This window comes from Proteus sp. G2675 (assembly GCF_963886535.1).
In the GTDB taxonomy this organism is placed as follows: domain Bacteria; phylum Pseudomonadota; class Gammaproteobacteria; order Enterobacterales; family Enterobacteriaceae; genus Proteus; species Proteus mirabilis.
This window is the reverse complement of the sequence record NZ_CAWPCB010000031.1, coordinates 1-57671: the sequence shown is the minus strand read 5'-3', so window position 1 is coordinate 57671 and position 57671 is coordinate 1. Positions and strand designations below refer to the sequence as shown.

Sequence of the window (57671 nt, the reverse complement as noted above, 5' to 3'; positions counted from 1 at the left end):
AACTTAATGAGATAGACTCAATAGCTTGTAAGATGCGTTTATCAGAGATGGGATAAGGCGTTCCTATCTGTTGAGCAAATAAACTCACTCTTAATTCCTCTATCATCCAACGAATATTTTGTACCTCTTCTTGCTGTTTTTGCTTCTCGGTTAACTTAGCTAACCACTGTTGCCACTGCAAAATGACATTTTCAACTCGGCTCATTTGTGCTCTATCACGGTTAGGATCAATCGCTAATTTCTCCATACGTTTTTCAATGGCACTGAGATAGCGAGGAATATCCGCAAGACGTTTCCAGCCATGGGATGTGACAAATCCGGGGAAAACTAATTGATTAAGTTGTGCTTTAATATCAGATAATGCAAAAGCGACACTAATATCAACCCGCCCTTTTAAGCGTTTATTAATCGCAAATACTTGAGTTAAAATAGACTCAACTTGTTTAGCAATTTCGACAACAACATCGTTTAATTCAGCACGGACATAATCTTGGAGTTTTTGGTATTGCTCTTCTTGCCATATTAATCCCCCATAAGAAGCAATGAGTTTATCAACCCCACAAGCGATACAGTCATCAATCAGATCTAGCACCTTGCCATAAGGATTAAAATAAAGACCTAATTTTGCTTTATTAGGCAATTTTTCATGCAAGTATTTAATGGGTGAAGGAATATTAAGTAGTAATAACCGTCTTATCCCCTGCCACATTGCCGCTTGTTGCTCTGTTTCTGTTTCAAATAGCTTGATACCAACACTATTCTTTTCATCCACTAATGCCGGATAGGCTTTAACTGAATAGCTACCACGCTTTTGTTCGTAGCGTTGTGGCAAGTCACCAAAACTCCAAATATGTAAATCTTGCTGCTCAATACCATCATCTGCTACCGCTGATAATGTTTCTTGAACTTTGTCCTTTAAACGTGCTTTTAACTGATTAAGATCTTTTCCTTCCGCAAGGGTTTTATTGTTGTCACCAACAACTCGAAAAGTCATTTTTAAGTGATCGGCCACTTGCTCAAGTTGCCAACTATCACGTTCGACCGTAACGCCGGTCATTCTACGTAGCTCTTTTTCTAATTTATCGAGTAATTCACCTTCAGGGGTAACCACTCGTTCTAAAAAAGCTGAAGCGTAGTTAGGCGCAGGAACAAAATTACGACGTATAGGTTTAGGTAATGATTTTATTAAGGCAACGACTAATTCATGACGAATACCCGGAATTTGCCAATCAAAACCTTCATCTTTAACCTGATTTAAAATCGGTAATGGAATATGGACAGTGACGCCATCTGCTGCTGTACCTGGCTCAAACTGATAAGTTAAGCGTAATTTTAAATTATCTTGATGCCAATAATTTGGATAATCTAATGCACTAACACGTTTAGCATCTTCTTTGATAAGCATGCTTTTTTCAAAGCTCAGCAAATCAGGTGAATTCTTTTGCGCTATTTTCCACCATTTATCAAAATGGCGGGTAGAGATAACATCTTGTGGTATTCGTTGATCGTAGAATGTAAACAGCGTTTCATCATCTACTAAAATATCGCGACGACGTGATTTATGCTCTAGCTCTTCAACCTCGGTACGTAATTTTAAATTTTCACGGAAAAAAGCATGCCGAGTTTGCCAATCGCCCTCTACCAACGCATGGCGAATAAATAACTCTCGACATAATAGTGGATCAATTTTGCCATAATTTACTAATCGTGAGGCCACAATAGGTAAACCATATAAGGTGACTTTTTCATTAGCCATTACCGCACCCTGTGCTTTTGACCAATGAGGCTCACTATAGTGATATTTAACTAAGTGGGTCGCGATAGGTTCAATCCATTCCGCTTCAATGCGTGCAGCAATGCGCCCCCATAACCGTGATGTTTCGACTAATTCTGCCACCATGGTCCATTTTGGCGGTTTTTTAAATAACCCAGAGCCGGGATAAATAGCAAAACGCGCATTTCTCGCGCCAGTAAACTCTTGCTTATCGCTATCTTTTTGTCCGATATGTGATAATAGCCCACTTAATAAAGCCACATGAATACTTTTAAAATCGGCCGGTTGGCTATTAATTGGAAAACCTAATTCCTTCACAACTTGGCGTAGTTGCGTATAGACATCTTGCCATTCCCTAACTCGCATAAAGTTTAAAAACTCTTGGCGACAGTGTTTCCGAAACTGAGAGTGACTCAACTCTTTCTGCTGAGTTTTTAAATAGTCCCATAAATTGAGTAATGAAAGAAAATCTGAATCTTTATCTTGGAAACGACGATGTTTTTCATCTGATGCTTGTTGCTTGTCCATCGGTCTTTCACGAGGATCTTGAATAGAAAGCGCCGATGTGATCACCATTAATTCTCTAACTGCACCATATTTGCGTGCTTCAAGAACCATTCTCGCTAATCTTGGATCGATAGGAAGCTGAGCTAATTGTTTCCCCATCGGCGTCAAACGATAAGCACCTTTATTATCAGTACCCTCTTGTAAGGCACCCAGCTCTTCTAATAAGCGTACACCATCTTGTATATTGCGTTTATCGGGCGCTTGTACAAAAGGAAATCCGCTAATATCCCCTAATCCTATCGAGGTCATTTGTAAAATAACCGAAGCAAGATTGGTTCTTAGTATTTCAGGATCGGTAAATTGCGCACGGGAAATAAAATCATCTTCAGAATAAAGACGAATACAAATACCATCAGAAACACGACCGCAACGCCCTTTTCTCTGATCCGCAGAAGCTTGAGAGATAGGCTCTATGGGTAAGCGCTGAACTTTGGTTCGATAACTATATCGACTAATACGTGCATAACCCGTATCAATCACATATTTAATGCCCGGTACCGTAAGAGAGGTTTCGGCAACATTGGTTGCTAATATGATGCGTCTTCCGGTATGAGGCTGAAATATCCGGTTTTGCTCACTATTAGAAAGACGAGCAAATAGGGGTAAAACTTCGGTATGACGCAGTTGTAATTTATTTAATGCCTCTGCGGTATCCCTTATCTCACGCTCACCGCTCATAAAAATAAGAATATCACCCGCACTTTCTCGACTTAACTCGTCAATCGCATCAATAATGCCCTCAGTCATATCCTTATCACTATCCAAAGCGTCACCACCAATAGGACGATAGCGCACTTCAACCGGATAAGTTCGGCCAGATACCTCAATAATAGGAGCTTGATTAAAATGCTTAGAAAAACGCTCGGGATCGATAGTGGCAGAAGTAATAATCACTTTTAAATCTGGGCGTTTGGGTAAAAGCTGCTTTAAATAACCAAGAATAAAGTCAATATTTAAGCTACGTTCATGGGCTTCATCGATAATAATAGTATCATATTGTAATAACAACTTATCTTGTTGTAGTTCAGCTAATAAAATCCCGTCAGTCATTAACTTAACTAGCGTGTTATCACCAACATGATCACTAAAACGAACTTTATAACCGACAGACTCACCTAATGTTGTATTTAATTCATGGGCAATTCGCTCTGCGACAGAGCGTGCAGCTAAACGTCGAGGCTGCGTATGCCCAATATAACCTTTTACGCCTCGCCCTAATTCGAGACAAATTTTCGGGATCTGAGTTGTTTTACCCGACCCCGTTTCCCCTGCAATAATAACCACTTGGTTATCTTTGATTGCATTGTAGATAGCCTCTTTTTTCTGGCTAACAGGCAAGTTTTCTGGATAAACAATTTTAGGACAGTGAATTTGTCGATTTAATATACGCTGTTTTGCGACAATAATATCCTGCTCAATCTCGCTTAATACCGCCTGTTTCGACGTTTCTTTACTTATTTTATCAACGCCACGTAAGCGTTTTCTCAATCGTTGCTGATCCCGCAACGAGAGTTGCTCTATCTCTTTGTAGAGCATCGCAGATGATAGTGCCACCTTTTGTTATCCTTTTTGAGGTTTATTTAACCCAATAATATTGTTGCCATGATATCACAACAGCCAATTTGCACATAAAGGGTTGATGAATTTTCTTATTCTATGAATATATATAATCAATAAATTTGAATAGCATATTCAAACGATTATGGTGTGAAATTTTTCAGATAAGATAAAATTTGGTCTATATAAACATAACAGATATTTACCGAGAGAATAAAATGAACAAGCTTCTTGTACTAAAATCCAGTATTTTAGAAAATTACTCGCACAGCAATAAAATGGCTGACTATCTAATAGAAAATTGGCAAAAGCATCATCAAAATGATCTCATTACCCTACGTGATCTGGCAAAAGATCCCATTCCTGTTTTAGATCAAGCCACATTATTTGCTTTTGGCAAAGATACGGCTATGTTATCGGAACAACAAAAAGCCGCTAGAGCACTCTCTGATACATTAATTAATGAATTAAAAGCACATGATATTATTGTGATCACGGCGCCTATGTATAATTTCTCCATCCCTTCTCAATTAAAACACTATATCGATTTTATTGCGCGTGCAGGCGAAACTTTTAAATATACTGAAACAGGGTCAGTCGGATTACTTGAAGATAAGCAAGTTATTGTATTAACGAGTCGTGGTGGGATCCATAAAGGACAACCCTCTGATTTAATCATTCCATATCTAACACAATTTTTATCATTTATTGGTATTAATAATGTACAGTTTATTCTCACCGAGGGTACTGCGCTAGGCGAAGAATATGCCCAGCAGTCACATGCTCAAGCACAAAAAGAAATAGATTTAATAATTAATAAAGAAATAATGATAAAATAAAAATATATCTAATGGCACCTTTAACTAAGGTGCTATTTATTTATAAATATAATTACACAAAAAAAACCTCTGTTTTTTTTAAAAAAAAACTCAACAGATAAATACTTCACTGTTTACCTATACTTTGATATTTAAATCTAACTTACCCACCATATAAAGTATCTATTTCTAATTATTTAATAAATAAATATTTATTATAATTACATATAACTTGTCAGGCTTCACGTAAATAAATATTATTATCTCGCTCTTAATTATGAGCAAATTTGTAACTACAATTAATAATTAAATGGACTTTAAAATGAAAAAATCATTATTTTCACTATTAATTCTATCTACACTTGCTTTATCAACACAAGCTATTGCACAACAGATTCACCTTGGTGGTTATAATATAGATATCCAAGGCAGAGTAATTGACGAGAAACTAACTTGTGTCGTTCAAGATGTTGCTCCAATTCAATTGGATGATGCTTACATTGATTCTTTACTACTTACTCCTGAAAAACGATTTAGTGTGGATTTTTCTGGCTGTACTAATCAAGAAAGAGCAAGAAAAGTCAAAATAGTTGTTGCACGACAAAACACTACTCATTTAATGAATGCTAGTTCGACAGCAAATGATACCAATGCTCGAGTAGCATTATTGGGTTCTACAGGTGAACTTGTTCCACTTAATGGTGAGCGAGAACAACGTACATTTTATTCGGATGTTGCCGGTGATAGTGGTAGATTAGTATTTTCATTAAAATATGATAGACCTGAATCGATTGATGATGCTGTTACCGCAGGTGCTTTCAAGGCTACCTTATCTCTTGATGCTTACATCACTGATAATATCCAATAAAAACAGCCAAAACTAAATATAATTCTGCTTTAATTTTCAACCCAATAAAAAGTCGGGGAAATACCGGCTTTTTATTTATAGGTTAATACAATAAATAACTTATCTAATGGTTTATTAAAAAATATAAGATTATAAATTGGCAAAAATACCATCAAAATGACCTCATTACCCTACGTGATTTGGCAAAAGATCCCATTCCCGTTTTAGATCAAGCCATATTATTTGCTTTTGGCAAAGATACGGCTATATATAATTTCTCCATCCTCTCTCAGTTAAAACATTATATTGATTTTATTGCGCGTGCAGGCGAAACTTTTAAATATACTGAAACAGGGTCAGTCGGATTACTTGAAGATAAGCAAGTTATTGTATTAACGAGTCGTGGCGGTATCCATAAAGGACAACCCTCTGATTTAATTATTCCATATCTAACACAATTTTTATCATTTATTGGTATTAATAATATACAGTTTATTCTCACCGAGGGTACTGCGCTAGGCGAAGAATATGCACAACAGTCACATGTTCAAGTACAAAAAGAAATAGATTTAATTATTAATAAAGAAATAATGATAAAATAAAAATATATCTAATGGCACCTTTAATCAAGGTGCTATTTTTTATAAATATAATTACACAAATAAAACCTCTATTTTTTTTTAAAAAAACCTTCAACAAATAAACCTTTCACCTTTTACCTATAAGTTAAAATTTAAATCTAACCAACCAAACACAAAAAACATATTTCGCTAATCATTTAACAAAATAATACTAATCATAATTATATATAACTTGTCAAATTTCACGTAAAAAAATATTATTATCTTGCTCTTAATTATGAGCAAATTTGTAACTACAATTAATACTTAAATGGACTTTAAAATGAAAAAATCATTATTTTCACTATTAATTCTATCTACACTTTCTTTATCAACACAAGCTATTGCACAACAGATTCCCCTTGGTGGTTATGGTATAGATATCCAAGGCAGAGTAATTGACGAGAAACTAACTTGTGTCGTTCAAGATATTGCTCCAATTCAATTCGATGATGCTTACGTTGATTCTTTACTACTTACTCCTGTGAAACGATTTAGTGTGGATTTTTCTGGCTGTACTAATCAAGCAAGAGATAGAAAAGTCAAAGTAGTTTTTGCACAACAAAACACTAGTCATTTAATGAATATTGGTTCGACAGTAAATGATACCAATGCACGAGTAGCATTATTGCGTTCTACAGGTGAACTTGTTCCACTTAATGGTGAGAATTCAGAACGTACATTTTCTTCGGAGGTTGCCGGTGAACATGGTAGCTTAGAATTTTTATTAAAATATGATAGACCAGAATCGCTGGATGCTCTTATTACCGCAGGTGCTTTCAGATCTACCTTATCTCTTCATGCTTACGTCACTGATGATATCGAATAAAAAAGGCCAAAATTAAATATAATTTTGCTTTAATTTTTAGCCTAATAAAAAGTCGGGGAAATACCGGCTTTTTATTTATAGGTTAATATAATAAATAACTTAACTAATGGTTAATTAAAAAACATATGATTAAAAAATATATTGTTTATATAATATCATTTGTCTTTACATTCTCATGTTATGCTTCTATTCAAATTAATAAGGATAGATTTTTTTATAAAGAACAAGATAAGGAAATTCTATTTAACATAAGAAATAAAAGCGAACAAAAAACCTATATTATTCAAAGTTGGGTATCACACTATAACAAAGAAGATAATAGTGAGGCACCATTTATCATTTCTCCTAGTTTAATAAGATTAGCACCCAATGAAAATTTTACATTAAAAATTATCAAAACGGATGATATAAAAGAAATCAACCAAGAATCTGTATATAGAGTAAATATAAAATTAGTTCCAGTTATAGATGATGAGATGGCTGATAAAAACCTGCTCCTTATCTCTTTAAACTCAATATATAATCTTTTCTATACACCTAGCAATATTATTAACAAAAGTGATAATAAAGATATTAATTTTTTTATTAATGATGAAAATTTTATTAAAATAAACAACCCCACTCCTTATTTTATTACCATAGCAGAAGCAAAGGTAGATAACATTGATATATTAAATGAGCGAATAACCCTATCGCCATTTAAAAATTACAGTATAAAAAATAAAAAAATAACTAAAAATATTAAAGATAAAAAAGTACATTGGAAGAGAGTCGATGAGTATGAGCAGACTATCATTGCAACCCCAAAGGAACTTATTTATGAGTAAGATAAGTTTTAGACTAAAAACATCTTTGCTATTGATATTAAATGCATACCCTTTCTTTTCTATTGCTAACAATAATATTCATTCTCTATATAAAAGTGTATTGTCAAATATTGATAATAAAACCATCGGCAAGTTATTAAATAATGAACATCCTGATGGTTATTACTCAACAAATATTTATATCAACGAAAATAAAAAAGAAACCATTATTTTATATTATGAAAATAAAGACGGTATATTAACACCAAGGATTAATGTTAATGATTTAATTCGTTTAAATATTGATCCATCTTTTTATAATATTCCTATTGATTTAAGTTCTGATTTGTTATTAAGCGATTACAATATTGATTTTAAATATAATTTCTCCTCGCAATCATTATATTTAACTATTCCACAAAAAGCCTTAGATAATAAAAAAAATATGCTTGCTAGCCAAGTTTTATGGGATGATGGTGTCCCTGCTTTGTTTAGCTCATATTCTTATTTTGGCAAATATAACAATCAAAATAAGATAGAACACAAAATCAGTTTTAACTCAGGTGCTAACTTAGGTGCTTGGCGAGTACGTAGTAAAAGTTATTATCATCATACGCATAAGCAACAGCAATTTAAGCTATACTCATTATATGCTTATCATCAATTAAATACGCTGTTGGCAACGCTTAATGTGGGGGAATTTCGACCAACCAGTAGAATGTTATCAACAGATAAATTAATTGGATTTCAACTTATATCTAGTAATTTGCTCTCTGGTAATGATCTCTATATGAATAGTCCTATCATAGAAGAGATTGCAGAATCTCATGCTGAAATTAAAGTGAAACAACAAGGAAGAACCATTTATGAAACTATTGTTCCTCCTGGGCCTTTTATTTTAAACGATCTACCTGTTATAGGTAGCAATGAATTGGTATTAGAAATAAAAGAAGCAGATGGACGTATAAAAAAAAGTACTCATTACTTTACTACAATGCCAAACCAATTAAAAAAAGGTCGTTATCAATATAATTTTATTTCTGGATATTCTTATGATAGATATAACCAGTTTAATAATCAAAATAATAACCCTATTTTTTTACTGGGTGAGTTCTCCTATGGTATTAATCAAAAAATAACCGCTTATGGTGCAATTAGAAAGAAGCTGAATAGCAATACTTTCTTTTCAGGATTATCATTAGATTTAGGACGCTGGGGGGGAGTAGCCAGTGATATTAGTTATTTTGAACACAATAATCTATTAAAATACCAGTTGCGCTATAATAAACGATGGAGCAATATTGGTACTTCTTTAAATATATCTTCTAGCCATTATCAATCAATAAAATCTGATAGTGTTAGCATTAGAAAAAGTCAAACAGACAACATAAAAAATAGCTATACAATTTCTCTCTTTCAACCGATTAAATCTTTCGGGACATTTTCTATTGGTTATCATCAAAATTCTTATGCCAAAAGAAAAAATGACTTTACAATCAATACTTCTCTATCATCTTCTATAAAAAAAATGAATTATAGTATAAAATATCAATATAAAAATGAAAAATATTATAATGACAATCATTTTTCTTTAAATTTTAATATTCCACTAACAAATAGCTCTCAATCCTATCATTGGGTAAGCAATCAATTTGATTATCATCCAAACAATAAAGGTTATATAAATAGTACGACTATAGGTGGAAGTTTATTAGAACACTATCGCTTAGGCTATTCTATTAATTACCGACGGGATTTTAGCCACCCAAATGCTGGCTATCATACTTCAGTAAATACTCAGTATAAGGGGAGATATCAATCTTATTCTATTAATACAACTAAATCGTCTAATAATAAAACCAATTTAAGATTAGGGATTAATGGTGCAATAGTGTTACATCAAAGTGGAGTAACTTTGGCACCTGACTTAGGTAATACTTTTGCTATTGTAAATACGAATGGCATTGCCGGAATTAAAACTAATCGTTCTTCACAAGCCATTACAGACAATAACGGTAATTTAATATTACCGCACATCATGCCATATCGTAAAAATACTATTGGACTAAACATAAATTCGTTACCTGAGTTTAGTAATACTAAAACTCAAAGTAAAATCATCGTACCTACTTTAGGTGCGGTAGCAAAAATCAATTTCCCTATAAATAGGGGCTATAATGTTTTATTTACCTCAAATACACCAATTCCTTTTGCTGCCAATGTAATGGCATTTGATGATAATAATAATCTCATTTCTAGTGATTCTGTCTATGACCACAATAGAATATTCCTCTCCGGAATAAAAGAAAGCGGAACGGTACAAGTAAAATGGGGAGATACAGAGGAGCAACAATGTTTCTTCCATTATAACGTAAAAAATGAAAGTAAAAATAATTCAATTATTAAGAAACAAATTTATTGCCAATAATGAATAATTTTTATTCTTGAATATTTATGTAAGGTGTTTCTATGAAATCAATAAATATAACATTTTTAATTCCTCTACTATTACTATACTTCCCTTTTATTGCTTTATCTGATAATAGAAGAGGTAGTTTACCAGCGCCAATAAGTTGTAGCTTTGACATACCTAATAGCACTAAAGTTAGAAGTATACGTCCTGATTCTTTCCCTAGCAATTATGCAGGAACCTTAGCTAATGACAGATATTCTAAAAGAATTGCTATAGTTTTTAGTCTTTGTTCAGAAAAGAATACTAAAATAACTTTACGTATTGATAATACAAATATTGATTTTAATAATGGTTACCTTATCAACGATGTAACAGGCTCTGAAGCAAGTGATAATGTGACATTCCAATTAATTGATGATGAAAATAATCCTATTGATTTAAATCAGAAAAATACATTCACTAAAACTATTGATGAAAGTGGTACTGCTTATTTTAATTTCTTTATAAATTATGTCAAAAAAGATAATCTTCGCGCAAAGCCAGGGTATATATCTTCTCGTATTACGTTCATTGTGGAAGCAAAAGATCAGATTGTTGAAAATGATAATGAATTTGCGGGTGTAGAAAACAGAGTACTGTAGTGATAATAAGTATTATCACTATATCAACGCTATGAGAATAATTTAGTCTCTCTTTTATCGCTACTTGGGTAGTGGATATTATTTCTTAATCCACTGCCCATTAATTCCTTTAACAAACTCACCTGAATTGGCTCTTGCCACTAATTTTTCACCCGCTAAACGGGCAACAGATTCAGGAGTCACTTGATTGGTTTTAGCAATTTCAGCATATTTGGCTTTTCTGGCTTGATTGATTTCATTCACCAATATTTGAGCTTGCTTATGGTTTGGTTGCACTAACTCAACATAACCACTAAAAGTTTCCCCTACTAAGCCTTGCGCGCGCGCCTCATCAAGTGTTAAAGCAACGGCATTTGAACTAATCAATGCTGTGATTAATGCAAAACTAAAGAGATATTTTTTATAATTCATTATTCACCCCAGCGTTAGAATATAGCACTATTGTTTTTCAGCAAGTCTTCAACTTGGCGATCTATTTTGACATTAATTTCATGTTCAATCTTAACGTTCATATTAATGTTTATCGGTTTTTCCGGGGTAGCAACCTCTAATCGAATACATCCAGTGAGTGCTGATATGCCGATAGTGAAAATAACAAATAAAAATAGTCTTTTTAAAAATAATAACATCATTCTGACTCACTCCCTAAATCGGATAGGCTCTTTTCTAACCACTCTTCCAATTGCGAACCAAATCGCAAGCTACGCCATAACTGAAAAATATTTTCTTGATGGCGATAATTAAGATTTACTTGTCGCCGTTTGTCTTCCAATGGATTTTTCCCTTGGATTTCCGCTTCAAGCACTAATTCACCTAGGTTGCTTAAATTAACCCGCGTCCAAGAGCGGCTAATCTCTAAATATCGTAACCATGCCATAGCGACACCGGCTGTCATATTGCTATCATCAATAGAGTCAACAAAATCTTTATCAAGCCTGAGGGTTAAGTACGATGAATTAGCCAGCCACCCATCTTTCACTATCCACTGATTGTTATTGATAAAGAAAGGTAATTCGCCACTTACTTTACCTGATGCGGCAAATTGGGTCACCTTCAATAAAGTGAAAAGCCGACTTAACTCTAGATTATCTAATGAGATAATCGCCGCTTCATGCTGTGGTAATGCTAATTTTGCCATAGAAATAGTGCCATCAAGCATAGCAACCTTGACATTAGATAAGACTAAAGGTTTTGCTTCTGTAATAGGGTAAAATCCTTGCAGATCGGCGGTAATGTCTGTCATTTCAAATAAATTATTGACGCGCTTAATCCGTAATTGCACTGGCTGATTTACACCTAGTTGCCATTCATCACCGTTTAAACGCCAAGGTAAAATAAAATCGAGTCCTTCTAATACGCCATCTTTTAGCCACATGCTGCCTTGCTTAACTACTAAATGTCCACCAGCAACTAAACCTTGTTGAGGGGCAATAGAAAAGTCAGCTTGTGTATAAAATTCGCCATTATCTAATGTGATGCCTAATTTTTCTGGCAATAAAGATTGAAAGGCATTGATTGGTTGTGCAGGCCAACGCATCTGCCCTCTTAGCCTTTCACCATCCCAACGTGTATTAATCGTTATCGGTCCAATATTTGGCTTGGCATTGAGCTCGCCTTTCATATTAAAACGAAAAGGAGATTGACCTTTTACACTGGCAATAAAGTCAGCTCTATCTAAGAATCCCCCCGCAGGAAAATCGATTCGTTGACTGGTTAACTTCAATTTTCCTTCAAATAATGGGTTTTTATCGTCTCTTAACCAACGAAATGGCGTTAAGAGCGTCAATCTGGGTGCTAACATACTGGTATGCTGATAAGTTAAAACATCAAATCCGGTATTTAATGTCTCAAAACTCACCATGTTATCTACCCAAGAGCCAGTTCCAGCGATATCCCAACGCGCTTTTAATGGCAATAAATTGCCCTCTCCCCAATAACGCCATTGCCAATTGCCCTGATCAGGTAAGAAATCGGTCGAACGTCCAGCAAAATGGACCCGATAATCTCCCCAAATAGTATCTTCAGCTAACACAATCGCATTTAGGTGACCATTAAATCCTTTGGAAGATAATGTTGAGCCAGCCAGTGGTAAACGAGCATCTTTTACCGTCAGCGTTTCTGTTAGTTGTCCTTTAAAGCGTAATAGTGACCCGGGCTGAAATTCGATAGTAGGATCTGTCAACATACCGGTCACTTTAACGGGAAGTTGTGCACTGGCTTGCATGAGATCTTTATTTACAATTCCTGTCAATTGAATAGGTATATCAGCATCTAACCAGTTAATCGCCGTTTCAGGTATCGTCATCACTAAATTCCCTTTTCCTGCATGCCCTTGCGTCATAACATTTAAGCGCGCAGTTAAGCGTAATCCCGTTAATCCTTGCTGCCACTGGGCAATGTTGATATTCACACCACCACGTAAGGGTTGATCAAGCCCAAACCATTCCCAACGCCCTTTTTCTATCGTGATATTTTCTGCAGTTACATTCCAAGGCAACACAGCTAACGCTTGCCCTCCGCCTTGTTCAGCAATAGAAATAGTACCGCTATTCCCCTGCCATTGAGCAATAAAGACTAATGGGTAAGCATAATGGGATGTTAACAATGTTGTGCTGATAGAACCATTTTCTGGTAATGAATCAACATTAAGGGGTAACGCTATTTCAGCCGCCAGCTCTATCTGATTATCGTCAGGTAAATTAATCTTTAATTGTTTAATATCTAACCATTGATTATCACGGATCAGCGCTTGTATCTGCGTATTATCTCCCTGATAGCTGATTAATCGCCCATTTGTATCACTTTTAAGCTGAAAATGGCCGTTATAGCGCTGATTATCCATTAAAGAAACATGATTAATATCAACCGATAAGCGAGGAATAGTAGCTAATAACGCATGAATATCGAGAGGAACTGCTGCGGTCTCTTTTTTATCTGCAAAAGATAATTGTGAAAAACACCCTTCGTTAATAGTAAGTTGTTGACTATTAAATGATAGGCTATCAATTTGCTGTTTTTGATAGTTAAACGTAAATTGCTGCACATTAGCCAAGGTACAGCTATCACTTTTTAATGCGATATCATCAATAAAAACACCCCATTGTTGTAACCTAGGTTGTGTTAAAGAGAGTGAAACACCTTCAGGTAAATAGCTTTTAGCCACAACAGGTAACCAACGTGGAATGGTGAGCCACAAGGTCGTGCTAACTGCACCGACACCCAGTAGTATCATCCCTGTCCATTTGATTGTTTTCTTTAACAACACCTCATTTTCCTTTTGATCACATTAACCACATTCCGAACATCCACTTTACCCATTAAATTGTTTATAATAATAGTATTAAATGCTTCTCTATTGGGGTTAGATAATTCTTGTTTTCTCACTCTCAAAATAAATTTTAATCGATAATAAGCGAGTACAGGATGAAAATTGTTTCCTATAGTACTAAACATTATGACCGCAAACACATGGAATGGGTCAATCAGCATAATGGATATCATTATGATATCGAATATTTTGACTTTAATTTGACTGAACAAACAGCAAAAAATGCCGTCGGCGCAGATGCAGTCTGTATCTTTGTTAATGATGATGCTAATCGTGCCGTATTACAAGAGCTTGCCAGTCTCAACATCCGTATCCTTGCACTGCGTTGTGCGGGATTTAATAATGTTGACCTTAAGGCAGCGGCCGAATTAGGGATCACCGTAGTGCGTGTGCCGGCTTATTCCCCAGAAGCGATTGCTGAGCATACTGTTGGGATGATGCTCTCGTTAAATCGTCGTATTCACAGAGCCTACCAACGTACCCGTGATGCAAACTTTTCCTTAGAAGGCTTAACTGGCTTTAATATGCATAATCGCACTGCAGGGATTATCGGTACGGGGAAAATTGGTCTAGCGACTTTACGCATACTAAAAGGCTTTGGTATGAAGCTATTGGCCTATGATCCTTATCCAAACCAAGCTGTATTAGATTTGGGTGCGGAATATGTTGACTTAGCGACTCTTTACGCAAATTCACATGTTATTTCGTTGCATTGCCCATTAACCGCAGAAAATCATCATTTATTAAATGAAAGTGCTTTTTCGCAAATGAAAGATGGCGTAATGATCATCAACACTAGCCGTGGGGCCTTAATTGATTCTGCGGCTGCCATTAATGCCTTAAAACAAGGTAAAATTGGCGCATTAGGCATGGATGTCTACGAAAATGAGCGCGATTTATTTTTTGAAGATAAATCAAATGATGTTATTCAAGATGACGTGTTCCGTCGCCTTTCCTCTTGCCATAACGTATTGTTTACCGGGCACCAAGCATTCTTAACTGAAGAAGCGTTAATTAGTATTAGTGAAACGACATTGCACAATATTAAAGAGGTTGCTGCAGGTATAACATCACCTAACGAAGTGAAAGCCTAAGTCTCTAAAAACCCCTTTTAGCCACCTTTGAGTGGTTAAAGGGGTTTTATCTTATTCGTCTTGGTTAATGAATTAACAACATATTTATCTTCTTAAGTACATTTTTATCAAGCGTAAATTATCCCTTTTATGCCTGCCTAGTATTTTCTTTCTCATCTACTTTAAATTGAGAGACTAAGTTGGCAAGCTGATGAGCTTCATCATCCATATTGGCAGTAATAGTGGCAGACTCTTCCACAAGTGCCGCATTTTGTTGAGTCACGGTATCCATCTCACTTACGGCCATAGCAATTTGATTAATCCCCATACTTTGTTCATTAGAGGCTAAGGCAATCTGTTGCATAAAATCATTAACTTGACTAATGGTGGTCACAATTTCCGACATGGAGCGTCCTGCTTCGCTCACTTGTTGTGATCCAACCTGTACTTTATTTACCGAATGGGTAATAAGTTCATTGATCTCTTTGGCTGCCTCTGCACTACGACTGGCTAAGTTACGCACTTCGGCTGCAACAACGGTAAATCCGCGACCTTGTTCACCCGCTCTAGCCGCTTCAACCGCGGCATTCAATGAGAGAATATTGGTTTGATTGGCAATACTGTTAATGATGTCATTAATATCTGAGATCTTTTTCGCACTTTCAGAAATCGATGACATGGTTTCGATAACATTATCCATCACCTTTTCGCCGTTTTGTGCTGACGTTGTCGCTCTTAATGCCAACTGGCTAGCTTGGCGTGAGTTATCGGCATTTTTTTCAACCGTGGTTTTGATTTGCTCCATGCTTGCAACGGTTTGTTGTAGCGCACTAGCCTGCTCTTCAGTACGTGAGGAGAGGTCAGTATTACCTGTTGCTATTTCACTTGCACTGACGCTAATGGTGTTTACTGCATTTTTTACCGAAGCAATCATTTGACTTAATGAAACTTTCATTTTATTCATTTCATTAAATAGCTTACCAAATTCATTGTTACCGTGATTTTCTACTCGCATACTTAAATCGCCTTGGCTCATTTTACTAAAAATATTAATAAGCACTTTAATATTGCCGATAAAGCTATGAGAGAACCAACGTAAGATAATGATAAAGAGCATAATGACAATAATCGCTGTGACTAACGCCATTAGCTTAATGCGCTGTTGTGAGGTTTTCGCAATATCAATATAATTATTCTCAATACCATTGGCGACGGCATAATATGTCATGGTGATCTCGTTGAGTTCATCCATTTTTTGACTAGCAGAGTGCGTAGTCAATTGTCCTTTACGTAATTTAGCTAAGGCATCGGTAAATATATCTAAAAGCTCATCAAAGCGTTTCGTCATATCATCAGCAACCTGACGCCCTTCCATGGTTAACTTTTCAGCATCCGCCCAACGGTGGATCTCTTCACGGGTGATTTTTATATATTCTTGAGTTTGATGAAGGTATTTAGCAGAAGGTTTTTCATTCACTCTTAACTGCCCATCCAAGCCATTAATATTCGCTCTGATCACCGCCATTTGATAACGCGCTTTTCCCATCAGCAACATTTGCTGACTTAAGTTATTTGATGAAACAAAGTTATGATAAGAGCGTGTTGAAGCATCATAACTAAAGTAAATAATGCTCATAATAAGTACAAATAAAATAGCCAGCATAACTTTAACGGTTTTTTCTATACTGATGTTTTTAAACATAATCATATTCCAGCAAAATATACAGCTTTGATTTTTCTGTATATTTGTAAGATATCAGAATGCACTCTTTAGTAAAAAAGAGTGCATTCCCTAGTGTTAACAAAATAAATTAAAGATTATTTTTTAGATTATAGAGACAGGTAAGAGACTGCTCACATTGATAATGTCGGTCATTTTTATCAAAAACTTTAGAGCATAGTGAAATCTATTTTTTATTTTTGAAATAAACATTTCATTTCACTGCCCACTAAGCAATTCGTTACATAATATTCCATTAGCATTATGATTTGATTGATAAAAAATTAAATGATTAATTATCTTTTAGAATGAACAGGATAGATTTTAAAGCATGACCAATTTATCATACAATATCAGTATTTATTTTATAAATTAAACTAATCATACTTTTTTATTTAAACAGAAAGAATTGTTGTTACTTTCTTAAAAAATAATGCTATTGCTTAATACTGTGGATATTAGGTTATTTAACTCAAATAGATTAACGATATTAAGAAAGATTACTTATTCTATTTTTAATTATTTTTTAGTTAGTTCAATTAAACTTATCTCTTTATTCAATCGCTATGTTTTGCTATTCAATAATACAGTGATAATTGAACAGAATTATTTGTTGATTGTTAATCTTTTGCACAATGCTTAGAGGTATTTTAATACCTCTTTATGCCATATGGTGATGACGCTGTGGTGATGCTTGTTTTACCCCGATTAAAAAATCAGCAAAAATAGCTTTAAAGTCACTACATGCCTCTTTCGGCAATGACGCTTCATTTTTTAGATTGATAGCAATATGAGTAATAAAACCATAAATTAAATTCACCACAATAGCCGGTGAATAAGCACAGATCTGTTTTTCAGCAAAGAGAATATCAACACAGTGTTGGATACGAGGAATAAGAATGTTGGCGTCAATCTCTTCCCACTCTTTCCAACCTAATACCGAGATAACTTCTTGTAAGGGAATTAACTCGTTTTTACACTGATAAATATGGTCAACACAAAGAGAGAAGAGAGCCGTTAGCTCTTGCCATTTATCATCATAAGTAGGCACTTCATCTAATTTTTGAACAGCATGCTTAACTTGCAGTAAATAACACTCTCTCAAAAGGGCTTTTTTATTACTGAAGTGATGATAAAACGCCCCTTTAGTGACCCTTGCATAACGTGATATTTCATCAATGGAAACATCATAATAGCATTGATTTACAAAGAGATATTGTCCAGCTTCAAGTAAAGCTAAGCGTGTTTGTTCTGAATTCTCTTGTTGCCGTGATTTTAATTTCATGATAAAAAACCCATAAAACATACCATAAGTATGTAATAATATATGGGTATCAGTTTTGTGTAAACTGAACAAAATATCTTTTCAGGAAATCATCATGTCATCTCAGTTCAATGGACTTATCCCTTCCAATTCTTTATCTTCGTTTAATATAGAAGTGATTAAAGAACTTCTGCTCTGGATCGAGGTAAATCTAGAAAAGCCGTTATTACTTGATGATGTTGCGATAAAATCAGGTTATACAAAATGGCATTTGCAACGGGTGTTTAAGCAAGCAACGGGCTTAACATTAGCCTCTTATATTCGTGGTAGACGACTGACCAAAGCCGCCACTGAATTGCGCTTAACTAAACTTCCGGTATTAACTATCGCACTACGCTATCAATTTGATTCGCAGCAATCTTTTACACGCCGCTTTAAAGCTGTTTTTGGCGTTACTCCTTCGGAATACCGTAAAGTTGATGTGTTGTGTAGCGACAATTTTCAGCCCCCCATCAATTTTGAAGTTACCGACCTCCCTATTCCAAATATTATCGAGCTACCTGAAAGCTTTCTTTATGTTATTCAATACCAATACTTTTGCTCTATCGAGGATATTGGCAAACTACATGAAGATATTCGTCATCAGTTTTGGAATGATTTTTTGTTGTACACAGATAAAAACTTTACGGAAAGTAGTGTGTTAATTTCTTATCAGCCAAATACATTACGTAAAGATAAGATCCAGATTGATTATGAAATTGGCCTAAACAATTTAGATCACTTTACCAGACCCCGTGGTTTTAGAAAAAAAGCGATTGCAGGCGGGCGTTATGTTCGTTTCCAATTTAAAGGCACGTTAGAAGAATATAAACAATTTGCCATCAAGATCTACTTTTATACTTTACCGGCTTTGGGGTTATGTCGTCGTTTAGGGCCAGATATTGAAAACTACATTTGTATAGAAACAGATAGCGACATTATGGAACTACCAAAAACACTGGAAATTGATTATTACGTTCCAATTCATTAATCAGTAATAAGTACTTAACGACTTGACTTTCAGTTTATTGATATGGCTAATTAACCGTCTTAATGGGTTATTTAGCCATTCTTCTCTCTCACCCTCCCTTGGTTAATAAGGTTGTTCTATGCGTATTTGTTCTTTGTTGCTATGCACCACTTTCTTAGTATCATCAATAACATCAAGCTACGCAGAAATAAGCACACATAAACTGATTCGCCAAGATAATAGCGAACTGATTTATTATCTAGATAAACAAGCTGAACATAACAAAACACTGTTAGTTTTAATGCAAGGTTCTGACTGTAATAGCATAAAAAATAATACTTTTATTCAAGAAACCTTTGGTAGATGGCTACCGAGTAGTGATGTTTTAATGGTTGAAAAGTATGGTATTACAGCACAATTGACTTATTTTGACGATAATGGTGAAAGAGAAGATTGCCCTAAAAACTATAAACTGCATGATAATCCTAGCCAAAGGCTTGCTGATTATTTAGCAGTGCTAGATAAACTATCCCCTAATTACACCAATATTGTATTACTTGGAGGAAGTGAAGGCGCAACAATGGTTCATTTAGTTGTTGCTGAACGTCATGATATTAGCGCTGCAATCGCATTAAATGGAGGTGGTCGTTTTTTCCTTGATGATGTACTGTACAATATACGCAATACAACACCTAAAGAGCATGTGGAAGAAGCAATAAATAGCTTTCAACAACTCGCTAATGCAATAATAACGAATCAAATTGGTGATGAGCAATTTGTTAGTGAACATAGCAAATTATGGTGGCAACAATATCTTGCTATTGATCTACTTGAGGTGATTAAGCGCAACACGCAAACTCCGGTATTAATTGTTCAAACATTAGATGATATCAATGTAGATGTGGCTGCATTCCATCAATTATCTCAAGAGATAACGCAACCTAATGTGACATTTATTAAATATGATAAATTAAATCATGGTTTTTATAATCAACAAGGTGAGCGATTAACCGGAAAAGTCGTTCAAGATATACAGCAATGGTATGCACAATATAATAAATAACTTATTTATCCTATCTTGACTTATTATATTAAGATAATTTTACGAGCTGATGATTAGGCCTATTTTATCATGCTTAATCTTTTATGCTGCGTTATCTTTCTGTTTCCCCTATTGGCTATTTAATATTGATTGACTGATAGTAGTGATAGAGAAAAGCAATTTATCATCACACCTTTATGCTCTTATACTTAAGTTAAATCTTGTTATCAGATCACTGATATGGAACAGGATCATTATACAATTAACCTTGTATAATAGTGATAACTTCTCTCTTCTAGATGTATAGGATCAGAATGAACAATAATCGCGCACTACTATGTCTGGAAAAAATTGGCTTTCAACTCGATAGCAAAATTATTCTAGATAATGTGACTTTCTCACTACAACCTTCTGAATTTAAATTGATTACAGGCCCTTCTGGCTGTGGAAAAAGTACGTTATTAAAAATCATTGCCTCTTTATTATCACCGACAAGTGGCACAATTTTCTTTGACGGAAAAGACTACTTAACCCTTTCTCCTGAACAATACCGACAACAAGTTTCGTATTGTACTCAAACCCCGATGTTATTTGGTGAAACGGTTTATGACAATCTTAAATTTCCTTATTTACTACGCAAAATCGCCGTTGATGAGAAGAAATTAGCGAAAGATTTAGATTACTTTAATTTGCCCAATGAGATTTTAAATAAAGGTATTAATGAACTTTCTGGTGGTGAAAAACAGCGTATCTCACTTATCCGTAACCTACAGTTTTTGCCTAAAGTGTTATTGCTTGATGAAATTACTAGTGCTCTTGATGAAGACAATAAAATAAAAGTCAATGAGCTTATCCATCATTACGTCAAAGAGCAAAAAATCGCTGCATTATGGGTAACTCACGATCAAAATGAAATCAAACATGCCGATGATGTGATCCACTTACCGAGTCATATGAACAATTAAGGTTAGGTTTACTTCCATTACCCCATTAGTTTTAACTTTATTGAGCAGTGAGTAAATAAATTATTATGAACGAACATACAATCAGTAATGAATCTCTTATTTTTTCTCTGTTACTGGTCTTAGTGGCTATATTTATTAGCCGAAAAGAGAAACTTTCATTAGAGAAAGATATTATTTGGAGTACCGCCCGAGCGATAATTCAACTCTTTATTGTTGGCTACGTATTAACTTATATTTTCGACGTCGACCATATTATCCTTACATTTCTAATGGTCTTATTTATCTGTTATAATGCTGCCTATAATGCTAAAAAACGCAGTAAATACGTTAAAGATATTTTTATTATCTCATTTGTCGCTATTACCACAGGGGCATTGCTCACCTTAAGTATTTTACTTTTTACTCATGCCATTGCCTTTACCCCTATCCAAATTATTCCTATTACCGGTATGATCGCGGGGAATGCAATGATTGCGACCGGACTTTGTTATAATCAGCTTGGGCAACGTTTTGAAAATCATCAACAACAGATCCAAGAAATGTTAAGTTTAGGGGCAACCCCTAAAATTGCTTCAATGGCTATTATTCGAGATAGTATTAAATCGTCGTTAATTCCGACCGTTGACGCAGCCAAGACAGTGGGGATTGTAAGCTTACCTGGAATGATGTCTGGATTAATTTTTGCCGGTGTTGATCCACTACAAGCGGTTAAATACCAAATTATGGTCACCTTTATGTTGATGGCAACCGCCAGTATTTCAACAATTATTGCTTGCTATTTAACCTATAAGAAATTCTTTAATCAACGCCATCAATTAATGACGTTTAATCAATAAAATAATGGCTCTCCCTCTGTGTAACACAAAGGGAGAGCGCAATATTAACCGCGTCCTTTGGGGCGATTAAGAATATGATCTTCCCAGTCTTCAACTTCCACTTCAGGAACAGCAATATATCTTACTGAGATATTACCTTGATGCATTTTTGCTTTATTACCTGCAATAAGGGGATGCCAATCCGCTAAAGGCTTCCCTTCTGCTAATAAGCGATAAGCACAAGTCATCGGTAACCATTCAAACGTCGGCAAATTATATCGCGTGAGTTTGATACAATCAGGCTCATAACGAAAACGATCTTCATAGTTACTGCATTGGCAGGTTTTAATATTTAACTGATTACAAGCGACGTTAGTAAAATAGATCTCATCAGTATCATCATCCATTAACTTGTGTAAACAGCACTGCCCACACCCGTCACATAACGATTCCCACTCATCATCACTCATTTCATCCAAAGTTTTTGTCTGCCAAAAAGCCTGTGTCATCTCTACGTTATTACCTTATTGCTCATCATATTATTAAATAACCCGTGTGGTCAGCTGATGTTCATTGACACTTAATAACAACATATCACCCGATGCTAAGGGACCGACACCTTCTGGTGTTCCCGTTAAAATGACATCACCTGGGCGAAGGGTAAAAAAGCGCGACATATAACTGATAAGGGGTAAAACAGGCGTTAGCATATCACGACTGTTGCCTTGCTGACGAATTTCACCATTAACTTTCAACATTAAGTCAACATTTTGGGGATCACCAAAAGAGTTCACCGGAATAAATCCCGACAAAGGCGCTGAACCATCAAACGCTTTACTTTTCTCCCAAGGTTGTCCCGCTTTTTTTAATTGACTTTGTAAATCACGTAAAGTGAGATCTAAACCAACACCAAAACCAGCAATAGCACGATCAACCCTATCTTCATTGGCTTGTTTCAGTGGCTGACCAATTAATACCGCTAACTCTATTTCATGATGCACTGCCCCCATTTCTTTGGGGATCGCAATAGGTTGGCGAATATCACACATCGCCGTTTCTGGTTTAATAAAGATAACCGGCTCTTCAGAGCGCACCGAGCCCATCTCTTTTATGTGGTTTGCATAATTACTGCCCACACAAATCACTTTATTGACAGGAAAATCAAGCAACGAACCTTCCCAATCTCTATGTTGATACATAATATTTTCCTTATTAGGTAAATCGCTGTGTTTTATGTCACTGCTAACGTGATTTAGTGTTGAGTTGGCAGTGTATTTATTTTATTGGCAACGCCATCAGCCATCGTCACAATACTCAAAGCAAAAAAGTAAGAGCTATTCCAATGCATGATAGTACGGAAATTTGGGGTGACTAAATAACTTCTATGCAAATCATCATCAGGAATTATCAGCCATACCTTCATATCATCACTTAATTGGCTATTAGCGGGTAATTTCACCCCTAGCGCTTTCCATTGTGCGACCGTTTTTTGTTGCTCTGTTTTTATACCTTCCAACTGTTGATTAAAATTAGCAGGTAAACTGACTTGTTCCCCCCAAGGGAGATCGCGTTGCCATCCCTCGGTTGCTAAATAATTAGCGGCTGAAGCAAACGCATCTTCACGGCTATTCCATATATCAATGTTGCCATCACCATTGCCATCAGCAGCGTAAGTCAAAAATGAAGATGGCATAAACTGTGTCTGCCCCATTGCGCCTGCCCAAGAGCCTTTTAAACGCTGGCCTACAGGTAAATGTCCATTTTCGATTATCTCAAGTGCGGCCATTAATTGGCGACTAAACAAGGCCTCACGGCGACCTTCAAAAGCTAATGTGGCCAGTGCTGAGATAACATCTTCTTTCCCTTGTACTCGACCAAAACCACTTTCTAATCCCCATAAAGCAACAATATAATTTGCAGGCACACCATATTGATTGCTGATCTGCGCTAGGGTTTGTTGATTAACTTGATAAAGTTTCGCCCCTTCTGCGATACGTCCTTTCGTCACCACTCGAGGTAAATACACATCTAAAGTAATTTTCTTTTCTGGCTGATTACGGTCTGACTTCACCACTCTGTCAATAAAGTGAATTTCTGAAAAGGCAAAATTGATAGTTTCAGGTTTATAACCTAATTCAGCCGCTTTTTGTTTTAAAGCATCTACATAAGCAGGAAATTGTGCAGGTGTCCGTGACTGTTTTGGAAAAGCCTGTTCAAGTGAGGCAACATCAATCTGTTTCCAGCGAGCCGGTGCTGATGTCGCAATATTGGCAATTTCACTTGTTACAGGTTTTTTTTCTGCGCTCTTCTGATGGCTATCTGCACAAGCAGATAGCAAAACAGTAGAAACAATCACCGCGATGAACGAATATTTGAACATTTATGCTCCTTTTATCTCGATGATTTATTCAGTTTTTTCTGAATTTTTTAATTCATCTAAATAAGCATTTAACATACTTTCGACGGGAGGTGGCACTTGTAGATAAAAACCTTGGTCAGTCAACGCTTGTTTGACTTTTTCTATGTCAGCATTCGCTAAACGCTGTCTTTGCGCCAGATCTAGCAACATTGCAAACTGTGGCTCACCAAAACTTTGTAATAATTCCTCAGGAATTCGAGAGAAATCATCTTTTTTTTCGATGTATAAATAAGTTTGATCACGCTTGGTACTACGGTAAATTGCACAAATCATTTTCATTAAACTCTAATTATTAAAATAAGCGACTTGCCTGAATATTTTAGTAAATATAACATGCTTATATAATTTCGTAATATCGTCTCTGGTTTTTTGTGCCAGATTATAGAAAATTTACTGAGTCAGATAGATGTCAAACACGCCCATTGAGTTAAAAGGCAGTAATTTTACCCTCTCGGTACTTCATTTAAATGATGGATCACCGAAGGTTATTCGTCAGGCTATTTCAGATAAAATTGCCCAAGCGCCTCAATTTCTGAAAAATGCGCCTGTTGTTATCAATGTCTCTGCTATCGCAGATCAAACGATTGATTTTAAAAAACTGAGGCGAATAGTAGAAGATGCTGGCTTACGTGTTGTGGGAATTAGTGGTAGTCATGACGCTCAACAAAAAGAAGCGATAATTGCCGCACAGTTACCTATTCTAAATGAAGGTAAAATAACTAAGCCAGCAGCTCAGGCAAATAACGATAAAACGAATGAAGTACCGATAAATGTACGACAAAAAACCAAAATCATTCATACACCAGTGCGTTCAGGGCAACGTATTTACGCACCAAATAGCGATTTAGTCGTGTTAAGCAATGTCAGTGCTGGCGCTGAATTAATCGCAGACGGTAATGTGCATATTTATGGTGTATTGCGTGGACGGGTTCTTGCCGGAGCATCAGGCGACCAAGAGAGCCATATTTTTTGTACACATTTATCTGCAGAACTAGTTTCCATTGCTGGTCAATATTGGCTAAGCGACCAAATTCCTACAGATTTTGTTGGCAAATCAGTCCAACTTAGTTTGCAAGAGAATGAATTAACAATCGAGAACTTAATTTAGAGCATCGACAAGGAATCACTCCATGGCACGCATTATTGTTGTTACGTCAGGTAAAGGTGGGGTTGGTAAAACAACTTCCAGCGCGGCCATTTCTACCGGCCTCGCTCAAAAAGGGCATAAAACGGTTGTTATCGACTTTGATATCGGATTACGTAATCTTGACCTAATTATGGGTTGTGAGCGTAGAGTCGTTTATGACTTTGTTAATGTTATTCAAGGTGATGCTACTTTAAATCAAGCCCTGATTAAAGATAAACGTACAGAAAACCTTTATATCCTCCCTGCTTCACAAACAAGAGATAAAGACGCTTTAACCCGTGATGGTGTAGAGCAAGTGTTAGATGAACTGGATGAAATGGGTTTTGATTTTATTATTTGTGATTCACCTGCAGGGATTGAAAGTGGCGCACTTATGGCACTCTATTTTGCAGATGAAGCCATTATCACCACCAACCCAGAAGTCTCCTCTGTACGTGACTCAGACCGTATTTTAGGTATTTTAGCCTCTAAATCGCGTCGCGCTGAACGAGGCGAAGATCCTATTAAAGAACATCTTCTATTAACACGCTATAATCCAGGCCGAGTAAGCCGTGGTGATATGTTAAGTATGGAAGATGTGCTAGAAATTTTATGTATTCCACTGCTGGGTGTTATTCCAGAAGATCAATCCGTTTTACGTTCATCAAACCAAGGTGAGCCTGTTATTCTTGATAGTGAATCTGATGCAGGTAAAGCTTATTTAGATACAGTAAATCGTTTATTAGGTGAAGAACATCCATTCCGTTTTATTGAAGAAGAGAAAAAAGGCTTCCTAAAACGCCTTTTTGGGGGGTAAAAGATGGCTTTATTAGATTTTTTTCTGTCGCGTAAAAAGTCGACAGCAAATATTGCCAAGGAGCGCCTACAAATTATCGTAGCAGAGCGTCGACGTGGCGATACTGAGCCAGCTTATTTACCTGATATGAAAAGAGATTTATTAGGTGTTATCTGTAAGTATGTGCAGATAGATCCCGATATGCTATCTGTTCAGTTTGAGCAGAAAGGCGATGATATCTCCGTATTAGAATTAAATGTGACATTACCTGAAAATGAAGAATCACCTAAGTGATCATATTTAATTCGCTGATATAAGCTAATGATCCACAGAGCCAGCTATAAACTATCACATATTTGCTTGGCTCTGTGTTTTTAATTATATATAAACTGGCTGAATACAAATGTGCAAATAGCGCTATATATTGTTGCTATTTTAAACATTCATTAATAATAAGTTGGAGTTGCTATTTATTGGATGATAGAAGGATGATAGAAACTCATATTGGGTTTGAGAAAATTTCAGGCTAAATAATTACTCTTTAGCCTGAATTAATATAACGTGATATTAAGGATATTGCGCCAAAATTGCAGTAATTTTTTCTGCTAATAATGCTTTACGCCAGCGTGAAAGCAATTCAGGCTCCCCTGTTTTAATTTTCCAGTGAATATTAAGCAATTGGTTTATTTGTCTTCTTGAGGCTAATAACTCGGGGTTATAACGCTGTCCTTCACTTACCTCTTGGATCACCGTTTTTATTGCTTTAAAGGCTTTTTTATAGTTAGGTTGTTCAATTAAATTGCCAATAGGCTCAGGACAATCTTCATCTTTGATCTGTTTGGCTTTAGCAACAAAATCCAACAAGCGGCGGCCATGACAACGAATTTCTTGCCCCGATAGAGAAAGCGCATCTAATTCAGCAAGAGAGGTCGGTAAATAGCGTGCTACTGACCATAAATGCTCTTCCCTTACAACAAAGTTTAATGCCATATCACGGGCTCTAGCTTGATTTAAACGCCATTCTGCCAACATTTTTAAGCATGCTAATTGTTGACCTCGTAATTGCCATGCATTACCAATATCGCGATAGGCAAGCTCTGGTGATACGGTCTCTTGGCGACGCTCGGCTATCATTTCACACTCATCAACAATCGCGTCCATATAACCGGCTTCTTGTGCCTGTGCGATTAATTTCTTAGCTAGAGGTAACAAATAAAACACATCACCACTCGCATATTGGCACTGTTTTTCGGTTAATGGGCGCGCCAGCCAATCTGTCCGTGATTCACTTTTATCGAGAGCAATATGTTCATATTTCTCGACTAAGGTGGCAAAACCACAAGAAATGGGATAGCCCAGAAAAGCGGCCACGACTTGGGTGTCTATCATGGGTGTCGGAACACAACCAAATTGATGAGAAAACACTTCAAGATCTTCACTTCCAGCATGCAAATATTTAAGGACTGCGGGATTAGTTAATAATTCAACAAAAGGAGTCCACTCAGTAATGGTCAGGGGATCAATAAGAGAGATCTGTTTCCCATCGTACATTTGGATAAGCCCCAAATGTGGGTAATAGGTGCGTATACGGACAAACTCTGTATCTAATGCAATTTGTGATACCTCGGACGCTGCTTTACAGACATCTTCTAGTGCTGTGTTTGTCGTGATAAATTGATAATTCAAAACAGGTTTCTCTTGTGTTTTTATGTCTAATGACTTTTTCGTAAAGACAAAAACGCCGGTATAAACCGGCGAATTTATCAAAGGTTATACTTTGTTGTATCAAGATCCAGTTGATGTTTTCAACTGTTTTTCTTCATTTCTTAATTCTCTGCGTAAAATTTTACCAACATTTGACTTAGGCAGCTCTTCTCGAAACTCAATAATCTTAGGTACTTTATAACCCGTTAAGTAACGGCGACAATGAGTTTTAAGTTCATCTTCTGTCAATGAGGGATCTTTTTTGACAACAAAGATTTTCACAGTCTCACCCGAGCTTTTACTCGGTACACCAATAGCTGCTGATTCTAAAACTTTCGGGTGCGCAGTAACCACTTCTTCAACTTCATTAGGATAGACATTAAATCCTGAAACCAAGATCATATCTTTTTTACGGTCAATGATGCGGATAAAGCCTTCATCATCCATTGTGGCAATATCACCTGTGGCAACCCATCCATCATGTAGTACTTCTGCTGTCGCATCAGGGCGATTCCAGTAGCCTTTCATGACCTGAGGGCCACGAACCCACATTTCACCGCCTTCTGTGCGAGACACTTCATTACCTTCATCATCCATAAATTTTACTTCCGTTGAAGGTACAGGAAGCCCAATACTACCACTGTATTTTTTCAGGTTATAAGGGTTACCTGTTACTAAAGGCGAACACTCAGTTAAACCATAACCTTCTAATAGATGCTTACCGGTTAATTCTTCCCACTCTTTCGCAACACTACTTTGTACGGGCATTCCGCCACCAACAGAAAGGTTGAGCTTAGAAAAATCAAGTTGACGAAACTCAGGATTATGTAGCCAAGCATTAAATAGTGTATTTACCCCGGTAATCGCCGTGACAGGATAACGCGATAACTCTTTAATAGTGCCTTTAACATCTCGTGGGTTCGTTATCAGTAGGTTTTTCCCGCCAACTTCAATAAATAACAAGCAGTTCACGGTTAAAGCAAAGACGTGATACAAGGGTAAAGCGGTTACCACCAGCTCTTTCCCTACATTAAGTGCAGGAACATAAGCGGCTTTAGCTTGTTCTAGATTAGCCAACATATTACGATGAGTTAACATCGCGCCTTTTGCAATTCCTGTGGTACCACCAGTATATTGTAAGAAGGCTAAATCATCTCCAGTAATTTCGGGCTTAATATATTGCATTCGGTAGCCTAAATGCATCGCTCGACGAAATGATATCGCGTCAGGCAAATTATATTTTGGGACTAATCGCTTGATATATTTAACTACAAAATCAACCAGTGTCGCTTTAGGACGAGATAGCTGATCTCCCATACGTGTTAAAATAACGTGTTTAATGCTGGTGTTAAAGACGATTTTTTCCAGCGTATGGGCAAAGTTAGAAACAATGACAATAGCTGTGGCGCCACTATCATTAAGCTGATGTTCAAGCTCTCTTGGTGTGTAGAGTGGGTTTACATTGACCACTACCATACCGGCACGAAGAATGCCGAAAAGCGCTATAGGATATTGCAGCAAGTTAGGCATCATTAAGGCGACACGATCACCTTTTTTCAATCCTAAGCCATTTTGCAAATAAGCGGCAAAAGCACGGCTACGCTCTTCTAGTTTGCGGTAAGTCATGACCTCGCCCATATTGATAAAGGCGGGTTGATCTGCGTAATTTGCGACAGCGTTTTCAAGCATCTCTGCAAGAGATGCAAAACGGTCCGGGTCAATTTCAGCCGGAACATCTGCCGGATAACGTTTAAGCCAGACTTTTTCCAAAGTAGTACTCCTGATTAATCGCACTTCTTGGTTAATATTATGTTTCTTTTTAACAAAGTATTAACTCATCCTACCAGCACAAACAATTTTCTGTTGTGAAGATGCGAAGTGTATCACTAAATTTTTTCTTTTTATGTTTAACAAAAAAGAAGGCGGTCAAAACCGCCCTCTCTTTTGTTGTCTTCATCTTTAATAATTATATTAGATAATTGCCATCTAATATATTACAGGCATTGATTATACACCGTTTCAAACTCATAAAGGTAAAATATTATATCGTCATTAACGATTATTCTAGTTTATTACTCCAAAACGGGGACAACTTGGCCAGTGCCATATGGATATGCCCCATAGCCACCATAGCCATAATTATACCAGTAAGGGGCATTACCATAGTATCCCCATGTCATAACAGGTGCAGGCATAATAACTTGTTGCGTTAATGTCCAGCGTTTCATTCCTGTAACATCGATACGTAAAAATGGATAAACAGCTTCACCCACTTTGCCTGTTTTTACACCTTTGATCGTACCCACTACCGTGACATACTGATTTTTATAATCTGTTGGATCTAAAAAATGGGTAACATTCGCATAAAGACGACCAACAGAAGGTTGCTGTAACTCAGGAGCCGCATCATAGTGAGAAAGTGGCATCACAGCAATTTCTAACTGGGTTGATGAAGGTAGATTCTTAACCTCAATCACTCGCCCACCAAAACGACCTTCTTGACCGACATAAAGCTCCGGTGCCGCTAGAACTACATTTAAGTCAGTAACAGGAGTTGCTGTTGTCCCTTTAATAGATTCAGGTATAGAGACGCAGCCCGTTAGTAATAGAGCGCCAGATAAAAATAGCGCTTTACTTACCAAACGGTAGTTTAATTGTCTGTTCATAAACCACCTCTTTGTACGTCATTAAGTACGTTACACTCTAAGATAAGTATAGCGTCACTCTGTCACTTCTAACAGAAAATCGCTAACAATCTATTCCCGTCCTGGTAATTTTTTCCAAGTGACTTCATTACGTAAATAAACAGGCTCGGCCTCTTCTACTTTAGTTGCTTTCCCTTCATGCCATGCTGTAACGGCAAGTGGCAACATATCTTGTGCCGCAGGCAAAGTAATTTGCGTTTCAACCACGGTAAAAGGCAATGATAAAGCTAAATCAGGATAAGCTTGCCACCCCGTACCCGCAATTGCCCAGCGACTTGTGGTAGCTTGTAGCGTTTCGGCAAATTGTTCTGGTTTCATTACCGCTTCTGTTTCTTCACCAGACCAAATGCCAGCGTCATTACGCTGATATTGGGCACAGTAGATTTCCCCCATACGGGCATCAATGGCGACTAAAACTTGCTTAATGCCTGTTGTTCTAAAGACGCCTTCTGCCATGGTGGCAAGAGAAGAAATACCAATCAGTGGCAAATTAGCCCCTAGTGCGATACCTTGCGCAACACCGACACCAATGCGAACACCGGTAAAACTGCCCGGACCACGACCAAAAGCGAGGGCATCTAAGGATTGCAGTGATAAATTGGCTTCTTCTAAAGCACTTTTCACCATTGGTAAAATTTTTTGTGTATGTTCACGCGGTGAAATTTCAAAACGTGAAGCAACGACACCTTCATTCCAAACCGCAACAGTACAAGACTCAGTTGCGGTATCAATTGCTAAAATTCGCAGTGACACGCCATAACTCCGGCAGATTCAATAAGTAAAAAGAGAAAGAATAATATCATAATAGTATTCAACAGAATAAATACACATCATATGTAATCACTATTATGACTCCGACACTATTTCATTTCGTTGTGCCCGTTGGCTTAAAAAATAACTGGTTTTTTCTAATGAACGGGTTCGTGGTGATGGGGGCAAACTACTTAAAAACACTTCCCCATAAGGTCTTGAAACTAATCTATCATCACAAACAATAATGGCACCATAATCATGTATATCGCGGATCAAACGCCCGACACCTTGCTTTAGAGTGATCACCGCATCAGGGATTTGTACATCCCGAAATGCATCACCACCACGTAATTGACAATCTTCAATACGTGCTCTTAATAATGGATCGTCAGGTGCGGTAAAGGGTAATTTATCAATGATCACACAAGAAAGTGTATCTCCCCTGACATCCACCCCTTCCCAAAAACTTTGGGTCGCGACAAGTAACGCATTGCCTGAGGAAACAAATTTTTTCAATAATTGCGATTTCCCCATTTCGCCTTGCATTAACACGGGAAGTGGTAAGCTGGCTTTAAACTCTTCGGCTAATCCACGCATCATAGTGTGAGAGGTACAAAGAAAAAAACAACGCCCCTGATTTTTTAAGATCACAGGAGCCAGCATAGCGGCTAAACGCTTCGCGGTGTATGGTTGATTTAACGGAGGTAAATAACGTGGTACACAGAGCAACGCTTGATGTTGATAATCAAATGGGCTATTTAAAATTAATGTTGTGGCATTTTCCAGTCCTAATCTATCTGTGTAATAAGACATTTTTTCATCTACAGAGAGTGTTGCAGAAGTAAATATCCAACTACTTTTATGGGACTTTATCAGCTCACGAAATTTATCAGCAACCGAAAGTGGCGTGATCGCCAGTAAAAAATGGCGACCATAGCTTTCAAACCAATAACTGTATCCGGCAATCGTCGTATCAATTAGGCGTTTTAAGCGATTACGATAAAGTGTTGCCCGTTCAAACGCACTATCCAATAATTGGCTACGCCCTAAAGAGAGCTTCATTACATCATAACTTAGCTCTAACGCATCATCTAATAAGGTTAAATAGCGTTTGGTTTCCTTATTTTGTAATAATTCCCTTAAGTTACCCCGAAAACCCGTATCACCTAAGCTAAGACGAAAATCTTGTACCATTTGAGTTAAACGGTCAGCACTTTTTTGCAGTTGCACTTGATCACGCACTTCAGTGCGATACGCCACAATCATATCGCGCGCTAGATCGAATAATTGACGACTAGTGAGCTGTTGACCGAAGTAGTGGCTCGCTATATCAGGAATTTGATGCGCCTCATCGAAGATCATTATCTCCGCATCGGGGATCAGCTCACCAAAACCAGTATCTTTTACTACCGTATCTGCCATAAAAAGGTGATGATTAACAACCACCACATCAGCGGCTAACGCATTTTTACGGGCACTTAATACATAACACTCTTTGTAGCGAGGACAATCACTGCCCAGACAATTATCATTAGTGCTAGTCACCAATGGCCATACTTTGCTATCTTCCGCCACACTATGACAGCGACTAATATCACCATCTTCTGTTTGCGTTGACCATTGGCGTACATGCATAACATCAGCAAGTACTTCTGCTTCTAAATCACCGCCACTGAGCATTTGCTGATCTAAACGTTCTAAACACAAATAATTAGAGCGACCTTTTAATAAAGCCGTTGTACCATCGTAGTCTAGCGCTTCTATTATGGTGGGGAGATCACGACTATACAGTTGATCTTGTAATGCCTTAGATCCGGTAGAGATGATAGTTTTTTTCCCAGAACGTAATGCAGGCACAAGATAGGCATAGGTTTTCCCTGTCCCGGTCCCCGCTTCTGCAATAAGCACACCTTGTTTATCAATAACCTCTGTTACTGATATCGCCATTTGTCGTTGAGCTTCACGGGGATGAAATCCAGGAACGCGTCGGGTTAAAATCCCGTTTTCTGCAAAATCGTCTGACACAGGCATACTCTTTTTATAAAATAAGACGTAAATTATGCCAGTGGATAGCGAAAAGTACCACCCACGTTATTAATACAAAGGAGAATTTATCGTGACTATAAAACGTATCGATCCAGAAGACCGTTGGTCTGAAGCGGTTATTTATAATGATACTGTCTATTACACTGCGGTTCCTGAAAACTTATCAGGGGATATAATCGAACAAACTGCAGATACATTAGCAGCTATTGATGTGTTATTACAAAGAGTGGGATCAGATAAAAGTAAGATCCTTGATGCAACACTATTTTTAGCCGATAAAGCCGATTTTGCAGGTATGAATCAAGCATGGGATGCATGGGTTGCTAAAGGGAGCGCGCCAGTACGTTGTACCGTTCAGGCTCAACTCATGCATCCTGAATATAAAGTAGAAATTAAAATCATCGCTGCTCTCTAATTTTTTATTAGCACCCGCACATGCGGGTACTATTTTCTCTTATATCTCGGATCAGCTAATTCAATATAATAATTTGATAAATGATCATGCCCATAACACATACCAATATGACTGTTTGCCATAAAAGTTAAAAAAAACTCTAATGGCCCATAAAATTTTTGGCTCGTGAAATGACGTAACGTAAAAATAGTTATTTTTCTTAACGTATCGGGTAAATGGATTATTTTAATTTTTTTATCTAATGCGCTTCCTGCGAGTTCACATATTTGATTCAAAGATAGAATATCCGGTCCACCTACAGTGAATTCATTTATATTGGTTGTCATTTTCTCGACAATAAATTGCGCTAAATCTTTTCCAGAGATAGGATTTATTTTTTGTTCGCCATCACCAAATAAATAAACTTTACCCGATGCTGCCATCTGTAAAAAATCCCCCATATCGCTAAAATAGCCATTAGGTCTTACAATACAGTATGCTAAATTGGCTTGTTTTAATTTATCAACAAAGCGCTCCTTTGCTTGAAAAATCTTTAGATTTCGGTGTTTTTCGCCATCAATAGCCGAGATATAAATAAATTTATTAACCTTCGATTTAATCGCTTCCTCTAATAAATTGGCATTTGCCTGATAATCCACATCCATATAGGTTAACCCTTCTTTTTGCCGAGTGATCCCTACCGTTGATATCACGCAATCAATATTTTGAGCAATCAAAGAAAGTTGCTCTGGTTTTGTGATCTCGCCGATGAATATGTCATCAACATCCGCAAACTTTGTCGCTTGTTGATGATTTCTAACTAAAACACGTACCCAATATCCTTGTTTTTTTAATTCTTGAACTAAAAAACCACCCAAATATCCTGTTGCTCCCGCGACTAATATCCGTTTCATTTCAACTCCTTTATTTTTTAATTATCATGAAAAGTAACATCAATGATAAATTAATAGCAACTGCGTTTAGCATAATATATGCAATATACTCACCATTGTTAGTGATAGATTCTATAGCATCTTCAAATTTCACTCTTTTTAGTGTTGAAATAGTAAGGTTATTTTTACTATAAACTTTTGTTATTTTAAACACATCGTTTTTAATAGATATTTATAGAAACAAAAAAGCTAAGTTTACAAGAAACTTAGCTTTTTTATTTAATATGCTTTACTTTGCTATGTAAAATAGAGTTAAGCGAATTTAATCATTATCATACCGACTAATAATAATATAATTCCACTCCATCCTTTATAATTTAGGCGTTGATTAAATAAGATCCACCCAGCGGCGATAGTGGCAATAATACCAAAAGCTCCCCATAGTGCGTAAGCAACAGAAAGCTCTATCCCCTTTACGGCCATTGCCAATGAGCTAAATGCGCCTAACACACAAAGCAATGACAATATTCCCAACCCCCAACGACTAAAACCGTTAGACATTTTCAAGAATATATTGGCCACGATTTCAAGCACAACAGCAAGAAGAAGAAAAGCGCCATGCCACCATTCAAATTGAGCTAACATATTAAGCCTCTTTAACATTAGAAGAAATTGGCTTATTAACTCCCTTTACCACAGTAGCAACCTGTTTGGCTTTTCCGGCAATATTTTTTACCGAATCGGTTGTTTTTTTAGCAACCGCCGATTTTTTAGTGCCTGACTTAATCAGAGTGATCCCCGCAATTAACATTGCTAAACCACCTAATTTTAATGCTGACAGTGATTCACCAAACCAAAGCACGCTAAATGTTGTAATAATGACAATTCCAATACCTTCCCACAGTGCATAAGCTACACCTAATGCCACTTTTTTTACGGCTATGGCTAAAAAGATATAGGAAGTGGCAATCATTAACCACATAACGATCATACCAGTGTAACCACCGCTGACACTGGCATACTTCATTGATAAAGTGCCGATCACTTCACAGATAATAGCTAAAACTAAAAATATCCAATAAATCATTTTTCATCTCTCATACACGTTTAAAGCACGCCTAAACGTTTCTTGCGCAGAAGATAGAGAATATGCAGATAGTCTTTCTGGCGGTATAAAACCGAACGTTAAGGCAACGTTATTTCCTGATATATCAGGAAGTAGGATGAGAAATTTCTATAATGCGCCACACCAGTAGTGTTCGCTGGATAAAATAGCAGAAAGGAATAACTTATAAGTAGAACGTTTAACTTTTACGCTTTTGGCGCTAGTCATGATTATTTATTCTTTCATCGCGCAGACCATCCGCACGATATACTCCGAACCCTCATATAATATGGATAAATGTTACATGATATTTCTATCATGCCGAATTATTTAAAGCAAGGATCTTCTGCAAAAATTTTTTAGGTAATTGATTGGTTTTATTTAGGTTTTAAGTTGAAGATTGCAATACACTGCATAGTTAATCAATTCTTAGCTGAACTTGTTATTAATTTATTCATTTATATCGCAGTAATCATGCTTAATAAAAAAACACCGCAAAACTCGACCTCTTATTTTACGGTGTTATTTATATTAGTTAGGGACTATATCTGACGATGAAATTCCCTACTCAATTTCATTCCAAGAGCGGCCATCACGAGTGATCATTGCAACAGATGCAACCGGCCCCCATGTTCCTGCTTGGTATGGCTTAGGTAATTCATTATCGCATTCCCATGCATTAATAATTGAATCGACCCATTTCCATGCTTCTTCTACTTCATCACGGCGGACAAATAGCGCTTGAATACCCCGCATTGCCTCAAGCAACAACCGCTCATAAGCATCAGCTAAATGAGTTTGATTAAAAGTTTCGGAGAAACTTAAGTCTAATTTAGTAGTTTGTAAGCGGTGTTTATGATCAAGACCTGGTGCTTTATTTAGCACTTCAATATCAATACCTTCATCTGGCTGTAAACGAATAGTGAGTTTATTTTGTGGTAACTCTTGATAGGTTTCACTGAAAATATTCAGAGCTGGTTTTTTAAAATAGACCACCACTTCCGAGCATTTACTTGGCATACGCTTACCGGTTCTTAAATAGAAGGGTACACCCGCCCAACGCCAGTTATCAATATCAGCACGAATTGCAACAAAGGTCTCTGTATTACTGGCTTTATTTGCACCCTCTTCGTCTAGATAGCCCGGTACTTTTTTACCTTGTACAAAACCGGCCGTATATTGCCCACGAACCGTTTTTTCACGGACATTAGTCATATCAATACGACGTAATGAGCGCAGTACTTTCACTTTCTCTTGGCGGATACTATCAGCCGTTAAATCAGCAGGTGGTGACATGGCGATCATCGTCAAAATTTGTAATAGGTGATTTTGCACCATATCACGCATTTGACCCGCTTGATCGAAATACCCCCAACGTCCTTCAATACCAACTTCTTCTGCCACCGTGATTTGGACATGATCTATCGTTTTGTTATCCCAATTATTAACAAATAAGGAGTTAGCAAAACGTAAGGCCAATAAGTTTAAAACGGTTTCTTTCCCCAAGTAGTGGTCGATACGATAAATTTGACTCTCTTTAAAGTATTTCGCCACACTATCATTAATAGAAACTGAAGACGCTAAATCTGTTCCTAGTGGTTTTTCCATAACCACACGGTTTGGCTCTTTATTTAATTTAGCATGTCCCAAACCTTTACACATCGCACTGAAAGTACTTGGTGGCATTGCAAAATAGTAAATCGCCGGTAATTTGTCTTGTTTTAGATGTTTTGCTAACTCAATAAAGTGGTCAGTTTCATTGACATCAAGATTACAAAAATCGAGACGAGCACTTAAACGTTGCCAAATTTCAGGGTTAATCTCTTCTTTTAAAAAAGTTTGTAATGCTTCATGGGCAACATTTGTATAAGCAGCTACATCCCAATCAGCACGACCAACACCGATGATACGTGTATCAGGGTGAATATATCCTGCCTTTTCCAGTTGATAAAGTGATGGAATTAACTTACGACGGGCAAGATCCCCTTTAGTACCGAAGATAACCAGATCACAGGCCTGAGCAGTCGATATCGCTGCCATAGTACGTCTCCTCATGATGAGATTTTGTAATTTTGTTACATAATTTCGTATTAATGTACTCTTTTGGGTGTACGCAGTAAATACGCTTGCGTGTTTTAGTCTTTAACGCCCCTTACATCTTATTAACCACCGGTTTTTTATGTCTAGCTTTTTCTATTTCTATGTAAATTTACAACAGTTTTGTTAATTGTTTTCAGCTTTGAAAGTTAGACACAGGTCATACTTTGATGAAAAAAGCCCTTTTAAGGGGCTGTCAGCGATGTAAGTGCTGTTATATGCGTAGTATATTTTCATAAAACCGTTATAGATTTCTCCTTTTATTGAAATTGGCAAAGCCAAGGATCTGTATATTTAATGAATATATTGGAAAGGGTTCAGTCTAGTCTGGACATCTTGAGTAAATCAGAAAAAAAAGTGGCTGAGGTTGTTTTAACAACACCACAAACCGTGATCCATTCAAGTATCGCTCTTATGGCGAAAACAGCTGATGTTAGTGAGCCCACTGTAAATCGTTTTTGTCGACGCATGGCAACAAAAGGATTTCCAGATTTTAAGTTACAATTAGCACAAAGCATTGCCAATGGTACACCTTATGTCAATCGTAACATTGATGACTCCGATTCTGTCTCTGCTTATACCAATAAAATATTTGAATCCGCGATGGCGGGTTTAGAGACTGTCAAAAATAATCTCGATATTGCGGTTATTAATCGAGCTGTCGATATTCTTACTCAAGCAAGAAAAATCTCGTTTTTTGGTCTAGGTGCTTCTGCCGCCGTCGCACATGATGCCATGAATAAATTCTCACGTTTCAACATTCCCGTGACCTATTTTGATGATGTTATCATGCAACGAATGAGCTGTATAAATAGTATCGACGGTGATGTTGTGGTGATTGTGTCTCACACAGGTCGTACTAAAAATTTAGTCGAAATTGCTAAAATTGCACGTGAAAATGATGCATCAGTAATAGCGATTACCACTTCTGGCTCTTTATTAGCCGCCGAAGCAACGTTACCCATCTTACTTGATGTACCGGAAGATACCGATATCTACATGCCGATGATTTCTCGCCTTGCACAACTTACCGTTATTGATGTTCTGGCTACAGGGTTTATTTTACGCCGAGGGCCAAAATTTAGAGATAACTTGAAGCGTGTCAAAGAAGCATTACGCGATTCGCGCTTTGATAAGTAACCGTTTTAAATGAATTTGTTAGTATAGTCACATTTAGCAGTGTGCCCTTGACTAGATAACTTTTTGAAAAATGGTAGCATAACTGCGAGCTAACTCTCACATATGATGAAAACACCTAAGTATGTTACAATTAGCTTGAAGCGTTTCACTTAACATATTGGATAGAATGTTACTTACCTCCGTTTTATCCAATAGCCAATACCTTTCGTTCAAGGTCAACGGAGTAATGCATGTCCAGACGGCTCAGAAGAACAAAAATTGTTACCACCTTAGGCCCAGCAACAGATCGTGATAATAACCTAGAAAAAATCATTACTGCTGGTGCAAATGTTGTTCGATTAAATTTCTCTCATGGCTCTGCAGAAGATCATCTTGCTCGTGCTAATCGCACCCGTGAAATAGCAGCTAGACTTGGTCGCCATGTTGCTATTTTAGGCGATTTGCAGGGTCCGAAAATCCGTGTTTCGACATTTAAAGAAGGCAAAGTATTTCTTAATGTGGGAGACAAATTTCTCCTTGATGCCAATTTAGAAAAAGGCGAAGGCGACCAAACTAAAGTCGGTATTGACTATAAAGGGTTACCTGCCGATGTTGTTCCTGGCGATATCTTGCTACTTGATGATGGACGTGTTCAATTAAAAGTCCTTAAAGTCGAAGGCCTGAAAGTTTTCACTGAAGTGACTGTCGGTGGCCCATTATCTAATAATAAAGGGATCAATAAGCTCGGTGGTGGTCTTTCTGCTGAAGCATTAACTGAAAAAGATAAACAAGATATTATTACTGCAGCCAAAATTGGTGTTGATTATCTTGCTGTCTCCTTCCCAAGAACAGGCGAAGATCTTAATTATGCACGTCGCTTAGCACGTGATGCAGGCTGCGAGTGCCAAATTGTCGCGAAAGTTGAACGTGCCGAAGCCGTTGCCAATGATGAAATTATCGATGAGATCATTCTCGCTTCTGATGTTGTCATGGTTGCCCGTGGTGATTTAGGCGTAGAAATTGGTGATCCTGAATTAGTCGGGGTACAGAAAAAACTCATCCGTCGTGCTCGTCAGCTAAATCGTGTTGTTATCACAGCCACTCAAATGATGGAATCGATGATAACTAACCCAATGCCAACTCGTGCAGAAGTCATGGACGTCGCCAATGCGGTATTAGATGGTACAGATGCCGTTATGTTATCGGCTGAAACAGCAGCAGGACAATATCCCGCTGAAACTGTAGCCGCAATGGCACAAGTCTGTTTAGGCGCGGAAAAAATGCCTGCGGCCAATGTATCAAAACACCGTTTAGATATGGTATTTGATAATGCTGAAGAAGCGATAGCCATGTCAACCATGTATGCAGCTAACCATATGAAAGGCGTTAATGCGATTATCGCTATGACTGAGTCCGGTCGTACTGCCCGTATGATGTCACGAATTAGCACCGGTTTACCTATTTTCTCTATGTCACGCCATGAGAAAACATTAAACCAAACTGCACTTTATCGAGGTGTTACGCCTGTTTATTGCAGTACTCATACTGACGGTATTGCTGCCGCTAATGAAGCTATTATGCGTTTATGTGAAAAAGGCTTTTTAGTTTCAGGTGATTTAGTCTTAGTCACACAAGGTGACCAGATGGGCACGATCGGAAGTACCAATACTTGTCGTATCCTTACCGTAGAATAATCGTTCTTATTCTTTTATAGCAAAATAGCAAACGGGCACTTTAAATAGTGCCCGTTTTTTTATCTTCCTATTCGTTCACCAGCAATGGACTAGTCTAGGATATTCTCACGCGCATAAGGTTCTATTTCCCCCTCTTTACGCGTTTTTAATAGTTTTAAGATCCAAGTATATTGCTCTGGTGTTGGTGAGACTAACGCTTCTAGCTCTTCATTCATCCGACGCGCAATATAACGATCATCTTGCCCTTCTATATCATCCATCGGCTCACGGATAATAATCTTTAGTTGATGCGTTTTATGACAGTAAACAGGAAACAGTGGCACAATGGCCGCTCTGCATACTTTCATTAATCGGCCAATCGCCGGTAATGTGGCTTTATAGGTACCAAAAAAATCCACAAATTGACTATGCTCGGCACCATGATCTTGGTCAGGTAAATAATACCCCCAAAACCCTTGGCGCACCGTTGAAATAAAAGGTTTTATCCCCGCTTCGCGCGAGTGTAAACGTCCGCCGAAATGGTAACGTGCTTTATTCCATAAATAATCAGTCACCGGATCTTTTTGGTGGTGAAACATTGCTGCCATTTTTTGCCCTTTAGCAGCCAATAACATGGCAGGTACATCAACAGCCCATCCATGCGGTACCATAAAAATAACATTACGCCCTTGTGCTTTTAAGCGCTCTATAATCTCTATCCCTTCCCAAGAGGTACGCTGTAATGTGTGTTTAGCCCCTCTTAAACAAAGATCTGCAAGCATCACGAAAGACTGTGGCGCTGTTTCAAACATTTTATCAAGCACATCTTCTCGTTGTGCTTTATCCCAGTGAGGAAAACAATATCTTAAATTGATATCTGCACGACGTCTGGCACTTTTCGCTTTACGCCCTACAAAACGACCTATAGAAGCAAGGAGCGGATCACGCCATTTTACCGGCATATACGCTAATGCACACAATACGCCTGCACCAAACCAGGTTCCCCAATGACGAGGATGCAAATAGGCGCGGTGAAAAGTCGGTACATAACCCGCTTTACTATCTGTATCTTTTTCTTTATTCATCAGATAACTCGCTGAACTGACACCTCTAAATAGGCGTAAAAATCATTAAAACAAAAACGGATGATATCAATCATCCGCTTTTATGTCTTTAACTTCTTGTTTAATGTCAATTATCTAACGTTAATTGAGGCATGATCTCTTTTACTTTAGCTAAGTATTCACGCTTCTCTTTGCCTGTTAGGCCATCTGCACGAGGTAATTTAGCTGTTAATGGATTAACTGCTTGTTGGTTGATCCATAATTCATAATGTAAGTGTGGCCCTGTGGAGCGCCCTGTATTTCCGGATAGTGCAATGCGATCACCTCGTTTTACACGTTGTCCCGGTTTGACTAACAGTTGGCGTAAGTGCATATAACGAGTGGTATATTGGCTACCATGACGGATAGCAATAAAATTACCTGCTGCACCACTGTATTTAGAAACAATGACTTCACCATCTCCCGTAGCTAAAACAGGCGTACCAACAGGCATGGCAAAATCAACCCCTTTATGCGGTGCAACACGGCCTGTGACAGGATTGATACGGCGAGGATTAAATTGAGAAGAGACTCTAAACTGTTTTACCGTTGGAAAACGCATAAAACCACGTTCTAAACCACCTGCTTGGCTATCATAGTAGCGGCCATCTTCAGCAAGAAAAGCATAGTAATCTTTACCACCACTTCGTAACCGCACACCAATAAGTTCGCTCTGTTCGGTACGACCATCTAATACTTCACGAGAAAAAAGGGCTGAAAATTTATCACCACTTTGTAATTTTCTAAAGTCTAATTGCCATTGCAAAGCTTTAGTCACTGCGCGAGCTTCTGCGTTAGTTAAGCCAGCATTTGTTGCACTTGCAGAGAAACTACCACGGATAACCCCTGTGGTCACACTATTTTTCCATTCGCCTTTTTGGAACTCTTTCGCTTCAGTAAAACCTGTTTCCGTACGCGTATAAACACGAGTTTCTCGGCGAGAAACGCCCCAACTTAACTCTTGCAATAAACCATCATCATCAAGTTTCCAACTTATTGGTTGGCCTATTTTAAGGTTTCTGAGATCTTTATTTTGATTGGAGAGCGTTGCAATATCGGCTGAGTCGATACCAAATTGCGTTAATATCGAACTTAATGAATCTCCACTGGAGACAATATAAGTATGAGGAACCTGTGCCACTGCGGTGCTAGTATCGACACCATCATCAGCACCTACAAGTCCTTCATCTGTTAGCTGATCACTACTGTCGGTGATAATATCGTCGGTGTTTTCCCCTTGGGTTGTTAGGGGAGTCTGAATACTGATAGGAACTTCTCTGCTTTGTTCGGTGTGAAGCACAACTGGCCGCCATATTGCGACAGCCAGTGTTGCTGCAGTTAACGAACCAAGCATAATTTTATGTGGTAAGGGTAAATTTAAATATACCTGTGCAATGGATCTCGTCTTCTGCTGCACGTTCTTAATTCCTTATTGTGTTTCATTCAGGCAGCTCGCATATTGGTTAGCTAATTGGGTAAGGAATTTCACATAACTATCTTGAGTTAATGCAATCCCACTTCCTAGGGGATCTAATACCCCCATTTTAACTCCAGTGCCTTTCGCCACTGTCTCAATTACTGTCGGCCTAAATTGTGGCTCAGCAAAAATACATGTGGCTTTTTGCTCAACCAACTGTGTTCGTATTTGATGTAATTTCTGTGCACCTGGTTGTATTTCAGGGTTGATCGTAAAATGACCTAATGGCTTTAAATTATAATGTTTTTCGAAGTAGCCATAAGCATCATGAAAGACAAAATAACCCTTGTTTTTAACAGGCGACAGAATATTAACAAGATTTTTATCTGTTTGCTTGAGTTGTTCGCTGAATTTACTTAGGTTTACGTCCAGAAGTTCTTTTTTATCTGGATAGAGCGTCACTAACCTATCGTGGATCTGTTTCGCAGACGACAACGCAATCTCTGGTGATAACCAGATGTGCATATTATAATCACCATGAGAATGATGTTCGTGATTTTCCTCATGTTTATGCACATTGTCATTATCATCTTTCAATAAAAGCGACTTTATTTTGTCAGTTTCCGCTAAAGCCAGCTTATTTTTGTCACTAAGTCTATTTAATGGTCTATCTAAAAAGACTTCCATATCCGGCCCAACCCATACCATTAAATCTGCTGAGGTGATTTTGCGTAAATCCGAAGGTTTTAATGCATAATCATGTGGCGATGCCCCATCAGGTAATAAAACTTCTGTTGGCGTTACACCATCAGCAATTGCTGCCGCAATAAACCCTATCGGCCTAATTGAAGCAACAACATCTGCCTGAACAGATGAACTAAATGAGGCTATCATAGCAGTCACTAAACATGATTTAATTAAAAAACCATGCGCAAATTTGTTGTTTTTATGTAACATAGGCAAAATTCTCGTGAAACGTCATTGGAAATGTTATATTATAACGTTTCAATGATTCTGCAAGTGCTAATTTTATGTCTGACTTAATTCGTTTAAAATCGGTTGGTGTTTCTTTTGGTGAAAGCGTTATTCTAAAAGATATCTCTTTTAATCTAAAAGCAGGCCGTATTCTTACCTTACTTGGCCCTAATGGTGCGGGTAAGTCAACGATTATTCGTTTGGTTTTAGGGTTGTTGGCTCCCTCTTCTGGAAAGATTGAACGTCAACATAGTTTACGTATTGGCTATGTACCTCAAAAACTCTATCTCGATCCAACTATGCCATTGACAGTCAAGCGGTTTATGACCTTAAAACCGGGTGTTAAAGATAAAGATATTTTACCTGCTTTAGAACGAGTCAATGCAGCAAAATTAATAAACGCCCCTATGCAAAAATTATCAGGGGGTGAATCACAACGTGTTTTACTCGCCCGAGCTTTACTTAATCAACCACAACTGTTAGTGCTAGATGAACCCACTCAAGGGGTTGATGTAAATGGTCAATTAGCCCTCTATGATTTAATTAATCAGCTTCGCAATGAATTAGGCTGCGCAATTTTAATGGTGTCACATGACTTACATCTGGTTATGGCTAAAACAGATGAAGTGCTCTGTTTAAATGGTCATATCTGCTGTTCAGGTACACCAGATGTGGTTTCTTCTCACCCTGAATTTATAGCTATGTTTGGTAGTCGTGGTGCTGAACAACTGGGTATTTATCGTCATCATCACCAACATAATAAGGAGTGTCATCATGATTGAGTTGCTGTTACCGGGCTGGATCGCCGGTATGCTCTTAGCGATGGCCGCAGGTCCATTAGGCTCCTTTGTTGTTTGGCGCAGAATGTCCTATTTTGGCGATACCCTCGCCCACGCCTCTTTATTGGGGGTCGCTTTTGGCCTGCTGTTTAATATAGAGCCTTTTTATGCCGTTATTGCCGTAACTTTGCTGTTAGCTATTTTATTAGTTTGGTTAGAACTAAAGCCTCAACTTTCTGTTGATACCTTGTTAGGTATCATGGCTCATAGCGCCCTTTCTTTAGGGCTTGTTGTCGTCAGTTTAATGGCCAATGTTCGTGTTGATTTAATGGCGTATCTCTTTGGTGATTTACTCTCCGTTAATTACCAAGATGTGATCAGCATTTTTATTGGTGTCGTTATTGTTTTATTAGTGATTATCCGTTCATGGCGTCCACTTCTTTCAATGACTATTAATCAAGATATGGCTTTTGTCGATGGTGTGAATATTCAACGCGAACGTTTAAAATTGATGATGATCACCGCATTAACAATTGGGTTGGCAATGAAATTTGTTGGTGCACTTATCATTACGTCACTATTGATTATTCCCGCAGCAACAGCGCGCCGTTTTTCACGTTCACCAGAACAGATGGCAGTGATTGCCGTCGCTGTAGGTATGTTTGCTATCACTGGGGGATTAACTTTCTCTGCATTCTATGACACCCCTGCAGGCCCATCAGTGGTATTAGCCGCCAGTAGTTTATTTGTATTGAGCTTGCTTGTACCAGCAAAGCAGTAGTTGTTTAGCGTTTATCTTATAAACAAAAAAATAGCCTTTGCTAATTTATAGCAAGGGCTATTATAATTTTTTAATTACATCGGGTATTTCTTTACTCGCAAACTTTGTATCACTACCAGTTGGGATAAAATATTGTCCTTTGGGTGAACGGTTTCATTCAACTATTTTTATTCTTTCTTTACTTATATCCGCTATGCGGCACCCATCTGGATCGAAGACTATAATATGCCCACCAGTTGCTTTGAAATATGTTCTAGGTTCTCCCATCAACGGTAACTTGCCACTTCAGTCTTCCGGCTTTGTTGATACATTAATATTTACTCATTGTATTCGATAGTTGCTTCTAAGGCCGTTCTGAGCCAATCCCAAAATGAATCAAACTTACCGACATATTCATAACCTTCACTTGCAAAATCGTGAATAATAATAACCTGATGACGGCTATTTTTATCCCAACACGCTACATCATCATTATCTTCCCGATGGGCAAAAGGAATAATATTTCTATTTGGGTATCTTTTTTTAAACCACCAAAACGAACCCTGAGCCGCTCTCCTTCCAAAATAATCCAAGGATCAAAATTAAGTAAATTTTGCTCAACTATTCTGAGAAATTCACGTGGGTAAGAAAACCATTCTGGCATTTCGGTTTTGGTTAGTAATTGTTCCATATTAATCAAGAGATCCTATAATTTGCGCATTGCTAGTTGAGTTTCTTCTTTAATTCGAATAAATTAATTGTTGAACCTAAATAAACAGAATTTTACAAGTTAAAACCTTTAATTAGCGCCAACTTAAATTGACCATCAATTTTGAACGAAGGTCTCCAGTCTATATCTAAAAGATATTCATTAGTACATTATCTATTTCAATAAATGTTGGGCAAAATAAACCAGCACAGGCAAGAACGCCTTCTAAATCAACAAAATTCGCCACAAAATTAGTCAATAGTACATTTGCAGGATAACCCGATGGAAACTTCTTAAGTAACGAGTTTGATACTATACCGTCATATATATTCATTCTATCCCCAGTAATTTTCTAATTTCATCAGGAAAACCCCTATCTACAAGACACGCAGTTAGATGATTTTGTGTATTCCATAAATACAGCCATTCTCTATTATATGTCTCTATTACATGGCGGGACGGTAACAAAACTGTACCATCGCCGGCGATACACCTCAAAGGGCAGTGGTTCAGGATACAAGGTTTGATACGGATTTCACTTTTACGGTGAATATTTTAAATGAGTGTTTGGTATTGATACCGGACAGTGAAGACATTCGAACTATGAAGCAACAGAACCAACAGCAGCAAGCGCAGTTAAGCGATATTAAGCTACAATTGCAGGCGTTGCTTATCGAATAAGAGATAATTAATTGCCTACTTTCGGTGTAAATGTCACATCAAAAGTAGGTAAAAACATAATTTTGATCATAGACACTTATGATGTAATTATTTTATATGAATATATGTTAATTTACTTAATTTGTTATTTTCTATAATGTATTCTTTTACTGTATCAATATAAGATATCAGGTCGTTGTTAGATATTTCTAGTAATGTAGCTGGGACAATACTACTCTTTAATGAGAAATTACAACAATCATTAGGATTTCCAACTTTATCAATAGAATCCCAAAACATGGAATATTCATCACAATAAAAATAAATTTTATCATTATGAAACTCAGGAATTTTGCAGAACTCAACACCATCACTTTGTCGTTCATAAGCATTTGTATCTTGATAAACGAAATATACTAATCTCATATTATCTCCCTTATATTATTTGTTCTAAATTGGAAAAGCAGTTACTACTCTATTTGAGTTAGCATCAGTGACTATTTTACACCGCAAGAGTACTGTCCACTCCCCATAAATAGCGCCATTTTCTGGGACGAAGACCACGTGTATGGACAATTTTTTAATTATGTGGAGGAGCGATAACAAAACTGTATCACCGCCCGCGATACACCTTAGAGACCGTGGTTAAAAGGCGCCGGTTTTGAAACAGTTTTCACCTTTACGGTGAAAATCTTAAAACAGGTGTTTGGTGTTGATACCGGACAGTGAAGGCATCCAAGCGATTAAACAACAAAACCAACCGCAGCAAGCGCAACTCAGTGCCATCAAACACACGATGCGCGAGCTGATGCGGAGTACGTCAGCGACTAAAGAACTCTTAACAACGAAGACGCCAGAATGTTGGAAGACCTTCTGGCTTTTCATATTAAGATCTAAATATATCATATATATTTAAGTCATATTCATCTTCACTGATATCAATTACTCGATCTGGATTAAGTGATAGAATATTCATATCAAATGTATTATTTAATAACATATGACTAAGAAAAAAATCATAAAAATCAGCAAAATAAAAGGATATAATTACTTTTCCTTCAAAAAACATATAATAACAACTACTTTTATCTATATTTATTTTTGGTTGCAAGTATAAATAAATGTCCTGTTGGCTAGCTGGAAGAGCAATCTTATATTCAGGTAACTCACTTCTCCTTAATATTTTATTATAAATATCTCTATGCCATTGAAATTGAGTATAATCATCTAGGTTTACGGCTATATTCTTAATTCCTCGGATTCTATTAATATACTTTTTTGCCCTAAGTAATAGTAGTTTTTCTTGAAGCTTATTATTCATAATAAATGTGGTGATCCTTAGTTTTAGGGTCATCTATTTTCAAATATCTATCTTGCTTAAAGTCATATGTTCTTGGGTCAGCACCTGTCTTAGCTTGTCCTGCATGTGCATGTGGATATGGTGCTCTTGGATCATGTGTATGTTCTAACACAACTTTTTTATAACCATTAGCATCTCTATATTCGTAATAACGCCCATGTGAACCAAAATCTTCTGAATATTGATAATTTGTTTGCCCTCTTCTCTTAGGGTCATTTCCAACTGTCCATTGTCGAACTGGTTGTTGTGAGCGAGGTATTCCAGCCAAATCCTTAGCTTTGTTTAAGGCTTGAGTTCGATTCAGAGTTGGCGGACAACACTCCAACCCAAACGGATCAACCCAACCCGTCGGACAATGCACATACCCATATGGATTCAGCCCGCCCAATAGCCCTATTGGGTCTGGGGAAAGATACTGTCCTGTTTCCCTATCATAATAGCGAAAGCGATTATAATACAAGCCACTTTCTTCATCTTCATATTGCCCCGCAAAGCGAAAAGGACATTCGGTGTAATTAGGGTCATTCTCCGCTTTGCCCTCTCGGTAACGCCAAAACTGCATTTGGCCCCACGTATTCAGCCGTCCTGCCCAACTGGCTTGCCCGCCTTCACTGAATATCTCTCGCGGAGTTCCTTGGTGGTCGGTGACCACATAGTGCAGTTTTCCCTGTTGATAACGCGCGGTGGGCGTTATCTCTCCGGGTTGATACAGCCATTGAACTTGTTGCGCATTAGCAAGAGTGCCATCGGCATATATCGGCGTTTCTTCTATCAGTTGGTCTCCCGACCATAAATAGCGCCACGTGGTGATTTTAGGCTTAATCTGCGGAAATAATGGGTCTATATGGGCTAAGTCACTGTCAACGGTTTTGGTTTTACTCAAACGTCGACCAAAAGCATCATAAGTATAGTGCCAACAATCCCCTTTCGGTGTAAAGCATGCGGTTAGCTGATTTTGTGTGTTCCATAAATAGCGCCACTCTCTGGGACGAAAACCGCGTGTATGGACAATTTTTTTAGCTAATCGCCCATTAACATCATAATGGTAATCTTGATATCCCTTCGCTGTGTAACGGCGAGTCACCCGTCCTGCTTGCTGTTGCTGAAATAGCTGTAGCATCGCCCCTTGTGCTTCTGAAGGCACCATCGACGAGGACGGCGTTGTTAAGTGCTCCGTGATATTGAGGTTGTTATCATACTGGAACTTTTCGTCCTGATTACCCCATTGTGGACTGTATTGTGTCTCAGTGATTTGGTCATTGGCATTATAGTGATAACGTGTCTGTCGCCAGCGATCATCTTCAATACCCACCACATTATAAGCGCGATCATATTGATAACTGCGGTGCACATCCGTACAAAATGGCGGTTGTTGGGGATGGGCTTGTATCGATTGTAAAAACTGTTCGGTGCCTCGCCCTGCTCGTTGATGAGCCAGTAAACCGGTGGCCGTATAGTGACTGGAATTGACAAATCCAGCGTGACTACGGCGTAAATACTCTTGTCCTACTGCGTTGTAGCTGAATTGAAGTGGTGCATGCTGATTGACTTGCAGTGAAGTTAACTCCCCCAGCGCCCCAAAAGCATAATGCAACTCCCGTTCACCAAAACGGGTCAATGCCAGCGTATTATCAGTATCATTCCATTGATGAACAATCTCTTGTCCATTAATACGTTCACTGCATAAACGGCCTTGGTCGTCATACTCAAATTCAACCACCGAGTCAGGATTAGTCGCTTTTATCAATTGCTGGCGCGCGTTATAGCTATACTGAGTCGTCGATAAACAGCGACTTTCTTGCTCATTTTCAAACCATTCGCTTTGTTCAACCACTAAGCCACTTTCATTATAGCGCCAACGCAGTTCATGGTTATCCGGATAGCGAGTGGCAATGCGACGTCCTAGTCGGTCATAGCGATAACAAATCTCACGCCCCGTAAAATCAACTTCACGAATGATTTGTCCCGCTTTATCCCGTTCGTAACGATAAACCTCCCCGCTCGCATTCACCACTTTTTTAAGTCGTGTCAGTGAATCATATTCAAAGCGAATTTCACTGCCATCAGGGCGTATCATTGCCAGTAAGACATCAAAAGGCCCATAACGATAACGGGTGGTTTTTCCTTCACCATCAGTCACCGCGATAACTCGGCGCTCACTGTCATAGTCTATCTGTTGCTCGACCCCATCGGGTAATAAAATCTTGCTGAGACTGCCGTTGGTACTGTCATGCTCAGTGCTGTATTGATAGCGTGTGGTGTGATTTAACGCATCAGTGTAGTGCAGTAAACGCCCCAATTCATCACTATGATATTCTGTGCTGTGTTGATAAGGATTGGTGGTTTTAATCAGTTGATGTGCAGGGTTATAGTGGTATTGCCATTGCGCACCATTGGGCGTAATGGCTTTGAGCAATTCACCATGTTGGCTATATTCATAGACCTGCTGACGCCCTTGCGGATCTGTCACTATGGTTAAATTGCCATTTTCATCATAGCTTAGCTGCCATTCATCGCCAAAGGCCGATGTGAAATGGGTAAGTTGACCGTAATCATTGTAATCATAGTAAATCGCTTTACCATCAGGTAAATAGATATAGGCAAGCAGTCCATTATAGTGATAACCATACTCTGTGCGCTCACCAATCTCATTGATTTCTGCTATCTTTTTCCGCTGTTCCCATTCCGTATACGTTTCACGCCATAATGGATCGATAGTGCGAGTCACCAGATTATCATCGTTATAATAATAACGTGAAAATCCACCCTCACCGTCAATGTAGGTTGTCATGCGCTGATAATCATCATAGATAAAGCGATCGTTCCAAAAACCAGACGGTGAATGTGTAGCAACAACACGTCCTTGTTCATCATAATCAATCGTCAGTTCTGTGCTGTCAGTATCCCCCCAAGCGACCATGAGTCCCTCAGGAGAATAACGATGCCATAAGTGGTTTTGTTGATAGGCATGACATTGACTAAGATAACCATGAGTATCGTATTCGCAACGTACAAAATCTCGAGGAGATGAGGTTGTGCTTTCAGAGCAAATGCGAACTAATTTATCCTGTTGATATTCGAGAATTAACGCTATGCCATCATGACGCTTCACACTGACAAGCTGACTTTGCTCGTTATATATAAAATCAATACAATGCTGATTTAAATCAGTGATTGCACTTAATCGACGATATTTTCCTTGTCTGTGATTAAAATATAGAAACTGTTGTTGCGTACTATCAAAAAGGGTTAAATCGCCATCACGTTGTCCGGTGAGTAAAAAATGGGGAGCATGGGCATTTCTTGCACGGATCTCCTCTGTGGGAGTTATAAATGTAAAATTAGCACCATCACTGTCTTGATAGATGATGTTTCCATCAAGTATATGTAAACAGCGTGACCATTCGTCTGCCCACTTCGGTCCAAAAAGTCCCTTTGCATTTGATGTGGATTTATATGTACGATGTAGAGATAACGGCAACAAGCCCGGTATCTGAATAATTGGCCACTGTTGGATAAAATCACCAGTAGCCACATTAACAGGTTCACCTTTACAGGTTGCACTAGAAGTACTGTTTCCATCGGACTCTTTGCTGCTGGATGTCGACTTGTTCTCCGTTTGGCTATTATTGACTTTATTAGGTGGCGTTTCTGTAGATACGCTTTCCGTTTTTCCTTCAATTTTAATGCCATTATCTGATGAGGTTATTTTCGGTGTTTCTGGACTTTGGATCACCTCAGTACCTTTAGCGGCATTACTTCCTTTCTCTGTGGCGGAGATTTCTGCCCCTTTGATTGCCTCACTTCCTTTGGATATATTACTGGTCTCTGTCGCTTTTATTACGTCAGTAGCTTTATTTACCGCAGAAGTGCCTTCAGATATTTCAGTTATTTTAGTTCCTTCTGCTACTTTATTAATAGCATTAGCACCTTCAGCGACTTTCCCCACTTTTAAAAAAGCAGCGGCAATAGTCGCTATTTCAAGCCCACCTCTTGTTACTATTTCGACTTTATCGCTATCACTTTTTTTCCATTTATTCTCTAATTTTTCTTTTTCTTCATCGATAAGTTTACCTAATGCACGATATTTGGCTTTAACGTCTTCCTTAACACCTTCAATACAGTTATTCCCCAACCTCCAGTTTTCTGCTTCAATAAGTCCCTCGATGGTTTTTTTGCTCGCATTTAGAGCCACGTTTTGAACTAGATCAGTTGGATTTATGTAATGATAAGCTTCCACAGCTGACTTTGTTATACTTTCAACAAAACCAAGACCACCACGAGTCAGGCCAGTTATTCCATCCATTGAAGTATTATATAAACTGTTCCACCATGAATAATCTGTATTAATGTGATCAACTCGAATATTATCAATATATCCAGTTAATTCTTTGTCAATATCATTTAGAGAATCATCCCTTTTTTTATCCGCTTGCTGTTTTTGTTGACGGAGTCGCCCAATAAAACTTTCTTGTTCTTCTCGTTGCATCTCTTGCAGTGATTCTAACAATTCTGATGTCACGGGCGGGTTATTACAGGGGATTTTATTACTCTCAATCGGCTCAGCAGGAGGTGCAACATTAGTAATTAAAGTCCCTAATGTATTGTTATTGTTCATTGCGACTAACGAACCATCTTGTGCAGCTGGTTGACCTTCAATACGAACCGATGGACTCCCTGTAATAATTTGGCAATCTCCACCGCCTAATGAGGTTCCAGATAATACACCGGCTCCCGTGTTACTTTGCGTTCCTTTGATTATTGACCCAACATTCAGGGTACAATATCCACGTGCTTTAACACTCAAGGCATATTGCTTTTGTGCATCTAAGCTTTGAAAACTATCAAAAGGAATAGCAGAACACCCTACCTGACAAACATCAGGGGTGGTTGCAACAACTTTGAATTGGTTTTCACCGTCACCAACATGTTTATCAGCCATTACAACAAGCTCCTTTTGTTTCTGCTGGAACCCAAACGCCTATTAATGCTTCCACAATCGGATATTTTGCAGGGATAACAAGTCGTTTCACGACAGAGATAAGACGACGATCTAAGTCAATAGTCAGTGTGTCTAAATCTGGCTTCAAAGAGAAAAGCTCACCTTCGATGTCTTGTAATATGATTTTCACACGATAGTCAGGTAACGCTGTAACGACCCGCGATGATTCAGGTAATAAACCTTCCAATAATATAGGTTCATTACCCAGCAAATACCCTGGATAACGTAAAGACGGGTGCGCACTATTGAAAAAACGTTCATCAAAATCATCCGGATAAAATGGGAATTGGTTTTCTTGCCACTCTTTTCCATATGTTCCGGCATATTCAACACGTCCTGCCCACCAACGGGAGATAGGCCCCATACCTTCGCTAATTTGTCGAGTATCAATAGACAACGTATCAAGTGGTCTTTTACGAATATCTTCCATAATCTGAGGGGCTGGATAACGTTTTTGTTTATCAAGTGCTTCGACATCGGGGTAAAATCCGATCCCAATAGGATTTTCTATTACTTGTTGTTGTTCTTGCTGGGGAGACTGCCATGTTCCTCCATAAGCCAACTCATGGCGTAAAGAAACCCCATCAACAGGTATTGATTCACTCAAGCTCCATTGATCCTCTTGGTATTCCCAATAGTGAGGGCCAAACAAAGACCACGTTTTGCTAAAGTTTTCAATGCGAATACCTGCTCGCCATTGTGCCGTAGGCTGATTGCCTTTAGGGCGCGCAACCCCCAGTATATGGATATTAGTGCAAGGACGCGTCCACACTAAATCCGTTTCTTCGATTAAACTACTGGTTTCCGGTGCATGATAGTAACGATCTGCCATGTTTAAAGGGTATTGCTGTTCATTTAAATCCGAGTAATGCCCGCCAGTCTTGAGCCGAAAAGTTTGGCGCAATGCGATCACATTAAACAGCTCATCCTTTTTTCCTACTTTTTGGTATAAAAGATAAGGAAATGGGGTTGTGTTACTCACTTTCATATCACTATTCCCTTAGTTTAAATCGATATCTTTACCCGTAATTTTCACAGGACCTGTAGCTTCGAACTTAAATTCCTGACCATTAATCGTGACATGCCCACTATTATCCATTCGTAGCACACTTGCTCCACAACGTAATTCAATGACTTCACCGACATTGATAGATAATGTTTTGCCTACAGTAATTTTTTTATGTTGGCCTACCGTTTCGCTGTTATCTTTATCTATCGTTTCTGTGCGAGCGCCTTTCACCTGCATCTGTTGATTGTTTTCGATCACTTCAACATGATCGTGTAAAACATGGGTAGTGCGATCATGAAGAACACGGGTATTCATATCCTTCTGCGCATGAAGAAACACCTCTTGCTTACCGCCCGCATCTTCAAAACGCAGTTCATTAAAACCTTCCCCTTTGTGGGTTTGGCTACGGAAAGTGGTTTGTGTCTTATTCTCTGGGAACTTAATCGGTGGTGCGTTACGTCCATCATAAGTACAACCGGTAATTATCGGTCTGTCGATATCCCCATTCAGGTAACTGACCAGCACTTGTGTGCCGATGCGCGGTACCGCAGAAAAACCATAGCCATTTCCACTCCAACCCATGGCAACCCGCACCCAGCATGAAGCACTGTGATCGGCACTTCCCCGACGATCCCAATGAAAATGCACTTTCACGGCGCCATATTCATTGACGTAGATTTCTTCCCCTGGTGGCCCCACCACCGTCGCCACTTCATCACCGTCCGCCGTCGGTTTATAACGATAAGGGGGGCGCCACTCTTGCGTGCCCGGAATAAAGGAGACGCTATTCGACAGTTGTGTGCCTTCGCCCCCGCTATTGTCCGCCAGTGGCTGTACACCATGATGGCTGACGCTGATCACTTGCCAGCGATCATTCATCGGCTGATGGGGATGCTGAGATAAGGTGAAGATTTTGCCGGGCATCAGTGCAAAACAGTTTGTTGTCGCTTGCCCCACTTTGCTGCCGTTACGTAATTGCTCAAAGCGCACCTGTGTCAGAGGTCGACCTTCATCGTCTAATTGAAAACGACCATAACTTTCAAACACACTGTGCTGTCCCCCCTGCTCAATTTTGTTTTCATGAGACAACGGATAAGAAGGACGAACAAAGTTGTTGTCTTTATGGATAGTTTCATCCACACACAAATATTCGCCATATTGCCAAGTCATGGCAGTGCTATCGCTGATATCGGTATCGGCCTGCGGGTTATAGGTGAGGTGAATACCCGCCGTCATCCCCATATGTTCATCGCTGTAAAACAGTTGTTCTTCTTCAAACCAGAAGTTAATGCCCTCTTCAAACGCCAGTCGACACCAAAAATCAAATGCCGATTCGCGTTTTTGGGTGGTGTAGAGACGTTCAGGGTGTAGATCTTCACGGTAGAATTGGTAATCCGCTTTAACATGGGCCTCATCCAATAAGGTTTTTAAGATGGTCGGCACCGATTGATGTTGAAAAATACGGCTGTCTTGATTGAGGGTCATCACCCACATTTCAGGGCGAATATCGAAGTGATACCACGTTTTCACTCCGTCGGTATTGCCTTGTACTGCCCCGGCTAAGATACCGTTGACTTTGCGGATCAACACCCCATCGCGTTTGACCGTTAATGATGAGGCTAAGCCAAGATGACGCTGAAAATCGATAAAGGGTAAGGCACTGACCGCACTGATGGACAGCGAAAATAGCGAGGATAATCCTTCGGTAAGATTAAATTCGGTGACTTGAAAGGTGTCGTCAGGCAATCCACCAATGGTGCAAGTGAACACCAAACCACTTTCGAGGCTGTCCATGCCTAATGCATCAAGTAACGCCCCATGGGCCGCTTGGAGTGCTTGGTTTTCAGAGAATGTTTGTCCACCGGTAAAACCGCCACCGTGGATCAGGGGATGAGCAGTCACGCGATTGGCCGATACGCTGGCTGATTGAGTGAGCGAGGCCGCTGCTGAGGCCATCCCGGCCACCTTTTGCGTGGGTGTCGATAGCGTTTCGTTCACTTTGGATTGCACCCTATTTTTCACTTGATTGATGGCTTCATCTTTTAAAACGGATGCCGGGTCAATGGGCGTTGATTTCGGATCTTTGCTAAGCATAATCTGCCTCCATGCAAAAATGGATAAAGAAAAGGGAACAATACAAAATAAGGACGAGCCCCCAAGGACTCGTCATAACGGTATTACGCTTCGAGAGGCGCACGCCAGTCATCCGCACCAGACGTTCCAGCAACAGTGTGCTCCCAGTCAATTTTGCGGTAAGAGAGGGAGACTTCGATAAGTTGCGTGAAGTCGGCTTTAGCCGGATCTTGACAATGAGGCATTTGGCAATCGATGTTCACGATAGTCGCGTCAGTCAGTGTGGTGGTAAAGAAGTGCTCTTGTTTACCTTCAACAGACGTGCGATACCATTTTAACTCAACTTTTGGCAACATTTCGCCGGAAGCCAATGCGTTATACAGCAGAGGAACGGCTTTGTTTAATGCCACGGTAAAACGAAACGGTTTATGCGCACGTTGGCCAGAAGGTTGACCTGATTGCGGATCAGTCGGAACCGTCACCACGTGAGAAAATTCTTGTACCAACATTTGGTCTTCATGACCTTGTACATAAATGTTGCCGACAGAATCTGCAGTAAACGCGCCTGCAGTGATGTTGCCCTGAGTTTTTCCTTCAATGGAAATATAGCAAGGAGTTGGCATAACAATATCCTTTTATCAAAAACGACAAATTAAATTAAATGATTGTCTTAAAAACAATCCGTTAGTCATGTCTGTCATCTTAGCCAGTGCGCACGGTAAGACTTCGGTAAAGGATAATAAAATCTTATCAATATGCTGTAAACAGCCCGTTTTTTTTGTATCTCTCTAGGATAAGTCACTTAGCGTAAACTGGTTGAAATATCGCTATATCATGCTGTAAAAACAGTCATAAAAAGTGTTTATTAGCATAAAATATGATGAATAAATAGACAAATTGCTCGCA

At 38.3% G+C, this 57671-nt stretch carries 50 protein-coding genes (1 of these 50 running past the window's edge); 20 read left to right on the top strand and 30 right to left on the bottom strand.

Features of this window, described 5'->3' with window-relative positions:
• Positions 1 to 3895: the 5' portion of an ATP-dependent RNA helicase HrpA gene (gene hrpA, locus AACQ49_RS08340; protein ID WP_161778980.1), read on the bottom strand. The gene continues 2 nt to the left of window position 1, outside the view; only the first 3895 of its 3897 coding nucleotides appear in the window; it begins with the start codon at positions 3893 to 3895; its stop codon straddles the left edge of the window (only 1 of its three bases is visible, at position 1).
• A 221-nt stretch (positions 3896 to 4116) separates the two neighbouring features.
• Here hrpA and AACQ49_RS08335 point away from each other — a divergent pair, with 221 nt between their 5' ends.
• The 7 genes from AACQ49_RS08335 (at position 4117) to AACQ49_RS08305 (ending at position 10872) form a co-directional block, all read left to right on the top strand.
• Positions 4117 to 4737 carry an FMN-dependent NADH-azoreductase gene (locus AACQ49_RS08335; protein ID WP_004242810.1) on the top strand — a complete coding sequence of 207 codons (621 nt, stop codon included), beginning with the start codon at positions 4117 to 4119 and terminating at the stop codon, positions 4735 to 4737.
• 301 nt (positions 4738 to 5038) lie between these two features.
• Positions 5039 to 5584, top strand: a complete 546-nt coding sequence (locus AACQ49_RS08330; protein ID WP_223302925.1) for a fimbrial protein — start codon at positions 5039 to 5041, stop codon at positions 5582 to 5584.
• Positions 5585 to 5763: 179 nt separating this feature from the next.
• Complete coding sequence (locus AACQ49_RS08325; RefSeq protein WP_202611295.1) at positions 5764 to 6165, top strand: NAD(P)H-dependent oxidoreductase; 402 nt, start codon at positions 5764 to 5766, stop codon at positions 6163 to 6165.
• A gap of 301 nt (positions 6166 to 6466) precedes the next feature.
• Complete coding sequence (locus AACQ49_RS08320) at positions 6467 to 7012, top strand: fimbrial protein (protein WP_237612810.1); 546 nt, start codon at positions 6467 to 6469, stop codon at positions 7010 to 7012.
• Between the two features lie 125 nt (positions 7013 to 7137).
• Positions 7138 to 7839, top strand: coding sequence for a fimbrial biogenesis chaperone (locus tag AACQ49_RS08315; protein ID WP_049218787.1), 702 nt, complete (start codon positions 7138 to 7140; stop codon positions 7837 to 7839).
• Complete coding sequence (locus tag AACQ49_RS08310; RefSeq protein ID WP_012367891.1) at positions 7832 to 10246, top strand: fimbria/pilus outer membrane usher protein; 2415 nt, start codon at positions 7832 to 7834, stop codon at positions 10244 to 10246. Before AACQ49_RS08315 ends, AACQ49_RS08310 begins: the two co-directional genes overlap by 8 nt.
• A 41-nt stretch (positions 10247 to 10287) precedes the next feature.
• Positions 10288 to 10872 (top strand): fimbrial protein, encoded by a 585-nt coding sequence (locus AACQ49_RS08305; protein ID WP_004242805.1) that lies wholly within the window; start codon positions 10288 to 10290, stop codon positions 10870 to 10872.
• 78 nt (positions 10873 to 10950) lie between these two features.
• Here AACQ49_RS08305 and AACQ49_RS08300 read toward each other — a convergent pair whose 3' ends face one another.
• From AACQ49_RS08300 to AACQ49_RS08290, 3 genes are read right to left on the bottom strand one after another with little or no spacing between them, the layout of a single operon-like run.
• The gene (locus tag AACQ49_RS08300) at positions 10951 to 11283 is read right to left on the bottom strand and encodes a YdbL family protein (RefSeq protein ID WP_004242804.1); all 333 of its coding nucleotides are present in this window, start codon (positions 11281 to 11283) and stop codon (positions 10951 to 10953) included.
• A 14-nt stretch (positions 11284 to 11297) separates the two neighbouring features.
• A complete protein-coding gene (locus AACQ49_RS08295) occupies positions 11298 to 11504 on the bottom strand; it encodes a YnbE family lipoprotein (protein WP_004242803.1) in 207 nt (68 codons plus the stop codon).
• Entirely contained in the window at positions 11501 to 14137 is a 2637-nt protein-coding gene (locus AACQ49_RS08290) for a YdbH family protein (RefSeq protein ID WP_088207203.1), read from the bottom strand. Before AACQ49_RS08290 ends, AACQ49_RS08295 begins: the two co-directional genes overlap by 4 nt.
• A gap of 158 nt (positions 14138 to 14295) precedes the next feature.
• Here AACQ49_RS08290 and AACQ49_RS08285 point away from each other — a divergent pair, with 158 nt between their 5' ends.
• Positions 14296 to 15294, top strand: coding sequence for a 2-hydroxyacid dehydrogenase (locus AACQ49_RS08285; RefSeq protein WP_012367888.1), 999 nt, complete (start codon positions 14296 to 14298; stop codon positions 15292 to 15294).
• Positions 15295 to 15421: 127 nt separating this feature from the next.
• Here the strand turns inward: AACQ49_RS08285 and AACQ49_RS08280 are convergent, their stop codons facing one another.
• Complete coding sequence (locus AACQ49_RS08280) at positions 15422 to 16975, bottom strand: methyl-accepting chemotaxis protein (RefSeq protein ID WP_161778978.1); 1554 nt, start codon at positions 16973 to 16975, stop codon at positions 15422 to 15424.
• 679 nt (positions 16976 to 17654) lie between these two features.
• A complete protein-coding gene (locus AACQ49_RS08275; protein ID WP_041701112.1) occupies positions 17655 to 18278 on the bottom strand; it encodes a TetR family transcriptional regulator in 624 nt (207 codons plus the stop codon).
• A gap of 94 nt (positions 18279 to 18372) precedes the next feature.
• Between AACQ49_RS08275 and AACQ49_RS08270 the strand changes: the two genes are divergently transcribed.
• The 4 genes from AACQ49_RS08270 to fetB all read left to right on the top strand — a co-directional run bounded on the left by AACQ49_RS08270 (position 18373) and on the right by fetB (position 22109).
• On the top strand, positions 18373 to 19287 hold the full coding sequence (locus tag AACQ49_RS08270) for a helix-turn-helix domain-containing protein (protein WP_004242792.1): 915 nt from the start codon (positions 18373 to 18375) through the stop codon (positions 19285 to 19287).
• Positions 19288 to 19405: 118 nt separating this feature from the next.
• A complete protein-coding gene (locus AACQ49_RS08265; protein WP_049199553.1) occupies positions 19406 to 20329 on the top strand; it encodes an alpha/beta hydrolase family protein in 924 nt (307 codons plus the stop codon).
• A gap of 293 nt (positions 20330 to 20622) precedes the next feature.
• Complete coding sequence (gene fetA / locus AACQ49_RS08260; protein ID WP_161778977.1) at positions 20623 to 21273, top strand: iron efflux ABC transporter ATP-binding subunit FetA; 651 nt, start codon at positions 20623 to 20625, stop codon at positions 21271 to 21273.
• A 65-nt stretch (positions 21274 to 21338) separates the two neighbouring features.
• Complete coding sequence (gene fetB / locus AACQ49_RS08255; RefSeq protein WP_004242789.1) at positions 21339 to 22109, top strand: iron efflux ABC transporter permease subunit FetB; 771 nt, start codon at positions 21339 to 21341, stop codon at positions 22107 to 22109.
• A gap of 44 nt (positions 22110 to 22153) precedes the next feature.
• Here fetB and AACQ49_RS08250 read toward each other — a convergent pair whose 3' ends face one another.
• The 4 genes from AACQ49_RS08250 to AACQ49_RS08235 are packed head-to-tail and all read right to left on the bottom strand — an operon-like array spanning position 22154 to position 24780.
• Entirely contained in the window at positions 22154 to 22597 is a 444-nt protein-coding gene (locus AACQ49_RS08250) for a YcgN family cysteine cluster protein (RefSeq protein ID WP_004242788.1), read from the bottom strand.
• A 33-nt stretch (positions 22598 to 22630) separates the two neighbouring features.
• The gene (locus tag AACQ49_RS08245; protein WP_161778976.1) at positions 22631 to 23287 is read right to left on the bottom strand and encodes a fumarylacetoacetate hydrolase family protein; all 657 of its coding nucleotides are present in this window, start codon (positions 23285 to 23287) and stop codon (positions 22631 to 22633) included.
• Between the two features lie 53 nt (positions 23288 to 23340).
• Entirely contained in the window at positions 23341 to 24468 is a 1128-nt protein-coding gene (locus tag AACQ49_RS08240; RefSeq protein ID WP_161778975.1) for a lytic murein transglycosylase, read from the bottom strand.
• Positions 24469 to 24492: 24 nt separating this feature from the next.
• Complete coding sequence (locus AACQ49_RS08235) at positions 24493 to 24780, bottom strand: YcgL domain-containing protein (protein ID WP_004247993.1); 288 nt, start codon at positions 24778 to 24780, stop codon at positions 24493 to 24495.
• 133 nt (positions 24781 to 24913) lie between these two features.
• Here AACQ49_RS08235 and minC point away from each other — a divergent pair, with 133 nt between their 5' ends.
• The 3 genes from minC to minE are packed head-to-tail and all read left to right on the top strand — an operon-like array spanning position 24914 to position 26723.
• Positions 24914 to 25615: a septum site-determining protein MinC gene (gene minC, locus AACQ49_RS08230; RefSeq protein ID WP_004242783.1), complete on the top strand. Its 702-nt coding sequence runs from the start codon at positions 24914 to 24916 to the stop codon at positions 25613 to 25615.
• Positions 25616 to 25637: 22 nt separating this feature from the next.
• Complete coding sequence (gene minD / locus AACQ49_RS08225) at positions 25638 to 26450, top strand: septum site-determining protein MinD (protein ID WP_004242782.1); 813 nt, start codon at positions 25638 to 25640, stop codon at positions 26448 to 26450.
• Between the two features lie 3 nt (positions 26451 to 26453).
• Positions 26454 to 26723: a cell division topological specificity factor MinE gene (gene minE / locus AACQ49_RS08220; protein WP_004242781.1), complete on the top strand. Its 270-nt coding sequence runs from the start codon at positions 26454 to 26456 to the stop codon at positions 26721 to 26723.
• Positions 26724 to 26996: 273 nt separating this feature from the next.
• Here the strand turns inward: minE and rnd are convergent, their stop codons facing one another.
• The 5 genes from rnd to AACQ49_RS08195 form a co-directional block, all read right to left on the bottom strand.
• Complete coding sequence (gene rnd, locus AACQ49_RS08215; protein ID WP_004247992.1) at positions 26997 to 28115, bottom strand: ribonuclease D; 1119 nt, start codon at positions 28113 to 28115, stop codon at positions 26997 to 26999.
• Positions 28116 to 28214: 99 nt separating this feature from the next.
• Positions 28215 to 29903 (bottom strand): long-chain-fatty-acid--CoA ligase FadD, encoded by a 1689-nt coding sequence (gene fadD / locus AACQ49_RS08210; protein WP_004242778.1) that lies wholly within the window; start codon positions 29901 to 29903, stop codon positions 28215 to 28217.
• A gap of 302 nt (positions 29904 to 30205) precedes the next feature.
• Positions 30206 to 30799, bottom strand: a complete 594-nt coding sequence (locus AACQ49_RS08205; protein ID WP_004242776.1) for a Slp family lipoprotein — start codon at positions 30797 to 30799, stop codon at positions 30206 to 30208.
• A gap of 90 nt (positions 30800 to 30889) precedes the next feature.
• Positions 30890 to 31591 (bottom strand): tRNA (adenosine(37)-N6)-threonylcarbamoyltransferase complex dimerization subunit type 1 TsaB, encoded by a 702-nt coding sequence (gene tsaB / locus AACQ49_RS08200; protein ID WP_161778974.1) that lies wholly within the window; start codon positions 31589 to 31591, stop codon positions 30890 to 30892.
• Between the two features lie 93 nt (positions 31592 to 31684).
• A complete protein-coding gene (locus AACQ49_RS08195; RefSeq protein ID WP_161778973.1) occupies positions 31685 to 33622 on the bottom strand; it encodes an ATP-dependent DNA helicase in 1938 nt (645 codons plus the stop codon).
• 85 nt (positions 33623 to 33707) lie between these two features.
• Here AACQ49_RS08195 and AACQ49_RS08190 point away from each other — a divergent pair, with 85 nt between their 5' ends.
• Positions 33708 to 34052, top strand: coding sequence for a RidA family protein (locus AACQ49_RS08190; RefSeq protein ID WP_004242773.1), 345 nt, complete (start codon positions 33708 to 33710; stop codon positions 34050 to 34052).
• A gap of 29 nt (positions 34053 to 34081) precedes the next feature.
• Here the strand turns inward: AACQ49_RS08190 and AACQ49_RS08185 are convergent, their stop codons facing one another.
• The 4 genes from AACQ49_RS08185 to zwf all read right to left on the bottom strand — a co-directional run bounded on the left by AACQ49_RS08185 (position 34082) and on the right by zwf (position 38069).
• Positions 34082 to 34945 carry an SDR family oxidoreductase gene (locus AACQ49_RS08185; protein WP_004242772.1) on the bottom strand — a complete coding sequence of 288 codons (864 nt, stop codon included), beginning with the start codon at positions 34943 to 34945 and terminating at the stop codon, positions 34082 to 34084.
• A gap of 291 nt (positions 34946 to 35236) precedes the next feature.
• Positions 35237 to 35569, bottom strand: coding sequence for a multidrug/spermidine efflux SMR transporter subunit MdtI (gene mdtI / locus AACQ49_RS08180; RefSeq protein ID WP_004247986.1), 333 nt, complete (start codon positions 35567 to 35569; stop codon positions 35237 to 35239).
• Between the two features lies 1 nt (position 35570).
• Positions 35571 to 36011 (bottom strand): multidrug/spermidine efflux SMR transporter subunit MdtJ, encoded by a 441-nt coding sequence (gene mdtJ / locus AACQ49_RS08175; RefSeq protein ID WP_004242769.1) that lies wholly within the window; start codon positions 36009 to 36011, stop codon positions 35571 to 35573.
• 582 nt (positions 36012 to 36593) lie between these two features.
• Complete coding sequence (zwf, locus tag AACQ49_RS08170) at positions 36594 to 38069, bottom strand: glucose-6-phosphate dehydrogenase (RefSeq protein ID WP_004242768.1); 1476 nt, start codon at positions 38067 to 38069, stop codon at positions 36594 to 36596.
• A 354-nt stretch (positions 38070 to 38423) separates the two neighbouring features.
• Between zwf and AACQ49_RS08165 the strand changes: the two genes are divergently transcribed.
• Complete coding sequence (locus tag AACQ49_RS08165) at positions 38424 to 39266, top strand: MurR/RpiR family transcriptional regulator (protein WP_004242767.1); 843 nt, start codon at positions 38424 to 38426, stop codon at positions 39264 to 39266.
• A gap of 230 nt (positions 39267 to 39496) precedes the next feature.
• A complete protein-coding gene (pyk, locus tag AACQ49_RS08160) occupies positions 39497 to 40939 on the top strand; it encodes a pyruvate kinase (RefSeq protein ID WP_004242765.1) in 1443 nt (480 codons plus the stop codon).
• A gap of 89 nt (positions 40940 to 41028) precedes the next feature.
• On the opposite strand, the gene lpxM is transcribed toward pyk, so the two are convergent.
• The 3 genes from lpxM to znuA all read right to left on the bottom strand — a co-directional run bounded on the left by lpxM (position 41029) and on the right by znuA (position 44395).
• The gene (gene lpxM, locus AACQ49_RS08155; protein ID WP_004242762.1) at positions 41029 to 42003 is read right to left on the bottom strand and encodes a lauroyl-Kdo(2)-lipid IV(A) myristoyltransferase; all 975 of its coding nucleotides are present in this window, start codon (positions 42001 to 42003) and stop codon (positions 41029 to 41031) included.
• A gap of 106 nt (positions 42004 to 42109) precedes the next feature.
• Complete coding sequence (mepM, locus tag AACQ49_RS08150) at positions 42110 to 43438, bottom strand: murein DD-endopeptidase MepM (protein ID WP_004242759.1); 1329 nt, start codon at positions 43436 to 43438, stop codon at positions 42110 to 42112.
• Positions 43439 to 43450: 12 nt separating this feature from the next.
• Complete coding sequence (znuA, locus tag AACQ49_RS08145; protein ID WP_004242757.1) at positions 43451 to 44395, bottom strand: zinc ABC transporter substrate-binding protein ZnuA; 945 nt, start codon at positions 44393 to 44395, stop codon at positions 43451 to 43453.
• A gap of 74 nt (positions 44396 to 44469) precedes the next feature.
• On the opposite strand from znuA, the gene znuC reads away from it, so the two are divergent.
• Entirely contained in the window at positions 44470 to 45195 is a 726-nt protein-coding gene (znuC, locus tag AACQ49_RS08140; RefSeq protein WP_004242756.1) for a zinc ABC transporter ATP-binding protein ZnuC, read from the top strand.
• A complete protein-coding gene (gene znuB / locus AACQ49_RS08135; protein WP_004247983.1) occupies positions 45188 to 45973 on the top strand; it encodes a zinc ABC transporter permease subunit ZnuB in 786 nt (261 codons plus the stop codon). Before znuC ends, znuB begins: the two co-directional genes overlap by 8 nt.
• Positions 45974 to 46433: 460 nt before the next feature.
• On the opposite strand, the gene AACQ49_RS08130 is transcribed toward znuB, so the two are convergent.
• The 8 genes from AACQ49_RS08130 to AACQ49_RS08095 all read right to left on the bottom strand — a co-directional run bounded on the left by AACQ49_RS08130 (position 46434) and on the right by AACQ49_RS08095 (position 57388).
• A complete protein-coding gene (locus tag AACQ49_RS08130; RefSeq protein ID WP_228077854.1) occupies positions 46434 to 46643 on the bottom strand; it encodes a hypothetical protein in 210 nt (69 codons plus the stop codon).
• A gap of 166 nt (positions 46644 to 46809) precedes the next feature.
• Positions 46810 to 46995, bottom strand: a complete 186-nt coding sequence (locus tag AACQ49_RS08125; RefSeq protein WP_004242751.1) for a hypothetical protein — start codon at positions 46993 to 46995, stop codon at positions 46810 to 46812.
• A 434-nt stretch (positions 46996 to 47429) separates the two neighbouring features.
• On the bottom strand, positions 47430 to 47747 hold the full coding sequence (locus tag AACQ49_RS08120; RefSeq protein ID WP_036918267.1) for a hypothetical protein: 318 nt from the start codon (positions 47745 to 47747) through the stop codon (positions 47430 to 47432).
• 460 nt (positions 47748 to 48207) lie between these two features.
• Positions 48208 to 48642 (bottom strand): hypothetical protein, encoded by a 435-nt coding sequence (locus AACQ49_RS08115; protein WP_036970592.1) that lies wholly within the window; start codon positions 48640 to 48642, stop codon positions 48208 to 48210.
• Complete coding sequence (locus AACQ49_RS08110; protein WP_157678001.1) at positions 48635 to 53623, bottom strand: RHS repeat-associated core domain-containing protein; 4989 nt, start codon at positions 53621 to 53623, stop codon at positions 48635 to 48637. Before AACQ49_RS08110 ends, AACQ49_RS08115 begins: the two co-directional genes overlap by 8 nt.
• Complete coding sequence (locus tag AACQ49_RS08105; protein ID WP_036970589.1) at positions 53616 to 54671, bottom strand: DUF2169 family type VI secretion system accessory protein; 1056 nt, start codon at positions 54669 to 54671, stop codon at positions 53616 to 53618. Before AACQ49_RS08105 ends, AACQ49_RS08110 begins: the two co-directional genes overlap by 8 nt.
• Positions 54672 to 54683: 12 nt before the next feature.
• Positions 54684 to 56786 (bottom strand): type VI secretion system Vgr family protein, encoded by a 2103-nt coding sequence (locus AACQ49_RS08100; protein WP_161778972.1) that lies wholly within the window; start codon positions 56784 to 56786, stop codon positions 54684 to 54686.
• An 83-nt stretch (positions 56787 to 56869) separates the two neighbouring features.
• Positions 56870 to 57388 carry an Hcp family type VI secretion system effector gene (locus AACQ49_RS08095; RefSeq protein WP_004246976.1) on the bottom strand — a complete coding sequence of 173 codons (519 nt, stop codon included), beginning with the start codon at positions 57386 to 57388 and terminating at the stop codon, positions 56870 to 56872.
• Between the last annotated feature and the right edge of the window lie 283 nt (positions 57389 to 57671).

Coding starts and splice junctions, on each gene's coding strand:
- AACQ49_RS08100 (WP_161778972.1), bottom strand. CDS start 56,786: ATGCTTAGCAAAGATCCGAAATCAACGCCCATTGACCCGGCATCCGTT.
- znuB (WP_004247983.1), top strand. CDS start 45,188: ATGATTGAGTTGCTGTTACCGGGCTGGATCGCCGGTATGCTCTTAGCG.
- AACQ49_RS08095 (WP_004246976.1), bottom strand. CDS start 57,388: ATGCCAACTCCTTGCTATATTTCCATTGAAGGAAAAACTCAGGGCAAC.
- AACQ49_RS08310 (WP_012367891.1), top strand. CDS start 7,832: ATGAGTAAGATAAGTTTTAGACTAAAAACATCTTTGCTATTGATATTA.
- zwf (WP_004242768.1), bottom strand. CDS start 38,069: ATGGCAGCGATATCGACTGCTCAGGCCTGTGATCTGGTTATCTTCGGT.
- fetB (WP_004242789.1), top strand. CDS start 21,339: ATGAACGAACATACAATCAGTAATGAATCTCTTATTTTTTCTCTGTTA.
- AACQ49_RS08235 (WP_004247993.1), bottom strand. CDS start 24,780: ATGATTTGTGCAATTTACCGTAGTACCAAGCGTGATCAAACTTATTTA.
- AACQ49_RS08285 (WP_012367888.1), top strand. CDS start 14,296: ATGAAAATTGTTTCCTATAGTACTAAACATTATGACCGCAAACACATG.
- AACQ49_RS08265 (WP_049199553.1), top strand. CDS start 19,406: ATGCGTATTTGTTCTTTGTTGCTATGCACCACTTTCTTAGTATCATCA.
- AACQ49_RS08115 (WP_036970592.1), bottom strand. CDS start 48,642: ATGAATAATAAGCTTCAAGAAAAACTACTATTACTTAGGGCAAAAAAG.
- AACQ49_RS08130 (WP_228077854.1), bottom strand. CDS start 46,643: ATGGAACAATTACTAACCAAAACCGAAATGCCAGAATGGTTTTCTTAC.
- mdtJ (WP_004242769.1), bottom strand. CDS start 36,011: ATGATTTATTGGATATTTTTAGTTTTAGCTATTATCTGTGAAGTGATC.
- pyk (WP_004242765.1), top strand. CDS start 39,497: ATGTCCAGACGGCTCAGAAGAACAAAAATTGTTACCACCTTAGGCCCA.
- fetA (WP_161778977.1), top strand. CDS start 20,623: ATGAACAATAATCGCGCACTACTATGTCTGGAAAAAATTGGCTTTCAA.
- AACQ49_RS08110 (WP_157678001.1), bottom strand. CDS start 53,623: ATGGCTGATAAACATGTTGGTGACGGTGAAAACCAATTCAAAGTTGTT.
- AACQ49_RS08250 (WP_004242788.1), bottom strand. CDS start 22,597: ATGACACAGGCTTTTTGGCAGACAAAAACTTTGGATGAAATGAGTGAT.
- AACQ49_RS08280 (WP_161778978.1), bottom strand. CDS start 16,975: ATGTTTAAAAACATCAGTATAGAAAAAACCGTTAAAGTTATGCTGGCT.
- AACQ49_RS08105 (WP_036970589.1), bottom strand. CDS start 54,671: ATGAAAGTGAGTAACACAACCCCATTTCCTTATCTTTTATACCAAAAA.
- AACQ49_RS08305 (WP_004242805.1), top strand. CDS start 10,288: ATGAAATCAATAAATATAACATTTTTAATTCCTCTACTATTACTATAC.
- znuC (WP_004242756.1), top strand. CDS start 44,470: ATGTCTGACTTAATTCGTTTAAAATCGGTTGGTGTTTCTTTTGGTGAA.
- AACQ49_RS08270 (WP_004242792.1), top strand. CDS start 18,373: ATGTCATCTCAGTTCAATGGACTTATCCCTTCCAATTCTTTATCTTCG.
- AACQ49_RS08315 (WP_049218787.1), top strand. CDS start 7,138: ATGATTAAAAAATATATTGTTTATATAATATCATTTGTCTTTACATTC.
- AACQ49_RS08205 (WP_004242776.1), bottom strand. CDS start 30,799: ATGAACAGACAATTAAACTACCGTTTGGTAAGTAAAGCGCTATTTTTA.
- minE (WP_004242781.1), top strand. CDS start 26,454: ATGGCTTTATTAGATTTTTTTCTGTCGCGTAAAAAGTCGACAGCAAAT.
- AACQ49_RS08125 (WP_004242751.1), bottom strand. CDS start 46,995: ATGAATATATATGACGGTATAGTATCAAACTCGTTACTTAAGAAGTTT.
- minC (WP_004242783.1), top strand. CDS start 24,914: ATGTCAAACACGCCCATTGAGTTAAAAGGCAGTAATTTTACCCTCTCG.
- minD (WP_004242782.1), top strand. CDS start 25,638: ATGGCACGCATTATTGTTGTTACGTCAGGTAAAGGTGGGGTTGGTAAA.
- AACQ49_RS08245 (WP_161778976.1), bottom strand. CDS start 23,287: ATGTATCAACATAGAGATTGGGAAGGTTCGTTGCTTGATTTTCCTGTC.
- mdtI (WP_004247986.1), bottom strand. CDS start 35,569: ATGTTAGCTCAATTTGAATGGTGGCATGGCGCTTTTCTTCTTCTTGCT.
- AACQ49_RS08330 (WP_223302925.1), top strand. CDS start 5,039: ATGAAAAAATCATTATTTTCACTATTAATTCTATCTACACTTGCTTTA.
- AACQ49_RS08335 (WP_004242810.1), top strand. CDS start 4,117: ATGAACAAGCTTCTTGTACTAAAATCCAGTATTTTAGAAAATTACTCG.
- AACQ49_RS08185 (WP_004242772.1), bottom strand. CDS start 34,945: ATGAAACGGATATTAGTCGCGGGAGCAACAGGATATTTGGGTGGTTTT.
- AACQ49_RS08240 (WP_161778975.1), bottom strand. CDS start 24,468: ATGTTCAAATATTCGTTCATCGCGGTGATTGTTTCTACTGTTTTGCTA.
- lpxM (WP_004242762.1), bottom strand. CDS start 42,003: ATGAATAAAGAAAAAGATACAGATAGTAAAGCGGGTTATGTACCGACT.
- AACQ49_RS08295 (WP_004242803.1), bottom strand. CDS start 11,504: ATGATGTTATTATTTTTAAAAAGACTATTTTTATTTGTTATTTTCACT.
- AACQ49_RS08165 (WP_004242767.1), top strand. CDS start 38,424: ATGAATATATTGGAAAGGGTTCAGTCTAGTCTGGACATCTTGAGTAAA.
- AACQ49_RS08275 (WP_041701112.1), bottom strand. CDS start 18,278: ATGAAATTAAAATCACGGCAACAAGAGAATTCAGAACAAACACGCTTA.
- znuA (WP_004242757.1), bottom strand. CDS start 44,395: ATGTTACATAAAAACAACAAATTTGCGCATGGTTTTTTAATTAAATCA.
- AACQ49_RS08320 (WP_237612810.1), top strand. CDS start 6,467: ATGAAAAAATCATTATTTTCACTATTAATTCTATCTACACTTTCTTTA.
- AACQ49_RS08195 (WP_161778973.1), bottom strand. CDS start 33,622: ATGCCTGTGTCAGACGATTTTGCAGAAAACGGGATTTTAACCCGACGC.
- AACQ49_RS08300 (WP_004242804.1), bottom strand. CDS start 11,283: ATGAATTATAAAAAATATCTCTTTAGTTTTGCATTAATCACAGCATTG.
- AACQ49_RS08120 (WP_036918267.1), bottom strand. CDS start 47,747: ATGAGATTAGTATATTTCGTTTATCAAGATACAAATGCTTATGAACGA.